General features: G+C 67.7%; 58 protein-coding genes, 4 tRNA genes and 2 pseudogenes (2 of these 64 cut by a window edge). 30 read left to right on the plus strand and 34 right to left on the minus strand.

Annotation, left to right across the window (positions count from 1 at the left end; genetic code table 11):
- The 4 genes in view from glfT1 to HGB39_RS04835 are tightly spaced (at most 48 nt apart) and all read right to left on the minus strand, a layout consistent with a single transcriptional unit that may run on beyond the window.
- Nucleotides 1–136: the 5' portion of a galactofuranosyltransferase GlfT1 gene (gene glfT1, locus HGB39_RS04820; protein ID WP_005571491.1), read on the minus strand. It extends 776 nt beyond the left edge of the window; the window shows 136 of its 912 coding nt (coding positions 1–136); the start codon lies at nt 134–136; the stop codon falls past the left edge of the window.
- Nucleotides 133–1,029, minus strand: coding sequence for a galactan export ABC transporter ATP-binding subunit Wzt/RfbE (gene wzt / locus HGB39_RS04825; protein ID WP_005571489.1), 897 nt, complete (start codon nt 1,027–1,029; stop codon nt 133–135). The genes glfT1 and wzt overlap by 4 nt, the downstream gene beginning before the upstream one ends.
- Nucleotides 1,030–1,041: 12 nt before the next feature.
- The gene (gene wzm, locus HGB39_RS04830; protein WP_005571488.1) at nt 1,042–1,914 is read right to left on the minus strand and encodes a galactan export ABC transporter permease subunit Wzm/RfbD; all 873 of its coding nucleotides are present in this window, start codon (nt 1,912–1,914) and stop codon (nt 1,042–1,044) included.
- Nucleotides 1,915–1,962: 48 nt separating this feature from the next.
- On the minus strand, nt 1,963–2,547 hold the full coding sequence (locus tag HGB39_RS04835; protein ID WP_005571487.1) for a bacterial proteasome activator family protein: 585 nt from the start codon (nt 2,545–2,547) through the stop codon (nt 1,963–1,965).
- A gap of 133 nt (nt 2,548–2,680) precedes the next feature.
- Between HGB39_RS04835 and HGB39_RS04840 the strand changes: the two genes are divergently transcribed.
- A complete protein-coding gene (locus HGB39_RS04840) occupies nt 2,681–3,883 on the plus strand; it encodes a cysteine desulfurase-like protein (protein WP_005253261.1) in 1,203 nt (400 codons plus the stop codon).
- A gap of 104 nt (nt 3,884–3,987) precedes the next feature.
- Here HGB39_RS04840 and HGB39_RS04845 read toward each other — a convergent pair whose 3' ends face one another.
- Nucleotides 3,988–4,983 (minus strand): NAD(P)H-quinone oxidoreductase, encoded by a 996-nt coding sequence (locus tag HGB39_RS04845; protein WP_007298365.1) that lies wholly within the window; start codon nt 4,981–4,983, stop codon nt 3,988–3,990.
- Between the two features lie 122 nt (nt 4,984–5,105).
- Here HGB39_RS04845 and HGB39_RS04850 point away from each other — a divergent pair, with 122 nt between their 5' ends.
- Together HGB39_RS04850 and HGB39_RS04855 are read left to right on the plus strand one after the other, a co-directional pair.
- Nucleotides 5,106–5,588: a MarR family winged helix-turn-helix transcriptional regulator gene (locus tag HGB39_RS04850; protein ID WP_005248780.1), complete on the plus strand. Its 483-nt coding sequence runs from the start codon at nt 5,106–5,108 to the stop codon at nt 5,586–5,588.
- Between the two features lie 42 nt (nt 5,589–5,630).
- A tRNA-Ser gene (locus tag HGB39_RS04855) sits at nt 5,631–5,718 on the plus strand.
- A 53-nt stretch (nt 5,719–5,771) separates the two neighbouring features.
- Here the strand turns inward: HGB39_RS04855 and HGB39_RS04860 are convergent.
- Genes HGB39_RS04860 through HGB39_RS04875 form a run of 4 tightly spaced genes read right to left on the minus strand, consistent with a single transcriptional unit; the run spans nt 5,772 to nt 8,203 of the window.
- Nucleotides 5,772–6,134 (minus strand): TfoX/Sxy family protein, encoded by a 363-nt coding sequence (locus HGB39_RS04860; RefSeq protein ID WP_005569418.1) that lies wholly within the window; start codon nt 6,132–6,134, stop codon nt 5,772–5,774.
- 3 nt (nt 6,135–6,137) lie between these two features.
- Nucleotides 6,138–6,929: a VOC family protein gene (locus tag HGB39_RS04865; RefSeq protein WP_005253264.1), complete on the minus strand. Its 792-nt coding sequence runs from the start codon at nt 6,927–6,929 to the stop codon at nt 6,138–6,140.
- 24 nt (nt 6,930–6,953) lie between these two features.
- Entirely contained in the window at nt 6,954–7,937 is a 984-nt protein-coding gene (locus tag HGB39_RS04870; protein WP_005569417.1) for a TIGR03086 family metal-binding protein, read from the minus strand.
- The gene (locus HGB39_RS04875) at nt 7,937–8,203 is read right to left on the minus strand and encodes an ArsR/SmtB family transcription factor (protein WP_231137790.1); all 267 of its coding nucleotides are present in this window, start codon (nt 8,201–8,203) and stop codon (nt 7,937–7,939) included. Before HGB39_RS04875 ends, HGB39_RS04870 begins: the two co-directional genes overlap by 1 nt.
- A 142-nt stretch (nt 8,204–8,345) precedes the next feature.
- Between HGB39_RS04875 and HGB39_RS04880 the strand changes: the two genes are divergently transcribed.
- Together HGB39_RS04880 and HGB39_RS04885 are read left to right on the plus strand one after the other, a co-directional pair.
- The gene (locus HGB39_RS04880) at nt 8,346–8,978 is read left to right on the plus strand and encodes a maleylpyruvate isomerase family mycothiol-dependent enzyme (protein ID WP_005569415.1); all 633 of its coding nucleotides are present in this window, start codon (nt 8,346–8,348) and stop codon (nt 8,976–8,978) included.
- A 310-nt stretch (nt 8,979–9,288) separates the two neighbouring features.
- Nucleotides 9,289–10,290 (plus strand): alpha/beta hydrolase, encoded by a 1,002-nt coding sequence (locus HGB39_RS04885; protein WP_005253267.1) that lies wholly within the window; start codon nt 9,289–9,291, stop codon nt 10,288–10,290.
- An 8-nt stretch (nt 10,291–10,298) separates the two neighbouring features.
- Here HGB39_RS04885 and HGB39_RS04890 read toward each other — a convergent pair whose 3' ends face one another.
- Nucleotides 10,299–11,999, minus strand: a complete 1,701-nt coding sequence (locus HGB39_RS04890; RefSeq protein ID WP_005569414.1) for a bifunctional metallophosphatase/5'-nucleotidase — start codon at nt 11,997–11,999, stop codon at nt 10,299–10,301.
- An 89-nt stretch (nt 12,000–12,088) separates the two neighbouring features.
- Nucleotides 12,089–13,165 carry a histidinol-phosphate transaminase gene (gene hisC, locus HGB39_RS04895; protein ID WP_043791153.1) on the minus strand — a complete coding sequence of 359 codons (1,077 nt, stop codon included), beginning with the start codon at nt 13,163–13,165 and terminating at the stop codon, nt 12,089–12,091.
- Nucleotides 13,166–13,226: 61 nt separating this feature from the next.
- Between hisC and HGB39_RS04900 the strand changes: the two genes are divergently transcribed.
- The 3 genes from HGB39_RS04900 to HGB39_RS04910 all read left to right on the plus strand — a co-directional run bounded on the left by HGB39_RS04900 (nt 13,227) and on the right by HGB39_RS04910 (nt 14,261).
- Complete coding sequence (locus HGB39_RS04900; protein WP_005253270.1) at nt 13,227–13,952, plus strand: dienelactone hydrolase family protein; 726 nt, start codon at nt 13,227–13,229, stop codon at nt 13,950–13,952.
- Between the two features lie 99 nt (nt 13,953–14,051).
- Nucleotides 14,052–14,143 (plus strand) — tRNA-Ser (locus HGB39_RS04905).
- A gap of 45 nt (nt 14,144–14,188) precedes the next feature.
- A tRNA-Arg gene (locus tag HGB39_RS04910) sits at nt 14,189–14,261 on the plus strand.
- A 59-nt stretch (nt 14,262–14,320) separates the two neighbouring features.
- Here HGB39_RS04910 and HGB39_RS04915 read toward each other — a convergent pair.
- Complete coding sequence (locus tag HGB39_RS04915; protein WP_005561237.1) at nt 14,321–14,794, minus strand: ArsI/CadI family heavy metal resistance metalloenzyme; 474 nt, start codon at nt 14,792–14,794, stop codon at nt 14,321–14,323.
- 93 nt (nt 14,795–14,887) lie between these two features.
- Between HGB39_RS04915 and HGB39_RS04920 the strand changes: the two genes are divergently transcribed.
- Nucleotides 14,888–15,247: an Rv2640c family ArsR-like transcriptional regulator gene (locus HGB39_RS04920; RefSeq protein WP_005561235.1), complete on the plus strand. Its 360-nt coding sequence runs from the start codon at nt 14,888–14,890 to the stop codon at nt 15,245–15,247.
- Between the two features lie 16 nt (nt 15,248–15,263).
- Here HGB39_RS04920 and HGB39_RS04925 read toward each other — a convergent pair whose 3' ends face one another.
- Together HGB39_RS04925 and HGB39_RS04930 are read right to left on the minus strand one after the other, a co-directional pair.
- Entirely contained in the window at nt 15,264–15,737 is a 474-nt protein-coding gene (locus HGB39_RS04925) for a hypothetical protein (protein WP_050998641.1), read from the minus strand.
- A gap of 86 nt (nt 15,738–15,823) precedes the next feature.
- Nucleotides 15,824–16,189: a YybH family protein gene (locus HGB39_RS04930; RefSeq protein WP_005253274.1), complete on the minus strand. Its 366-nt coding sequence runs from the start codon at nt 16,187–16,189 to the stop codon at nt 15,824–15,826.
- 101 nt (nt 16,190–16,290) lie between these two features.
- Here HGB39_RS04930 and HGB39_RS04935 point away from each other — a divergent pair, with 101 nt between their 5' ends.
- Nucleotides 16,291–17,202, plus strand: coding sequence for a LysR family transcriptional regulator (locus HGB39_RS04935; protein ID WP_005561233.1), 912 nt, complete (start codon nt 16,291–16,293; stop codon nt 17,200–17,202).
- A 62-nt stretch (nt 17,203–17,264) separates the two neighbouring features.
- Here HGB39_RS04935 and HGB39_RS04940 read toward each other — a convergent pair.
- The 3 genes and pseudogenes from HGB39_RS04940 to HGB39_RS04950 form a co-directional block, all read right to left on the minus strand.
- Nucleotides 17,265–17,405 (minus strand): annotated as a pseudogene (locus HGB39_RS04940) (SDR family NAD(P)-dependent oxidoreductase); the annotation flags it as partial.
- Nucleotides 17,402–18,142, minus strand: a complete 741-nt coding sequence (locus tag HGB39_RS04945; RefSeq protein WP_005561231.1) for a fumarylacetoacetate hydrolase family protein — start codon at nt 18,140–18,142, stop codon at nt 17,402–17,404. The pseudogene HGB39_RS04940 and the gene HGB39_RS04945, both read right to left, overlap by 4 nt.
- Complete coding sequence (locus HGB39_RS04950) at nt 18,139–19,584, minus strand: MFS transporter (protein WP_376744838.1); 1,446 nt, start codon at nt 19,582–19,584, stop codon at nt 18,139–18,141. Before HGB39_RS04950 ends, HGB39_RS04945 begins: the two co-directional genes overlap by 4 nt.
- A gap of 209 nt (nt 19,585–19,793) precedes the next feature.
- Here HGB39_RS04950 and HGB39_RS04955 point away from each other — a divergent pair, with 209 nt between their 5' ends.
- The 5 genes from HGB39_RS04955 to HGB39_RS04975 all read left to right on the plus strand — a co-directional run bounded on the left by HGB39_RS04955 (nt 19,794) and on the right by HGB39_RS04975 (nt 26,101).
- On the plus strand, nt 19,794–20,867 hold the full coding sequence (locus HGB39_RS04955; RefSeq protein ID WP_005561228.1) for a D-2-hydroxyacid dehydrogenase: 1,074 nt from the start codon (nt 19,794–19,796) through the stop codon (nt 20,865–20,867).
- Between the two features lie 134 nt (nt 20,868–21,001).
- Nucleotides 21,002–22,240: a cation:proton antiporter gene (locus tag HGB39_RS04960; protein ID WP_005561226.1), complete on the plus strand. Its 1,239-nt coding sequence runs from the start codon at nt 21,002–21,004 to the stop codon at nt 22,238–22,240.
- Nucleotides 22,237–23,805, plus strand: a complete 1,569-nt coding sequence (locus tag HGB39_RS04965; protein ID WP_005561224.1) for an MFS transporter — start codon at nt 22,237–22,239, stop codon at nt 23,803–23,805. The genes HGB39_RS04960 and HGB39_RS04965 overlap by 4 nt, the downstream gene beginning before the upstream one ends.
- Before the next feature lie 102 nt (nt 23,806–23,907).
- Complete coding sequence (locus HGB39_RS04970; RefSeq protein WP_037202823.1) at nt 23,908–25,221, plus strand: serine hydrolase domain-containing protein; 1,314 nt, start codon at nt 23,908–23,910, stop codon at nt 25,219–25,221.
- A gap of 76 nt (nt 25,222–25,297) precedes the next feature.
- Entirely contained in the window at nt 25,298–26,101 is an 804-nt protein-coding gene (locus tag HGB39_RS04975; RefSeq protein WP_005561223.1) for an NAD(P)H-binding protein, read from the plus strand.
- Between the two features lie 16 nt (nt 26,102–26,117).
- Here the strand turns inward: HGB39_RS04975 and HGB39_RS04980 are convergent, their stop codons facing one another.
- From HGB39_RS04980 to HGB39_RS05000, 5 genes are all read right to left on the minus strand, one after another.
- Complete coding sequence (locus HGB39_RS04980; protein ID WP_005561222.1) at nt 26,118–26,549, minus strand: nitroreductase family deazaflavin-dependent oxidoreductase; 432 nt, start codon at nt 26,547–26,549, stop codon at nt 26,118–26,120.
- Nucleotides 26,531–27,274: a class I SAM-dependent methyltransferase gene (locus HGB39_RS04985; RefSeq protein WP_247607362.1), complete on the minus strand. Its 744-nt coding sequence runs from the start codon at nt 27,272–27,274 to the stop codon at nt 26,531–26,533. Before HGB39_RS04985 ends, HGB39_RS04980 begins: the two co-directional genes overlap by 19 nt.
- Before the next feature lie 61 nt (nt 27,275–27,335).
- Nucleotides 27,336–27,605: a hypothetical protein gene (locus HGB39_RS04990; protein WP_037202863.1), complete on the minus strand. Its 270-nt coding sequence runs from the start codon at nt 27,603–27,605 to the stop codon at nt 27,336–27,338.
- Nucleotides 27,606–27,730: 125 nt separating this feature from the next.
- Nucleotides 27,731–28,135: a very short patch repair endonuclease gene (locus tag HGB39_RS04995; protein ID WP_005561220.1), complete on the minus strand. Its 405-nt coding sequence runs from the start codon at nt 28,133–28,135 to the stop codon at nt 27,731–27,733.
- Nucleotides 28,136–28,149: 14 nt separating this feature from the next.
- Nucleotides 28,150–29,295, minus strand: coding sequence for a DNA cytosine methyltransferase (locus HGB39_RS05000; protein ID WP_005561219.1), 1,146 nt, complete (start codon nt 29,293–29,295; stop codon nt 28,150–28,152).
- 180 nt (nt 29,296–29,475) lie between these two features.
- On the opposite strand from HGB39_RS05000, the gene HGB39_RS05005 reads away from it, so the two are divergent.
- Together HGB39_RS05005 and HGB39_RS05010 are read left to right on the plus strand one after the other, a co-directional pair.
- Nucleotides 29,476–30,588 carry a hypothetical protein gene (locus HGB39_RS05005; protein ID WP_005561218.1) on the plus strand — a complete coding sequence of 371 codons (1,113 nt, stop codon included), beginning with the start codon at nt 29,476–29,478 and terminating at the stop codon, nt 30,586–30,588.
- The gene (locus HGB39_RS05010) at nt 30,585–31,172 is read left to right on the plus strand and encodes a putative glycolipid-binding domain-containing protein (protein ID WP_005248751.1); all 588 of its coding nucleotides are present in this window, start codon (nt 30,585–30,587) and stop codon (nt 31,170–31,172) included. Before HGB39_RS05005 ends, HGB39_RS05010 begins: the two co-directional genes overlap by 4 nt.
- Nucleotides 31,173–31,221: 49 nt before the next feature.
- Here HGB39_RS05010 and HGB39_RS05015 read toward each other — a convergent pair whose 3' ends face one another.
- Complete coding sequence (locus tag HGB39_RS05015; RefSeq protein ID WP_037202828.1) at nt 31,222–32,190, minus strand: prephenate dehydrogenase; 969 nt, start codon at nt 32,188–32,190, stop codon at nt 31,222–31,224.
- Nucleotides 32,191–32,239: 49 nt separating this feature from the next.
- On the opposite strand from HGB39_RS05015, the gene HGB39_RS05020 reads away from it, so the two are divergent.
- From HGB39_RS05020 to HGB39_RS05045, 6 genes are all read left to right on the plus strand, one after another.
- Nucleotides 32,240–32,779: a tRNA adenosine deaminase-associated protein gene (locus HGB39_RS05020; RefSeq protein ID WP_005561215.1), complete on the plus strand. Its 540-nt coding sequence runs from the start codon at nt 32,240–32,242 to the stop codon at nt 32,777–32,779.
- Between the two features lie 11 nt (nt 32,780–32,790).
- Nucleotides 32,791–33,249, plus strand: a complete 459-nt coding sequence (locus tag HGB39_RS05025) for a nucleoside deaminase (protein WP_005561213.1) — start codon at nt 32,791–32,793, stop codon at nt 33,247–33,249.
- A gap of 138 nt (nt 33,250–33,387) precedes the next feature.
- Nucleotides 33,388–33,579 (plus strand): CsbD family protein, encoded by a 192-nt coding sequence (locus HGB39_RS05030; protein WP_005561211.1) that lies wholly within the window; start codon nt 33,388–33,390, stop codon nt 33,577–33,579.
- Between the two features lie 55 nt (nt 33,580–33,634).
- Nucleotides 33,635–33,725: transfer RNA gene (locus HGB39_RS05035), tRNA-Ser, on the plus strand.
- Between the two features lie 93 nt (nt 33,726–33,818).
- The gene (locus tag HGB39_RS05040; RefSeq protein ID WP_064079901.1) at nt 33,819–34,613 is read left to right on the plus strand and encodes an SDR family NAD(P)-dependent oxidoreductase; all 795 of its coding nucleotides are present in this window, start codon (nt 33,819–33,821) and stop codon (nt 34,611–34,613) included.
- A gap of 69 nt (nt 34,614–34,682) precedes the next feature.
- Nucleotides 34,683–35,366 carry a YceI family protein gene (locus tag HGB39_RS05045; RefSeq protein WP_005561610.1) on the plus strand — a complete coding sequence of 228 codons (684 nt, stop codon included), beginning with the start codon at nt 34,683–34,685 and terminating at the stop codon, nt 35,364–35,366.
- Here HGB39_RS05045 and HGB39_RS05050 read toward each other — a convergent pair.
- On the minus strand, nt 35,298–36,266 hold the full coding sequence (locus HGB39_RS05050; protein ID WP_005253308.1) for a sterol desaturase family protein: 969 nt from the start codon (nt 36,264–36,266) through the stop codon (nt 35,298–35,300). The two genes, HGB39_RS05045 and HGB39_RS05050, sit on opposite strands and share 69 nt — an antisense overlap.
- Before the next feature lie 165 nt (nt 36,267–36,431).
- On the opposite strand from HGB39_RS05050, the gene HGB39_RS05055 reads away from it, so the two are divergent.
- Both HGB39_RS05055 and HGB39_RS05060 read left to right on the plus strand, forming a co-directional pair.
- Entirely contained in the window at nt 36,432–36,848 is a 417-nt protein-coding gene (locus tag HGB39_RS05055) for a VOC family protein (protein ID WP_005253310.1), read from the plus strand.
- A gap of 37 nt (nt 36,849–36,885) precedes the next feature.
- Nucleotides 36,886–37,383 carry an RrF2 family transcriptional regulator gene (locus HGB39_RS05060; RefSeq protein WP_005248742.1) on the plus strand — a complete coding sequence of 166 codons (498 nt, stop codon included), beginning with the start codon at nt 36,886–36,888 and terminating at the stop codon, nt 37,381–37,383.
- Here the strand turns inward: HGB39_RS05060 and HGB39_RS05065 are convergent.
- From HGB39_RS05065 to HGB39_RS05085, 5 genes are all read right to left on the minus strand, one after another.
- Complete coding sequence (locus HGB39_RS05065) at nt 37,349–38,101, minus strand: IclR family transcriptional regulator (protein ID WP_005561607.1); 753 nt, start codon at nt 38,099–38,101, stop codon at nt 37,349–37,351. The two genes, HGB39_RS05060 and HGB39_RS05065, sit on opposite strands and share 35 nt — an antisense overlap.
- Before the next feature lie 15 nt (nt 38,102–38,116).
- A complete protein-coding gene (locus HGB39_RS05070) occupies nt 38,117–39,076 on the minus strand; it encodes a PDR/VanB family oxidoreductase (RefSeq protein WP_043787308.1) in 960 nt (319 codons plus the stop codon).
- 15 nt (nt 39,077–39,091) lie between these two features.
- Entirely contained in the window at nt 39,092–39,307 is a 216-nt protein-coding gene (locus HGB39_RS05075) for a hypothetical protein (RefSeq protein ID WP_005561602.1), read from the minus strand.
- 18 nt (nt 39,308–39,325) lie between these two features.
- Nucleotides 39,326–40,399, minus strand: coding sequence for an aromatic ring-hydroxylating oxygenase subunit alpha (locus tag HGB39_RS05080; protein WP_043787312.1), 1,074 nt, complete (start codon nt 40,397–40,399; stop codon nt 39,326–39,328).
- Nucleotides 40,400–40,535: 136 nt separating this feature from the next.
- Nucleotides 40,536–41,351 (minus strand): class I SAM-dependent methyltransferase, encoded by an 816-nt coding sequence (locus HGB39_RS05085; RefSeq protein WP_005561598.1) that lies wholly within the window; start codon nt 41,349–41,351, stop codon nt 40,536–40,538.
- 121 nt (nt 41,352–41,472) lie between these two features.
- Here HGB39_RS05085 and HGB39_RS05090 point away from each other — a divergent pair, with 121 nt between their 5' ends.
- The 4 genes from HGB39_RS05090 (at nt 41,473) to HGB39_RS05105 (ending at nt 48,300) form a co-directional block, all read left to right on the plus strand.
- Nucleotides 41,473–42,075, plus strand: a complete 603-nt coding sequence (locus tag HGB39_RS05090; protein ID WP_005253325.1) for a TetR/AcrR family transcriptional regulator — start codon at nt 41,473–41,475, stop codon at nt 42,073–42,075.
- 50 nt (nt 42,076–42,125) lie between these two features.
- Nucleotides 42,126–44,474, plus strand: coding sequence for an MMPL family transporter (locus HGB39_RS05095; RefSeq protein ID WP_005561595.1), 2,349 nt, complete (start codon nt 42,126–42,128; stop codon nt 44,472–44,474).
- Nucleotides 44,475–44,590: 116 nt separating this feature from the next.
- Nucleotides 44,591–46,324: an ABC transporter ATP-binding protein gene (locus HGB39_RS05100; protein WP_005561593.1), complete on the plus strand. Its 1,734-nt coding sequence runs from the start codon at nt 44,591–44,593 to the stop codon at nt 46,322–46,324.
- Nucleotides 46,321–48,300: an ABC transporter ATP-binding protein gene (locus HGB39_RS05105; RefSeq protein ID WP_005561591.1), complete on the plus strand. Its 1,980-nt coding sequence runs from the start codon at nt 46,321–46,323 to the stop codon at nt 48,298–48,300. Before HGB39_RS05100 ends, HGB39_RS05105 begins: the two co-directional genes overlap by 4 nt.
- A 42-nt stretch (nt 48,301–48,342) precedes the next feature.
- On the opposite strand, the pseudogene HGB39_RS05110 reads toward HGB39_RS05105, so the two are convergent.
- Together HGB39_RS05110 and HGB39_RS05115 are read right to left on the minus strand one after the other, a co-directional pair.
- Nucleotides 48,343–49,585, minus strand: a pseudogene (locus tag HGB39_RS05110) (hypothetical protein).
- A gap of 5 nt (nt 49,586–49,590) precedes the next feature.
- Nucleotides 49,591–51,474, minus strand: a complete 1,884-nt coding sequence (locus tag HGB39_RS05115; protein ID WP_005561588.1) for a sulfatase-like hydrolase/transferase — start codon at nt 51,472–51,474, stop codon at nt 49,591–49,593.
- Between the two features lie 106 nt (nt 51,475–51,580).
- On the opposite strand from HGB39_RS05115, the gene tgt reads away from it, so the two are divergent.
- Nucleotides 51,581–52,825 carry a tRNA guanosine(34) transglycosylase Tgt gene (gene tgt / locus HGB39_RS05120; protein WP_005561587.1) on the plus strand — a complete coding sequence of 415 codons (1,245 nt, stop codon included), beginning with the start codon at nt 51,581–51,583 and terminating at the stop codon, nt 52,823–52,825.
- 43 nt (nt 52,826–52,868) lie between these two features.
- Here the strand turns inward: tgt and HGB39_RS05125 are convergent, their stop codons facing one another.
- From HGB39_RS05125 to HGB39_RS05135, 3 genes are all read right to left on the minus strand, one after another.
- Nucleotides 52,869–53,597 (minus strand): queuosine precursor transporter, encoded by a 729-nt coding sequence (locus tag HGB39_RS05125; protein ID WP_005248717.1) that lies wholly within the window; start codon nt 53,595–53,597, stop codon nt 52,869–52,871.
- A gap of 118 nt (nt 53,598–53,715) precedes the next feature.
- Complete coding sequence (locus HGB39_RS05130) at nt 53,716–54,348, minus strand: RDD family protein (RefSeq protein ID WP_005561585.1); 633 nt, start codon at nt 54,346–54,348, stop codon at nt 53,716–53,718.
- A 159-nt stretch (nt 54,349–54,507) separates the two neighbouring features.
- Nucleotides 54,508–54,847: the 3' portion of a DUF2189 domain-containing protein gene (locus tag HGB39_RS05135; RefSeq protein WP_005253341.1), read on the minus strand. 329 nt of this gene lie beyond the right edge of the window; 340 of the gene's 669 nt are visible here — the last part of the coding sequence; its start codon lies off the right edge, out of view; it ends in the stop codon at nt 54,508–54,510.

Raw genomic sequence — 54,847 nt, forward strand, 5'->3', positions numbered from 1 at the left:
CGGCGGCGTTGTCCACGACCACCAGGTGGTCCAGCGGACGCGTCTGCGAGCCGAGGACCTTCAGCGATTCCGCCAGCAGTGCGCGGCGCTTGTGGGTGACGACGACACCGACGATCCGCTCGGCAGCAGCGCTCACGCGGACTCCGCCTCGGCTTCCGCGGCCGTACGAACGGGACGCTCGTTCGATCTGTCGCTACGGGCGTCCCGTTCGGCCGAAGCGGTGAGCCCGGACTTCTCCCGGTCCATCTCGTAGATGACGTGGCGGACGTGGTCGGCGGCGTCGTCACCCTCGTACGCGCGGACGACGTCCTCGATGCCGCCCTGCTGACGGATCTGACCGTGGTCGATCCACATGGCCCTGTCGCAGAGCTGGGCGAGGAACTCGTTGGAGTGGCTGGCGAACACCAGGATGCCGGACCGCTCCACCAGTGCCTGCAGACGCACGCGCGCCTTCTTCATGAACTCCGCGTCGACGGCACCGATGCCCTCGTCGAGCAGCAGGATCTCCGGGTCGATGCTGGTGACCACACCCATCGCGACGCGCACGCGCATACCGGTGGAGTACGTGCGCAGCGGCATCGACAGGTACTCGCCAAGCTCGGTGAACTCGGCGATCTCATCCATCTTCGCGAGCATCTGCTTGCGGGTCTGCCCGAGGAACAGCCCGCGGATGATGATGTTCTCGTAGCCGGAGATCTCGGGGTCCATGCCCACACCGAGGTCGAAGACCGGGGCCACGCGGCCGCGGATGCTCGCGCTGCCGCGGGTGGGTTCGTAGATGCCGGACAGCAACCGCAACAGCGTCGACTTGCCGGCGCCGTTGTGGCCGACCAGGCCGATCCGGTCGCCTTCCTTCAGCGACAGGTTGATGTCGCGCAAGGCCTCGACCACCACGACGTCCGAGTTGTTGCGCCCGATCGAGCCGCCGGCCTTGCCGAGGAACGCCTTCTTCAGCGACCGGGACTTGGCGTCGAAGATCGGGAAGTCGACGCAGGCGTCCCGCGTCTCGATACTCACATGCTCTGTCATTACTTCTGACCCCTAAACCCAGTAGGGCACACGGGCCCGGTACTTGCGAAGCGCGAGGATGGCGGCGGCCCACCCGACGACGGTGATGGTCAGCACGATGTACCAGTGGTACGCCTGCTGATCCTGACCGATCATGGGCGCGCGCACGATGTCGAGGTAGTGGAACAGCGGGTTCAACTCGGCGAGCTTGACGCGCTCGGCGGCCTGCCCGCCCTGCGCCTCGAGACTCTGCGTCGTCCACATGATCGGAGTCAGCACGAACAGCAGCAGCGTCATGCTGCCGAGGATCGGCGCGATGTCCCGGTACCGGGTGGAGAAGATGCCGAACATGATCGACACCCACGCCGCATTGACGACGATCAGCGCGATCGCCGGGATCGCGGCGAGCGACATCCAGGTCAGGTGGCGCCACACCCCGAACGCGAACAGCATGACCACGTAGATCACGAGGTTGTGGGCGAACAGCAGCAGTTGCCGCCACACCAGCCGGTAGACGTGGACGCTCAGCGCCGACGGCAACTGTTTGATCAGCCCCTCGTTGGCGATGAACACCTCGGATCCCTCGAGGATGCTCGCGCTGATCAGGTTCCAGACGATCAGACCCACGGTGACATACGGCAGGAACTCGTCCAGCGGGATGTCGAGCAGGGCGGAGTACAGGATGCCCATCGCCGCGGCCTGCACGCCGGTCGCGATCGTGATCCAGAACGGGCCGATCACCGACCGGCGGTAGCGCTGCTTGATGTCCTGCCAGCCGAGGCTCAGCCACAGCTCGCGCTGAGCGAAGCCGTCCCTGAGGTCCTTGAACGCGCGACGGAAGGTCTGCGAGTCGGACGTCGGGAGCGGGCCGCCTGTGGCCTCGGTTTCGATAGCGGATGCTGACACGGGCACCGAGCCTACCGGGAGTCGAGTTCCATGCTGTTTCGCCCGTTGCTACAGGTACTGGCCGGTACCGCTCGACTGCGACCCCGGATCGTGATTGTGCGCCCCGTGCGGGTTGCCCATGCTGAAACCCGGAGGCAGTGCTCCCTGGCGCATCTGTTCGAGCTGGGAGCGGGCCGCCATCTGCTGGGCGAACAGGGCCGTCTGGATGCCGTGGAACAGTCCTTCGAGCCACCCCACCAGCTGCGCCTGGGCGATGCGGAGTTCGGCGTCGGTGGGGACGGTGTCGTCGGTGAAGGGCAGGGTGAGGCGTTCGAGCTCGTCGCGCAGCTCGGGGGCGAGGCCCTGCTCGAGCTCGTGGATCGACGACTTGTGGATCTCCTTCAACCGGTTGCGGCTGGCGTCGTCGAGCGGTGCGGCGCGCACTTCCTCGAGGAGCTGTTTGATCATCGTGCCGATGCGCATGACCTTGGCCGGCTGCTCCACCATGTCGGCCACCGACTCCGTGCCGTTCCCGTTCGCATCCGCGGCGGCGTCGGAGCCCTCGGGCTTGCTCGCGGCCTCGGCCACGGGGATGGCCATGGGCTGACCGTCGGGGCCGATCACGACGACGTGTTCATTCTCCGAGTTCGTCATGCCTCTATCTTGGCTGTTCCCGCTCGGCAGTGCGAAGGTGCGTCCAATTTGGGCCCATTCCACCTTTGTTGCACTCCACAACAATCGATGGCTGGCTTCGACCGTATTGACTTGGGGTCTTAGAGTGTCGGGCATGGCTTACGACGTTGCCCGCGTTCGGGGACTCATCCCCTCACTCGGCGACGGTTGGATCCATCTCGATCCGCAGGCCGGCATGCAGATTCCGGACGCGGTGTCGCGCACTGTCTCCACGGCCTTCCGGGCGTCTGCCTCTTCGTCGACCGGGCGACATGTGTCCAGCCGGCGCAGTGCGGCGGTACTCGATGCGGCCCGAGCAGCCGTCGCCGACCTGGTCGGAGGCGATCCCGCCGGGGTCGTGCTCGGACCCGACCGATCCGTTCTCCTCGCCTGGCTGGCGGAGTCGCTGAGCACGCGACTCGGCCTCGGAACCGGGCTGGTGCTCTCCCGCCTCGACGAGGAAGCGAACGTCGCCCCCTGGCTCAGAGTCGCCAGCCGCTACGGCGCCCAGGTGCGGTGGGCGGAGGTCGAGATCGAGACGTGCGAACTCCCCAGCTGGCAGTTCCAGGACCTCATCACCACCACGACGCGTCTCGTCGCACTCACCGCCGCATCCCCGATCGTCGGCTCGGCGCCCGACGTCCGTGTCGCCTCGGACCGCGTCCACGAAGTCGGGGGACTGATGGTCGTCGACGCGATCGGGGCCGCCCCTTACGCGCACGTCGACATCAACGAACTCGGAGCGGACGTCGTCGCCGTCGGCGCCACCTCCTGGGGCGGACCGCAGGTCGGGGCGCTCGTCTTCCGCGACCCCACCCTCCTCGACCGCATCCCCGCCGTGTCGCTCAACCCGTATGCGCGGGGTGTCGAACGTCTCGAGGTCGGGGTGCACCAGTTCGCGCTCCTCGCCGGCCTCACCACGTCCATCGACTTCCTCGCGAACCTCGACGAATCGGCCACCGGTTCCCGGCGCGAGAAGCTCGAGGCGTCCATCAGCTCGCTGCAGAACTACCAGGACACCCTGTTCGACCACCTCATGTCGTCGCTGAAGCGGCTACCGCAGGTGATGGTCATCGGGCGCTCGCCCAGCCGGGTTCCGACGCTCAGCTTCACCGTCGCCGGAGTCTCGGCCGACAAGGTGGCGTCGCATCTCGCCGACAAGCGCATCGCCACCGTCAGCGGTGTCCACGGCGGTTCCCGGCTGCTCGACGCGCTCGGCGTCAACGACGAGGGCGGCGCCGTCACCATCGGTCTCGCGCCGTACACCACGCGCTACGAGATCGACCAGCTCGTGAACGAGCTCGCCACCCTGGGCTGATCCGCCGCCCGCTGTTGCCCGCTGACCCCGCCGCCTGCTGCGCCCGATGTGACATTCGTTCCGATCGAGTGGACGAATGTCACATCGGGCGACGCACTTCGCCGTCAGTTCCGCGGGATCGTCAGGATCACCTTGCCGACGGTGTCCGCCGAGTCCAGCAGTTCGTGACCGCGCGGCGCCTCGGTGATGGGCAGTTCGGCCGAGACGATGGGATGCACCGCGCCCTCCGCGATCAGCGGCCACAGCCGCTTGCGGACGTCGGCGACGATGTCGGCCTTGCCCTCGTGTCCCGTCTCGGCCCGCCCCCGCAGTCCGGCCGCCGTCACATGGCCGCGCTTGGACAGCAACTTGCCGAGGTCCAGTTCTCCCTTGCGGCCACCCTGCATGCCGATGACGACGAGCCGGCCGTCGGCGGCGAGCACGTCGACGTTGCGGTCGAGGTACGAGCCGCCCATGTTGTCGAGGATCACATCGGCGCCGTGTCCGTCGGTCGCCTTGCGGATCTCGTCGACGAAATCGGCCTCACGGTAGTTGACGAGGATGTCGGCGCCGAGTTCGCGGCAGCGCGCCAGCTTCTCCTCGGAGCCGGCGGTGACGGCCACGCGGGCACCCAGCGCGACGCCCACCTGGATGGCGTGCGTGCCGATGCCGCCGCCACCGCCGTGCACCAGCAGCACGTCGCCGCGGGACAGCCCGGCGCCCATCACGACGTTCGACCACACCGTGCACGCGACCTCCGGCAGTGACGCGGCGACGAGCAGGTCCACCCCTTCGGGCAGCGGGAGAAGCTGCGACGCGGGGACGGCCACCTTCTCCGCGTATCCGCCGCCGGCCAGCAGTGCGCACACCTGGTCGCCGACGGACCACCCCGACACTCCCTCGCCGAGTTCGGCGATCGTGCCGGAACATTCGAGCCCGAGGACGTCGCTGGCTCCGGGCGGCGGGGGATAGAACCCCTGACGCTGCAACAGGTCGGCGCGGTTGACGGCCGTCGCGGCTACGTCGAGGAGGACGTGACCGGGTGGAAGTTCCGGGTCGGGCTGCTCCGTCCACTTCATGACTTCGGGGCCGCCCGGTTGGTCGATCGTGATCGCATACATGGGGACGACGCTAGCGAAATGCGTCGGCGCCCGGTGGATGTGAGCGATCACAGCGTTCCCTCGGCGTTCCGGGGACCGCAACGCTACTGGAAAGTAATGTCGCACTACTAGACTGTGAACCTGTGACAGCAGAAACCTCCGACGCCGAAGCCGCGACCAATTGGTTGACCCCGGCCGAGATGCGCGCCTGGCGCGGTTACATGGACGGCAACCAGCGGCTGATGGACGTCCTCAACCGGGATCTGCAGGAGAAACACGATCTGTCCCTCGCGGATTACCGCATTCTGGTGCTGCTGTCCGAGTCGCCGGACGGGTCGCTGCGCATGAGCGACCTCGCGGACGGCGTCCTCTCCTCCCGCAGCCGCCTCACCCACCAGATCCGGCGGATGGAAGCGCAGGGCATGGTCACCCGCGACACCTGCCTCGAGGACGGCCGCGGGGTGCTCGCCGTCATCACCGACGAAGGTCGCGCCCGGCTGGCCGAAGCGGCCCCCACCCATGTGGCGGGGGTGCGGAGCAATCTCGTCGATCTGCTCACCAAGTCTCAGCTGAAGGTTCTCGCCGAGGTGTTCGAACGCGTCGACAAGGCCATCGGCGACCGCTGACCGGTTGCCCGCCGGCGCCTCCGTACCGATAAGATCGCCCACGGAAGCGTGGCAGAGCGGCCGAATGCACTCGCCTTGAAAGCGAGCGTCGTGAAAGCGACCGGGGGTTCAAATCCCTCCGCTTCCGCCAACGACCGGCAGCCCTGATCTGTTTCCCTCCAGGTCAGGGCTGCTGTCGTACCGCTACCTCTTCCGGGGTTTCGGCTGCTTCGGCGGCAGTGCGCCGATCTCGGCGAGCGCCCGTTCCACCCACGGTGTGGCGCGGTCCGGGGTGCCGCGCCACCGGTCGGGCAGGGCCAGGTACTCGCGCATCGGCTTTTCGCCCGGACCGAACGGGCCCGCGCCGTCGGACGACGCCAGCTCGTCCCTTGCCTGCTCGGTGAGTAGCCGGACCCCGACTTTCGGTCCGAGGAGTCCGGCGAACATGTTGCCGTTGACGAACGCACCCAGGTTGCCGAACATCGGCTTCACCTCGACGCCGGGGGTGTCGGGGATCAGCGACCGGAAGAACTGTTTGTCCTCCTCGGAGGGTGTGGGCATCTTCACGGTCTACTGATCCTGACGTTCCTCGGGCGTCATGATGCTGAAGATCGCGCCCTGCGGGTCGGTGACGGCGGCCATGCGGCCGACGGTGGGGATGTCCATCGCTTCTTCGACGATCGTGCCGCCGAGTTCGACGGCCTTCGCGGCGCTGGCGTCGACGTCCTCGACGGCGAAGTACACCCGCCAGTGGTTCGGTGTGCCGGGTTTCATCGGCTCACCGCAGCCGCCGACCTGGTCGTCACCCACCTCCAACAGCGTGTAGGTGTACTCCGGTCCCATCGACATCTTCGACGAGGTGATCCCGAAGACGCTGTTGTAGAACGCGAGCGCCTTGTCGACGTCGCCGGTGTTCAGTTCGTTCCACAGGCAGGCGCCCGGGTCGCCGACGAGGGTGGCGCCGATGTGCTTGTTCGCCTGCCACAATCCGACGGCCGCCCCGGTGGGGTCGGTGACGAAGGACATGCGGCCCGCTTCCCCCACGTCGAACGCCGGCATCAGAACCTGGCCGCCTGCGCCGGGGACTTTCGCGAGCGTCGCGTCGACGTCGTCGACTGCGATGTAGGTGTTCCAGTTCGCCGGCGCCCCGGCCGCGGCCGCGTCGGGTTGTAGTGGCGCAATGGCGGCGACGTTCTCGCCGCGCACGGTGGCCATCGAGTAGACGGGGCCTTCGGGCATCGGACGGTCGTCGTATTCCCAGCCGAGCAGTTCCGCATAGAACTCCTTGGCGGCGTCCTGATCGCTGGTTTGGAGGTCTACCCAGTCCGGTGTTCCCTGGGCGTATTCCGACTTGATGGGCATGACTGGACCTTTCCGTGTGAGGTGTCAGACGGCCGGGACGGGGTGGCGACCGGTGTAGGCGATGAGCCGGGTGATTGCGTCGCTGGTGTGTGGGGCGGGTACGGGGTCGTCGAACCCGACGGCCTTCCTGCCTTCGGGTGTGATGATCTTGTGTGTCAGCGACAGCACGTATTCGGCGAGAGGCTCGGATACGGCAACCTCACCTCCGGTCGCTGCCGCGAAATCCCAGGCGTGAACGAGGAATTCGATCGAGAGGATCCCCGCGGCGACGGTGGCGGGAGGGTTGTTCGTCCCGATCGTCACCGTGCCGTCCAGGCCGCGACTGCGCCACGCCTCCAGTGCGGGTTGGGCGAGGTCGGCGATTCTGGCCTCGACGGGTTTGCCCGGGTCGTCGTCGAACGTCGCGCCCGCGGCGCCACCGAGGGCCGTGATCGAACCGACGAGATGATCGGCGAGCTGCGAGACGGTGAACTCGGTGCACGCCGTCTGCTTGGACATGTCCTCGTCTGTGACGTCGCGAAGGACACGCTGCACGACCGCCAATGTCGCCTCGGCACTGGACAGTTCGTCGAGTGGATCCGGTACGGCCGCCCAGTCGTCGGGTCCGGCGTCACTTTTCTGGGCGGCGGCGACGAGACGGTCGAGGTAGTGGTTCCAGCCCTCCGCGTGGCGGACGGCCTGTTCGTCGGTGAGCCCGTCGTGCACGAGTCGCACCTCGGTCCCGCCGGCGGTGGGGGTCAGAGTCACGGTCACGGTGGACGAGCCCGGGGGGAGTTCGTCGTCAGCCTCCCATCCCCACGTGTACACCACCCGCTTGCCGGGGACGATCTCGCTGAACGTGCCCGCGGCGGAATGTCCGGGGACGACGGTCCACCGGTACTCGCCGCCGGCTTGCAGGTCGACGCGTGCCGCGACGGTCTGCCATCGCCGCAATCGTTCCGGTCGGGTGACGAGGTCGAACGTGGCGTCCGGGTCCAGCGGGACGACGACGGTCTTGTCGAATGGCATCAGCTGTCTCCTTTGGAAGCTGCTTCCTCGGTGGCGTCCGCGACGAGGCGGTCGAGTTCGTCGATCCAGAAGGAGTCGAACAACGTCCGGAGTTGAACGAGTCCCTGCGGGTCGAGCCGGTAGTACCTGAAGCGTCCATCCTTACGCGCAGTGACCAGCCCGGCCTCGGCGAGCACCCGGAGATGTTGCGAGATCGCCGACCGGCTCGCGGGGAAGTGTGCGGCGAGGTTGTTGACGGTCTGTTCACCTGATGTCAGCAGTTGCATGAGGCGTCTCCGGGTGGGCTCAGCTGCGACTTCCAACTGATCGAGCACGATCAATACGTTAGTCGTGACTAACGCGTTGTGCAATGGGTCTCGCCGCAGCGATCGTGAGGTGGGAGAATTCAGAGCGACGAGGGAGTGAGAAATGACAACGTCAAGCCCCTGGCCCACGATTCACGACGAACGCCGCGCACTGGTGGACGACCTCGAACCGCTGACCGATACCCAGTGGTCGACGCCGTCGCTCTGCGAACGGTGGACCGTGCGGGACGTGTTCGCGCACATGACGGCGACGGAGAAGATGACGCCGCCGAAGTTCGTCGGAAAACTCGTCGGGTCGGGATTCCGGATCAACACCATGTTCGAGAAGGACATCGCACACGAAGAGGAAGGAACACCAGCGGAGTCGCTCGACGAGTTCCGGGCGCACATGGGTGACTCCACGCATCCGCCCGGCCCGATCGACGCCATGCTGGGCGAGATGATCGTCCACGCCGAGGACATCCGCCGACCGCTCGGCATCGCACACGAGTACCCGATGGACGCGGTTATCCGAGTCGCCGACTTCTACAAGAACTCGAACCTGCTGATCGGGTCGAAGTCCCGGGTCGCGGGGCTCACGCTGCGGGCCACCGACACCGAGTGGTCCACCGGATCGGGGCCGGAGGTCTCCGGTCCGATGCTGGCGCTCGTGCTGGCGATGACGGGTCGTCGCGCCGCCCTCGACGAACTCAGCGGCGACGGTCTCGACCAGCTGAAGTCCGCCCTGCCGAAGTAACGGCCCGGCATCCGCAGCCGCACTCCTTCTGCGTAGCCGCACCCGTATTCGGGCCCCAGACGGGGTGCGGCTGCGTGAAACGGGTGCGGCTGTCGAGGCAGATGAGCCGGAACTACCAGTGGAAGTCCCTGCTCACAGGGTTGGAGGTGCCCAGCGGTCGAGCGCCTCCCCCCGACCCTCAACCCTGGTGACTACAACGTGATCACGCTGGAGCACACAGCTGTCACAAAACCTCTAAGCTCTTGTTGACCGGACGCATTTTGTACTGTGCAATCGGGGTCCACACAGTCCGGGGAAGAGGTATTTCTTTATGCGTCGCGAAGCATTGGCTGCCATCGGTCTGGCAGTGTCACTGACCCTCATGGGGCCGGCGTTCACTGCTGTGGCCGATCCGGTGCCTGCTCCGGTCGCGCCTCCGGGAAGTGGCGTCGCGAGCGTCGACAAGATCGTGCCGCTCACCGACACCCGTAGTGCCGTCTTCATCAATTCCCCCGCCATGGGCCGCGTCGTGCAGGTGCAGGTGCTGCATCCCGCTGGTGGCGGGTCGAGGCCGTCGCTGTACCTGCTCGACGGGGTCAGCGCAGGCGCCGAGTCGGACTTCCGGGAAAGCACCTGGACGCAGAAGACGGACGTGGTCCAGTTCTTCGCCGACAAGAAGGTCAACGTGGTGCTCCCGGTGGGCGGCACCGCCAGCTACTACACCGACTGGCAGCAGCCCGACCCCACGCTGGGTGTCAACAAGTGGGAGACGTTCCTGGCCGACGAACTCCCGCCGATCATCGACAAGAACTTCAGCGGCAACGGCGTCAACGCCGTCGCGGGTGTGTCGATGGGCGCGATGGGTGCCGCCAACCTCGTCACCCGGCACCCGCAGCTCTACCGCGGTCTCGCCGCCTACAGCGGATGCCTCGACAACACGCAACCCAGCTCGCGGGATTCGGTGCGGGGCACGGTGGCGTTCAAGGGCGGGAACCCGGCCAACATGTGGGGTCCCGACACCGATCCGGCCTGGACTGCGCACGACCCTTCGGTGAACGCCGAAGCCCTGCGCGGCAAGCAGATCTACATCTCGACGGGCAACGGGCTCCCCGGCCCGTATGAGATCAGCGGAGACATCGCGTCCACGATCGCGGTGGGCGGTCCCCTCGAGGCCGCGGCGAACCTCTGCACGCAGACGTTCCAGCAGCGCCTGACCCACCTCGCGATTCCGGCGACGTTCATCTACCGCCACTTCGGCACGCATTCGTGGCCGTACTGGCAGGACGAACTGCGCACGTCGTGGCCCGTCCTGAAGAGCGCGCTCGGCGTCTGACCGCGTCCCTATCCGACCACGGTGATCCGGTCGGTGTTCGGCGGCGTCACCGGTGAAGTGGTCCCCAGATACGCCGTGAACGCGTCGAGGTCGCAGCCCGCGCGCACGGCTTCGGCGCGGGTGCGGAACGCGTCGAAGCCGTCGCCGCCGTCGGCGAGGAACTTGTTGACGGCCACCCGGTAGGTGCCGTCGGGGACGACCGCGTCGCCGTTCACCCGGATGTCCGAGATGCGTTCGCCGACAGTCGCCGAACGATTCATGGTGTAGGTCAGCGAACTCGACGGGGCGAGGATCCGCTCCGTGATCGTGCCGTCTCCGCGCGGCTGGAACTGCTGCTCGAGGGCAAGCTTCAGGGTCGTGCCGGTGACCGTCAGGACCTCGAGGGTGTTGCCGAAGGGTTGAGCGGCGTAGGTCTGCCCGTAGGTGACGGCGCCGTCCGGGCCGCGCAGCAGATCCTCGCGGAGTCCACCGGGGTTGGTGAGTGCCACCTGGGCGCCGTGCGCGGATCCGGCCGCCAGCTGGGCGTCGGCGACGACGTTGCCGAGGGTGGACTCGCCGCTGCCGGTCTCGTCGCGGGTGAGGTCGCCCGTCACCGACGCCACGCGCGCCGCACCGATCTCGGAGGCCTGGGCGGCGGCACCGTCGGCGAGCGCCTGGATGTCGGGGTCGGACGGGATGTCGTGGGTGACCACCTGATTGAACGCCGACGCGCGGTCGCGCAGGACGTCGCGGGTGGTGCGGTCGATCGACACGTCGACCACCGAGACGATCCGGCCGTGTGACGCGCCCTGCATCATGACGCGCGGGTTTCCCATCGGGTCGGGAAACGAGCAGTTGTACTGCTGGTGGCTGTCGGCCGTGAAGATGACGTCGACCTTCGGGGACGCCCGCAGCGCGAGGTCGCGCGCGGGTCCGGATGTCACCTCGCACGAGTTGGGGCCGTTGTCGGCGTCCGGTTCGGCTCCCTTGTGCATCAGCAGCGCGATGGCCCGCACGCCGAAGAAGTCGAGGAGATCCGCGGTGCGGTCGACGGCGGCGAGTTCGTCCGTGAAGCGCAACCCGCCCACCCCCTCCGGGGTCACCATCGTCGCGGTGTCGGCGGGCATGGTCGCGATGACGCCGACCGGGATTCCCTCGATGTAGTTGACGGTGAACGGCAGGGTCGCGGGCGCGCCGTCGTCGAACTCCATGTTCGCCGCGAGGAGCGGGAAGTTCGCGCCCTCGAACGTGTTTCCGAACCGGCAGCCGTCGACGGGATGACAGCCACCGGTCTGCATCCGCCGGAACTCCGTGTATCCCTCGTCGAGTTCGTGATTGCCGATCGCGGACGCGTCGACGCCCATCCTGTTGAGCAGCTGCACGGTCGGTTCGTCGTGGAACATCGCGGATTCGAGCGCGGATGACCCCCAGTTGTCACCCACCGAGTACAGCAGCGAATGGGTCGCCTGGCCGCGCAGCTGGTCGACGTACGCGGCCAGGTAGGCGGCGCCGCCGGCCGGGACCAGCGAGCCGTCGGCGTGCTTCACCTGACTACGGATGCCGGGCGGCGGTTCGAGGCTGCCGTGGAGGTCGTTGAAGGCGAGGAGCCGGACGGAGACCGCCGCGTCCTGCGACTGCGCCGCCGACAGCCCCGACGTCACCGAGACCGCCAGCGTCGTCGCCAGTCCGGCCGCCAGCACGGCAGTGCGGAGCGCGGCGCGGCGACGCATGTATGGGCTCCCTTCGGCAAAACCTCACTGAGTCTGCCAACAGGGAGTCACGGGCGTTATACCCGTGGGTAACGTTTACGTCTCGAGCGTTACGCGCGGACCGCGACGTTCGCGATCGAGCGTGCCTCGGTGCTCGTCGCGAACGCGAGGAACGCGTCGTTCTCCGCGGGATCGCCGATCGTGATCCGCACGCCGTCGTCGCCGTACGGGCGCAACAGCACGCCGGCCTCGGCGCTGGCGGCCGCGAACGCCCCGGAGTGCGTGCCCAGCGGGAGGTAGACGAAGTTGGCGGCCGATTCGGGCACGTCGTACCCGGCGGCGAGCAGGGCGTCGCGCACCCGGTTCCGCTCGGCGACGACGCCGTCCGTGCGTGCCAGCAGTTCTCCGGACGCGGCCAGCGACGCGATGGCGGCGGCCTGCGCGACGGCATTGACCGCGAACGCGATGTGCACCTTGGTCAGCGCGGTGACCACCGCGGGATCGGCGACCGCGTACCCCACGCGGATGCCGGCGAGGCCGTAGGCCTTGGAGAACGTGCGCAGCACCACCACGTTGGGGCGTCCGCGGAACAGTTCGATGCCGTCGGCGTCGGACCGGTTGTACTCGAAGTAGGCCTCGTCGAGGGCCACCAGAACGCCGGCGGGGACGGCGTCGAGGAACCGCTCGAGTTCGGCCTTCGTGAGCGTGTTGCCGGTGGGGTTGTTCGGGTTGCAGACGAAGATCAGCCGGGTGCGGTCGGTGATCGCGGCCAGCATCGCGTCGAGGTCGTGACCGTAGTCGGCGGTGAGCGGAACCTTGACGGGCGTCGCCCCGGCCACCTGCGTGACCACGGGATAGGCCTCGAACGACCGCCACGCGAAAATGACCTCGTCACCGTGGTTGCACGTGGCCTGCACCAACTCCTGGCACAGGCTCACCGAACCGCAACCCGCGGCGATGTTCTCCGTGGCCACCCCGAGGTGGTCGGCGAGCGCCGCGATCAGGGCGACATGGCCGTTGTCCGGGTATCGGTTGGCGTTGCCGGCGGCCTCCGCGATGGCGTCGCGCACGCTCGGCAACGGCCCCAACGTGGTCTCGTTGCTCGCCAGCTTGATCGCGCCCGGAAAGTTCTTGCCGGGGATGTAGGCCGGAATCGTCTCGAGGTCTGCCCTGGTTCGCGGAGTCACCAGGCGATTATGCGCCTCCCGATCCACTGCGCCGACGCCCCCTTCGTGCCAAGGTAGGGGCATGTCGGGATTCTTCAGGGACAGTGCAGCCCTGCGGACGTCCGGAGACGCGCCGGAAAGCCCTCAGATGCGTGTTCCGCTCACCGCGGTCGAACCGGACGGTCCGGCGCGGGGCGGGATCGTGGTCCTGCACGAGTCGCGCACCTTCAGCGAACCTCTCCTCGATCTGATGCGCTCGCTCGCGATGGAGGGGTGGGTGACGGTAGCGCCGCACCTCTTCCACCGGGAACCGGCGCCGAGCGATGTCGAGGTGTTCGGCGACGCCCTGTTCGCCGACTTCGACGCCACCTTCGACTGGCTGATCGCGCGGGGCATCTACGCCGACTGCGTGGGCGTGCTGGGTTTCGACGACGCCGGAACCGCCGCCCTGCTGGTCGCCACCACGCGTCCCGTCGGCGCCGCCGTGAGTGTTGCCGCCCGCGGCATCGTCGAGCCGCTGTCGGAGGACGCGCCTGCGCTGGTGGACGCCGCACCCGACCTGAAGGCGCCGTGGCTCGGTCTGTACGGGGAGGACGATCCGTCTACGCCGCCCGATCAGGTCGAGCTGTTGCGCGACGCCACCGCCAAGTCGGACGTCGCGGGGCTCGTCGTGAGTTATGCGGGGCTCGCCCACCGGGCCGACGAACCGCCCCAGGTGCCCGACGGCAGGGACGACGACCCGGGCGCGCAGGCGATCGTCGACGCGCAGCGGCGGATCTTCGACTGGTTCGACAGTCACCTGCGATAAACCGGCCAGCCTTACGCTCTGACCAGCCGTTTTGCCTTTGTGGTGGAAAGGTGTGTAATCTTTCGCACCGGCGGTCCGAAGGGATCGGAACCACCCCAGGGAGGCGTGCCAGAGCGGCCGAATGGGACTCACTGCTAATGAGTTGTCCCTTTTACGAGGGACCGGAGGTTCAAATCCTCTCGCCTCCGCCACACCGGGCCTAGTCGGCCGGTGCAAGCTAGACAACTGAAGAACATGCGCCCGTAGCTCAACGGATAGAGCACTTGACTACGGATCAAGAGGTTAGGGGTTCGAATCCCTTCGGGCGCACAAAGAAACCCCGTCAACTGCAGTGATGCAGATGGCGGGGTTTCTCTTTGCCGGGCGCACTAGCAGCAGGACGTGCCCGCGGCGGCCTTCTCCCCGTCCGCAGCGGTGCCGCAGCAGGCGCCCCCCTCGGTGTCGGCGTCGAGGTGCCGGGGGCTCGACCCGAACGTGTCGGAGTCGGCGAGCACGGTGTAGACCTCCCACTTCTCGCCGGCGGGGCCGGTGACCCACACCTTGTCCTGGGTCGCGAAGCAACAGGTGGTGTCGATCTCCTCGTCGGTGAAGAGGCCTTCCCCGGTCAGCCGTGCGATCTCCTCGTGCACCCGGGCGCTCGATTCGACCTCGACGCCGAGGTGGTTGATGGTGCCGCCCTCGCCGGGATTCTCCAGCAGCACCAGCTTGAGGGGTGGCTGCGCGATGGCGAAGTTCGCGTAGCCCGGCTTCAGTTTCGCCGGTTGGGTATCGAACAGTTTCGAGTAGAACGTGACTGCTTCTTCCAGATTGTCGACATTGAGGGCGAGCTGGACGCGGGACATGACAACCTCCACCTGTGGGACATATATCGAATTGCTTGCAATCACAGACTCCCACCTTTTTGACATATGTCAAGAAGGTGGGAGGATGGAGTCATGCCCAAGACGTTGCCGGTCGTAGATGTCTCAGCGCCGATCTGCTGCGCGCCCGTCTCGGCCGCCCCGATGACCGACGAGGCCGCTCTGCACCTCGCGCTACGCCTCAAGGCGCTGGCCGACCCGGTCCGCATCAAGCTGATGTCGATCCTGCTGACCGCGCGCGGCGGCGAGGTGTGCACGTGCGATCTCGCGACCGGCGTGGGCCTGTCCGAATCGACCGTCAGTCACCATCTCGGCCAGCTCAAGAAGGCGGGAATGGTCCAGCCCGTCCGCCGTGGCATGAACGTCTTCTACAGTGCGCGGCCGGACGCCCTCGACGCACTGCGGGTGGTCCTCGACCCCAACTGCTGCACCTGACGGCGACCGGGACCGGTCACGACGTTCGCGTGCTCGATTCGAGACCGATCGTGGTGGTGGTCGAACCGAGACCGATCCGTGGCCAGCCTGCGGTGACCGCGATGAATCCCGACGTGGGTATCGCGTCCAGCCAGTAATGCGGTTCGGTGCGGTACTCGGGTGGCCCGCTCCGGCACGGCTTCGACGCCGCCGCCGGATGGTAGGGGTCGGCCTCGCCTTCGATGTCGTCGACCCGCGCCCGCACCGACAGATAGGACCACCGAGTCGAGGGATCGTCCGGGTCGGACAGCGGGCGGGTCTCGAACTGCGCCAGCTCCGCAGGCCTGCCCGTCGCGGTCAGGGCCATCCGGAGGTGGAGGCCGTCCGGGAACGCCACGACCTCGAACAGTTCGAGCGTGAGGTGGTCTTCGGCCGTGAGGAGCAGGGGACCGTGCACCCGGTGTCCTCCGGTGGTGGGTGGTGCTACTGCCGGCCAACGCGGTCTGCGCATGACCCCTATGGTCCCACCGATCCGAGTGCAGATGCAATGGTGGACAACGAAGTTCATGCCGTGTAGGGGCCGGTGCAGCCACAACCTCAGCGGGTGGGCGGGACGAACTCCGGCTGGTCGAGCAGTCGGAGCCAGGTTCCGTCCGGTTGCCTGCGGACGACCTGGGCCCGCGCGCCGGATCCGTCCGTGGGCGGGGTGGACGTGAGCGCGATGTCGTCACTGACCAGCGTGGGGAGCGGCGTCTCCGGTTCGAAGTGCGGCGCATTCGCGAGCACCGACTCCCACAGCTTCTGGATGGCTGCCCGGCCGACCGTCCGGCTGCCGGGCGGATACGCCATGACGGCGTTCTCCTCGTACAGGGCGGCGACTCCGGCCGCGTCGCCGGCATTGCTGCGCTCGACGAACAGTCGGGTGAGATCTTCGGGGTTCAGGGCCTTCTCGTAGTCGGACACGGGACTCCTTTCGTGGGTGAACTTGCTGTCACATCTCAGAATGGTTGCCCCGCAACCGGAAGTCCAACAGATAGTTTTGCTGGATACTAGAATCTTTGCTTATGGAACTGAGGCAGCTGGAGTACTTCGTCGCGGTCGCCGAAGAAGCGAACTTCACCCGTGCCGCCGAACGCGTCCACATCAGCCAATCGGGGATCAGTGCGCAGATCCGGCAGCTCGAGCACGACCTCGGCGCCACGCTGATCGACCGGTCGAGCCGGACCGCGACGCTTACGTCCGCGGGGGAGGCAGCGCTCGTGCACGCCCGCGAGGCGCTCGCGTCGGCCGAGTCGATGCGACAGGCTGTGGACGACGTCAACCAGCTGATCCGGGGCCGGCTCGTCGTCGGGATGGTCACCGCCTGCACGGTGAAGCCGCTGTTCGACGCGCTGTCCGCGTTCCACGTCGCGCACCCGGGGATCGAGATCACGCTGACCGAGGACAGTTCCGACCGCCTCGTCGAACGGGTCCGTGCCGGTGCCATCGATCTCGCTCTCGTCGGCACCGCGACCGCCCCGCCGGAAGGCCTGGACGCCTTCCCGATCATCAGCGAGGGGCTGGTCGCGGCCGTGCCACCCGGACACCCCCTGGCCGGGCGTTCGCGCGTCACCCTGGCCGAACTCGGCGACCATGCGATCGTATGTATGCCGACCGGAACGGGGATCCGGACGGTCTTCGACCAGGCGTGTGCGGCCGCAGGCCTCCGCCCCGACATCGCCCTGCAGGCGAGTGCGCCCGACGCCGTCGCCGACCTCGCGATCCGCGGGCTGGGGGTCGCGATCCTCAGCGAGTCGATGGCGACGGACTACCGAGGGCGGTTGACGGCGGTCGCACTGGACGACGTGGACATCCCGGCCGTGCTCGCGCTGGTCTGGAAGAGCCTCGCGGGTCCCGCGCTCCGCGAACTCGTCCTGCACACCCGCCGCTCCTTCGGCGAGCTGCAGACCGAACCGGCCGCCCCGGTCGGTGGCTGAACCCTCACACCACCGCGGTCATCCCCCCGTCGATGAAGATCTGACCGTTGACATACCGGGAGCCGTCCGACGCGCTCGGCCGACACCCCGTTGAGGACGATCGTGGCGCCCGCCTCGGCCAGGCCCCGCGCGAGGGCGTAGCCGATTCCCCGGCTCGAACCGGTGACCAGGGCGATGCGCCCGGACAGATCGAAGAGGTTCACAGCGCACGCACCGGGTTGGCCAGCGTGCCGATTCCGCCGAGCGTGATCTCGGCACGGTCACCCGGTTTGACTGGGCCGAGCGTGAACGGGCAACCGGTGAGCACGACGTCTCCCGGACCGAGGGTCAGATACCGGGTGAGATGGACCAGTTGCTCGGACACGTTCCAGGCCAGCTGCCGGGTGGACGCCTCGGCCACCGTCACGCCGTTGACGCGCACCGCGATCGGCACGTCCCCGGAGCCGAGATTCGTCTCGATCCACGGTCCCAGCGGGGTGAAACCGTCGCCATGTTTCGCCTGGGTGAGCTTGTCGTCCAACGCTGTCTGCTCCACCGCGGTGACGTCGTTGCCGATCGTGTATCCGAGGATCGCGGACGGGACGTCCCCGGGGCGCAGGCGGCGGCAGGTGCGGCGGATGACGACGGCCAGCTCGCCCTCGACGTTGACCTGCCCCAGCCCTTCGTCGACCACGATCGGATCCTCAGGGCCGATCACCGTGCGCGTCGACTTCATGAACGCCTGCAACGGGAGGTCGCGATCTCCGGGTGCGCCGTTGTGGGCCATCCCGAGCAGGACCCGCGGTTCGGCGGGCGCGAGCAGGCGTGCGCCGTCGAGGTCGTGTGCGGGTCCGGTGAAGGTCAGGGTATCCGCGTACGGATCCGCCACCTCGTGCCAGCGACCGTCGCGCAGGCACACCGGCCGCGGTCCCGAGTCGGTGGCGATGCGGGCCAGTCTCATGCGTCGACCCGATCCTTCGACCCGGTGGTGACGGCATCCGGTCCGTGGGCCGGGTCGGCCGTCGCGTCCCAGGCGAGCCCGAGGTCGCGGCCACGGGTTTCGGGTGTCACGAACGTGGTGGCGAACGTGATGACGCTGAGGACCAGAACGTAGATCGCGAGCGGCACCCACGAGTTGTTCAGCAGCGACAGCAGCAGTGCGCCGACGAAGGGCGCGATGCCGCCGGCGAGGATGGCGCTCGTCTCCCTGGCGACCGCGACGCCGATGTAGCGGTGGCGATTGCCGAACAACTCGGGCAGGGCCGCGCACTGCGCACCGAGCATCACGTTGACGCCGATCCCGTAGCTGACCGCGAGCGTTGCCACCACGAGAACCGGGTTGCCGAGTGAGAGCAGCCACCACGACGGGACCGCGAGGACGAGCTGCAGGGCCGCACCGAACCGGTAGACCCGCATCCGGCCGAAGCGGTCCGACAGCGCGCCCGAGATCGGGATGACGAGCATGCCGATGGCGGCGCCGCAGGCGATGGCGAGCGGTCCGATCGACTTGCTGACACCCACCACCGTCGTCACGTAGCTGATGCCGAGGGTCTGGAAGATGTACGAGCCGCCGTTCTCGGCCATCCGGAGGCCGATGCCGCGGAGCACGCTGGGCATCGAGCTGCCGATCAGCTCCCGGAACGGGCTCTCGCTGATCTGATCCTGCTTCTCCAGCTTGATGAACGTGGGGCTCTCCTGCATGCGGAGCCGGATGAACACGGCGACCGCGATGAGGAAGACGGACGCCAGGAACGGCACCCGCCACACCCAGTCGAGGAGGAGGTCACGGTCGATCTGGCCGAGGATCGCGAAGACCCCGGACGCCATCAGGGTGCCCACCATGATCCCGACGAAGGGGAGTGCGGAGAAGAATCCGCGTCGCGGGGTGGGCGAATACTCCGCCATCAGTGTCGTGGCACCGGCCTGCTCGGCGCCGGCGCCGAAGCCCTGCAGCAGTCGCAGCGCGACCAGCATGATCGGGGCCCAGATGCCGACCTGTGCGCCGGTGGGCAGGACGCCGATCAGCGTGCTCGCGCCGCCCATGATCGCGATCGTGATCATCAGGACGGCCTTGCGTCCGAGGCGGTCCCCGAGGGCGCCGAAGAACAGGCCGCCGACGGGACGGGCGAGGAAGCCGACGGCGTACGTGCCGAAACTGGCCATCAGCGCGGCGGATGCACCCATGGCGGGGAAGAACAGCTCGCCGAATATCAGCGCCGACGCCAGGCCGTACAGGGCGAAGTCGTAGTACTCGAGCGCGCTGCCGATGGAACTGGCGAGCGTCGCGCGTTTGAGGTTCGCGGCGTACTCCGGGTCGTCGGAGGCGCGCACCGGTCGGGTGGATTCACGGCCTTCCGGCATCTTCGAGTCTGCGCCTACTTGAGTCTTCGATTCTGGGGACATCTTCTGCTCCGTTGCGGGACGGGACCACGTCGAGCGCGGTCACAAACAGTTCGGTGTAGTGACCCAGGTCACTGGCGTTTCGAGGACGATACCGCGAAGACGACCATTTGTCATACATAACTGAAAGTGTTGACTGAATCACATGATTAGTGCACAGTTTTTGTTCTGAACATATGGTCAGAATCGGCCCGTATACGAAGGAATCTGCAGTGAGCGCACACGACTCGAAGCCACTCGACGGGCGACTCCGCGTCGTCGCCGCGACCCCCGTGAGCGAAGAGCTCATCAGTCTCGTCACCCGGGCGGAACCGCGCATCGACTTCATCCGCGAGCAGGATCTGCTGCCGCCCTCCCGATTCCCGGGTGATCACTCCGGCGATCCGTCGTTCACCCGGACCGCGGAGCAGCAGGAGGCCTTCGACGACCTGGTCGATTCGGCGCAAGCCCTGTACGGCGTGCCCGACGAGACTCCCGCGGCGCTGACGAGGACGGCGGGCGTCAACCCCGGGCTCCGCTGGGTGCATACGATGCCCGCGGGCGGCGGGGCCCAGGTGAAGGCGGCCGGCCTCACCGACGAGCAACTCGACCGGATCGCATTCAGTACCTCCGCCGGTGTGCACGCGGAACCGTTGGCCGAGTTCGCCGTCTTCGGCCTGCTGGCCGGCGCCAAGACCCTCCCGCGCCTCCTCGCCCAGCAGCGCGACAAGGTGTGGAGCGGTCGCTGGGCCATGGGGACCGTGTCCGGGCAGCGCATCGTCATCGTCGGGCTGGGCAGCATCGGCCGCGCGACGGCACTGAAACTGAAGGCCCTCGGCGCCACCGTCGTGGGAACGAGCAGGCGCGACACCGCGATCGAGGGAGTCGACGAGATCGTGCACCCCGACCGGCTGGCCGATGTGGTCGGGGACGCGGACGGCATCGTCGTGACGCTTCCCGGAACCAGCGCCACCGAAGGTCTTGTCAGCGCAAAGGTATTCGGCGCGGTCAAACCCGGCGTGACGGTGGTGAGCGTGGGCCGGGGAACCGTCGTCGACGAGATCGCCATGACCGCGGCGATCGAGGACGGGCGGGTCGGATTCGCCGCGCTGGACGTCTTCGCGTCCGAGCCCCTGGCGTCGGACAGCCCGCTGTGGACTCACCCGAACGTGCTGGTCAGCCCGCACACCGCAGCGTTGAATCCTGCGGAGGATCGCCTCATCGCGGAACTGTTCGCGCGCAATGCCACCCGGTTCCTCGACGGCGAGGAACTGATCAACCGCGTCGACACCGTCGAGTTCTACTGACGATTCGGCGCTGCCGGCTGGGTGTCGGCGGCGCGCCGGCGGCGTTCATCCCTCACGGATGATGTCTCGTCGTCCGGGCTCTGTGAGGCTCGAACACAGTGCTGTGTCCGAGTGTTCGAGAGACGGGGTGATGCATGCCTTCCGTGGGAGCCTCACTGTTCTGGATCGTCGCATGCGCCGTGATCGCCCCACTGCTCGCCGGGTTGTTTCCCCGGAAGCTGGTGCCCGAGGTGGTACTTCTCCTCGTCGCCGGGATCGTCATCGGCCCGCACGTCTTCGACCTGGCCGTCGAGGGCAGCGAGATCGAACTGCTGCGCGACCTGGGGCTGGGGCTGCTGTTCCTGCTGGCCGGGTACGAGATCGACACGGCCGAGATCACCGGCCGCGGCGGCAGGCGGGCCCTGCTGACGTGGCTGGTGTCACTTGCCCTGGCGTTCGCGGTGGTGACGCTGCTGAGCCTCGTCCACGTGGTCGACGCCGGAACCGCGGTGGCCATTGCCATGACGTCGACGGCGCTCGGCACGCTGCTCCCGATCCTCCGGGACGCGGGCGCACTCGACACCCGGCTGGGCAGGACGATCCTCAATCACGGCGCGTTCGGCGAACTCGGGCCCGTCGTCGCCATGGCAGTTCTGCTCGGCTCCCGCGGATCGGTGGCGTCCATCGTGGTCCTCGGACTGTTCACGGCCGCGGCGGTGCTGGTCGCGTTCATACCCGCCCGCGTGCGGCGGGAGGGTTCCCGGATCACCGCGATCATCCGGTCGGGATCGGAGACGACGTCGCAGACCACGGTCCGGCTCACCATGCTGCTTCTCGTCGCACTCACCGTGCTCGCGGCGTCGTTCGGTCTCGACACGATCCTCGGTGCCTTCGCGGCCGGGTTCATCCTGCGGCGGGCCACGCCCGAAGGTGACGAGACGCTCGAAACGAAGCTCGACGGCCTGGCGTTCGGGTTCCTGATCCCGATCTTCTTCGTGACGTCCGGGATGGCTATCGACGTCGCCGGGGTGGCGTCGGAACCCGGCGTCCTGATCGCGTTCGTCCTGCTGATCCTGCTGGTGCGGGCAGGCCCGGTCTACTTCGCCGGGAGATTCGACCGGGGCGCCGACGGCACGGATCCGCCTTTCACCGGCCGCGAACGCACCCAGCTGGCGCTGTACGCGGGAACGGGTCTGCCGCTGATCGTGGCCGTCACCGGAGTGGCCGTCGACTCCGGTGACATGACGTCCGCCAACGCCTCCGTGCTCGTCGCGGCAGGCGCGATCACCGTCCTCCTCTTCCCGCTCGCCGCGTCGCTGCTGGCGTCGGGCCCCGAACCGTCGGCCGACACGGCGAGCCCACGCGGTGACCAGAACCCCGGGAGCAGACAGTGACTCGAACCGAAACGACGCAGGCGCCGGCCCGAGCCACGCTGATCCTCGCGACCCTCATCCTCGTCGCCGCCGTCGCCAACCTGAACCTGTCCGTCGCGAACGTCGCACTCCCCGACATCGGCCGCGCCTTCGACGCGAGTCAGACGCAGCTGAACCTCGTCGCCGTCGCGTACTCCCTCGGGCTCGCCGCGTCGGTCCTGTATCTGGGGGCCCTCGGCGATCGCTACGGCCGCAAGCAGATGCTGGTGCTCGGCATGGCGCTGTCGCTGCCGGCGTCGGCGATCGCGGGATTCGCGGGTAACTTCGAAATACTTTTCCTCGCACGTGTTCTCGGCGGTGTCTCCGCCGGGCTCGCGTTCCCCACCACCCTCGCGATCATCACGGCGCTGTGGTCGGGACCGCCCCGGACCAAGGCGATCGCACTGTGGTCGGCCCTCGGTGGCGCGATCTCGTCGCTCGGGCCGATCGTGTCGGGCGCGCTGCTCGAGCACTTCCATTGGGGCTCGGTGTTCCTCGTGACCCTTCCGCTCGCCGGTCTCGCCCTCGTGGCCGCCATCCTGTGGGTGCCCGCCCACGTCAACGAGACGACCGATCCCGTCGACAATCTCGGCGGCATCATCTCCGTCGTCTTCATCGCCGCCCTCATCCTCGCGATCAATTTCGCGCCTGTGGACGGCGCCGGGGCGCTCGCCCTCGGTCTCGGGTTGATCGCCCTCGCCGCGGGAGCCGCGTTCTTCCTGCAGCAACGGCGGGCGGCGCACCCGCTGTTCGATCTGCACGTCGCCGCCCGCCCGACGTTCTGGGTGGCCGCCGTCGGCGGGGTGATCGTGTTCGGCGCGTTGATGGGTGCGATGTTCATCGGGCAGCAGTTCCTCCAGAACGTGCTCGGGTACTCCACGCTCGCCGCCGGTTCCGCGATCATCCCGGCTGCGGTCGCGATGGTCCTCGTCGCACCCCGCTCCGCGAAACTCGTCGAATCGCACGGCGCCCGGTTCACGCTGCTGCTCGGCTACCTGTTCGTCGTCCTCGGACTGCTTGTCGCGCTGGTGTGGTGGGACGAGGACGCGACCTTCTGGTGGGTGGCCCTCGCGTACGCGTTCGTCGGCATCGGGGTCGGGTTCGCGGGCACCCCGGCGTCGCGGTCGCTCACCGGTTCGGTGCCGGTGTCGCGGGCGGGCATGGCGTCCGGCACATCCGACCTGCAACGCGACCTCGGCGGCGCGATCATGCAGTCGATCCTCGGCGCGGTGCTCACCGCCGGTTACGCGAAGTCGCTGTCGGCGACGATCGCCTCGTCGCCGGACTCTAGCCAGATCACCCCGGAAACCCAAGCGGCGCTCACGAAGTCGTACTCCAGCGCCGAAGTGCTCGCGGAACGCTATCCGCAGTACGCCGAGCAGATCATCGCCGCCGCCCGCAACGCCTTCCTGGACGGCGACGATCGCGCGTACCTCGCCGCGATCCTGGTGGTGTGCGCGGGGGCCGTGGTGGTGTTCTTCTTCTTCCCGCACCGGGAGAAGGAGAAGCGGCTGCTGGCCGAATACGCGACCGAGAGAGCGCAGTAGGGCGAATGTACCGCCGGTCGCCTCAGAAGCGCCGAAAGGTACATTCGCCCGGCGGTCGCGGAGTAAATTCCCGAGAGGGGCACCTCGACGACGGGACGCACGATGACAGCTCAGGTCGTGACCAGGACGAATCGGCGACGAGGCCTCGTGGCGGCCGCCGCGGCATTGCTGCTGGTAGTGCCTGCGGCGTGCTCCGAGGACTCGTCCTCCACGGGCACCTCCGCTACCTCCACGACGACGCAGACGGGATCACCGAACGCCGGGGCGGATGCGCAGATCGACCCCGGGGTCGCGGACCGACTCGACGAGGCGATCGAGAAGACGATGTCGATGGCGGCGATTCCCGGCGCGATAGTGGGAGTGTGGGGGCCCGACGGCAACTACGTGAAGGCGTTCGGTGTCGCCGACAAGACGACGGGCGCGCCGATGGAGACCGATTTCTACCACCGAATCGGCAGTGTGACAAAGACGTTCACGGTCACCGGGGTGCTGCAACTGGTCGACGAAGACAAGGTCGCGCTCGACGACCCGATCTCGAAGTACGTGGAGGGCGTGCCGCTGGGTGATCAGATCACGCTGCGCCAGCTCGCCCGGATGCAGAGCGGGCTGGCCAACTACTCGGCCAACGAGGACTTCCAGAAGGCGTTGCTCAGCGACCCGCAGGCCGCGTTCACCCCGCAACAACTGCTGGGTTACGCGTTCGCGCAGCCCGCGACGTTCCCGCCCGGCCAGGGGTTCGAGTACTCCAACACGAACACGACCCTGCTGGGACTTGTCATCGAGAAGGTCAGCGGACTGCCGCTCCCGGAGTACGTGACGCAGAAGATCGTCCAGCCCCTGAAGATGGCGGGCACGAGCTTCCCGACCACCAACGCGTTCCCCGAACCGCACGCGCAGGGCTACACCGAGCAGACCTTGGACGACAAGGAAGCCGTGGCCACCAACTGGAATCCGTCCTGGGGATGGGCGGCGGGCGCGATGATTTCGACCCTCGACGACCTGCACATCTGGGCGCCGGCTCTCGCCACCGGCACCCTGCTGCAGCCGGCCACACAGGCGCAGCGGCTCGAGACGGTGAACGCACCGGGTCTGGCATCCGACGTGGGCTACGGCCTGGGCATCTTCGACGTCGCCGGCTGGATCGGGCACAACGGCAGCCTCCCCGGGTACCAGACTGTGTGCGTCTACCTGCCCGAGCAGGAAACCACCCTCGCGATCATGATCAACACCGACGTCCCCTATCAGGGCAGCGAACCCAGCACGGCGCTGGCGGGGGCCGTCACGGAGATCATCTCGCCGGAACACGTCTACAAGCTCAGCGCCGGAGTGCAGAATCCGGACGCGTCGTCCCCGGCCACGCCGACGCCCTCGGAGACCCCGGCAACGTCCTCGACGTCCGCCCCGCCGACCAGCTGACCCCATGTGAGTGGCAAAGCGTACGCGAGCACACTTCGCCACTCACATGCCCTCCCGCGGCGGTAGCGTGCAGGGCATGACGATTCTCGTGACGGGGGCAACCGGGAACATCGGCAGAATGCTCGTCGACCACCTGCTCGCGCGGGGTGCGACGGACGTCCGGGCCCTCACGAATCATCCTGACAAGGCGCAACTTCCGGGCTCGGTCACCGTCGTCGAGGGATACCTCCGCAGACTCGCAAGCCTGCCCGCGGCGTTCGAGGGCGTCGATTCCCTGTACCTCGCACCGACTCCCGACACCGCCCCGGACGCGCTCGCCCTGGCGAAGCAGGCCGGAGTCCGGCACGTCGTCGACCTGTCAGGCCCCCACGACGGACACTGGGGTGACGTCGCACGGGCCGTCGAGGCGTCCGGCATCGAGTGGACGCACCTGTGGCCCGGCGAGTTCATGGAGAATGCGGGAATCCTGGCACCGCAGATCGCCGCGGGAGACACCGTGCGTGAGCCGTACCCGACGGCGGCGAACGCGCCGATCGCCATGAACGACATCGCCGAGGTCGCGGCCGTCGCTCTCCTCGAGGACGGGCACGTCGGCGCGTCGTACGAACTCACCGGTCCCGAGACGATCACCCGCGCCGACCTCGTCCGAGAACTCGGCGCCGCCCTCGGCCGGAACATCGAGTACCGGCAGGTGTCGCTGGACGAGGCCGTGGACGTCCTGACACCGGCGATGGGGGAGTACGCCCGCTGGTATCTGGAAGGGATGGCGAGTCTGGTCGACGCTCCCCAGGAGGCGAACCGGCTCGTCGAGCAACTCACCGGGCGCCCCGCGACCACCTTCGCGCAGTGGGCGTCGGCGCACGTCGACGAGTTCCGCTGAGGCCGCACCGGCCGAGTCAGCGGGTCGGGGTGAGCGCGATGACGGGGATCGGCCGATCCGTCTTCTTCTGATAGTCGCTGTACCGGCCGTGGTTGATCTCGTTCATCGTCGCCCACATCCGGTCGTAATCCGGGTCGCCCGGCAGAACCTTCCGCGCCGCCACGGTGATGTGGTCGCGGCCCACCTGGATCTCGCAGGTCGGCGCGGCCAGCACGTTGTGCATCCACGCGGGCGACGTGGGCGCACCACCCTTCGACGCGACGACCAGAAAGCGTGCGCCGTCGCGGCCGTACGTCAACGCGGACGTGCGCGGCTGCCCGGACTTCCGGCCGACACTGTGTAGCAGCAGGGTCGGCATCCCGAACAGCAACCGGTGCCCCACCCATCCTCCGCTGCGTTCGTAGACGAACTGGTGCAGCTGAAGGGCTTTCACGAACAGGTCGGCCACGGCGTCCTCGTCTCGGCACTCTGGTCTCGGCACTCTGGTCTCGGCACTCGGAACAGATCGTGCCCACACAGTAGACCGTCGTCAGGCCCGGCGAACCGCGTGCAGAACGGTGACGGGCCGGCCCTCGGGGTCGCGCGCTCACGCGAGGGCGCCGCCGACACCAGGATCTCCCACTCCGCGGCGTCCAGTACGGCAGCGACCTGTTCCGGTGTGAACAGCATGTCGGGAACATTGGGCCGCCCGACGGACGTCTCCAGATCGGACGGGTGATGCCCGACGACGAGAAGCCGCCCACCTGGACGGACCGCTCCGGCCAGGCGACGGTGCAGGGCCTCGCGGGCAGATCCCGGCAGATGCATGAAATGTGCCGACACCAGATCGAATCGGCGGGCCGGCGGCTCCCACGACAGGATGTCGGCCTGCTCCCACGTCGTCCGGTCCGCGATGTCGGCGCCGGCTGCGGCGGCCCGTTCGGCGGCGCGTTCCAACGCCACCGTCGACACGTCCACTCCGGTGACGTTCCACCCGCGGGCCGCCAGCCAGATCGCGTCGGCGGCCTCACCGCTGCCCACGTCCAGGGCGCTGCCCGGGGTCACGTCCGCGACCTGCTCGACGAGATGCGGGTTGGGGTTGCCGCTCCACACCGCGGTAGTCGAGCGATAACGCTCGTCCCAGAACTCCTGGCTGAAGAAATCGGTCATGTCCGGTGCCTGCTCGTGGGTCATGCTCCCACTGTGGCCGCCGGGCCCGTCGAACCGGGAATCCGGTTGCCGGAACGGCAACCGATTACGGGCTGGGGAACGTGTAGATGCGGCAACCGCTCATGTTCGCGGCCGACACGACGCCGTCTGCACGCGCAAAATCGCCCTTCGCGGAGAGGTTGTTGGCGAGGGCGGCCTGGTCGTCGCAGAAACTCTGATCCGACGGGTTGGCTGGGGGGTTGCTGATGTAGGTGTCACCCGGTGCAGCGACGGCAAAGGTCGCCGGACCGACGAGTGGGACGGCCGCTGCTGCAAACGCAATGGAGGCCGCCGCGACGATTCGGCGGATCATCATGCTCCTCCGAAGGTGGTCCGAATGGTTACCGATGAGACCATCCTGCACTGATCCGCCGTCGGCGACCATACCCCTAGGGGTGGAAAATTCAACACCTCGACCTGCCGCCGTCAGCGAAGCAGGGGTCACTCGTCGGCCAGAGCTTCCTGGACCCTGTTCGCGGCGACCACCGGATTCTCGTGCTCCCAGATCCGCACCACCGTCCACCCGGCGTCGGTCAGCCTCGTGTCGGTGTCACGATCGCGGGTGACGTTCCCGGCGAGCTTCTCGGCCCACCACTGCGCGTTGTTCTTCGGGAACGTGGCGTGCTGCGGGCAGCTGTGCCAGAAGCACCCGTCCACGTACACGGCCACCTTCCGTCGCGGAAACACCAGGTCGGCGCGCCGCCGGACGCCCTTCATCGGCGCCCGGTCCACGTAGTACCGGACCCCGCGCCGGTGCAGTTCCCGGCGCAGTGCGAGTTCGGGTGCGGTGTCGCGACGCCGCTGCGCCCGCATCCGGGCACTGGTCGCGGGATCGGTGGCGGGCATCGCGGGTCCGTCCGCTACGCGGCGGCCTCGGGGAAGCCGCCCATGCGGTCGAGGTGGCTCTCGACGTCGTCGATGAACCCGGGAACGAAACGCAGATTGCCCATCCGCGCCCGCTTCAGGAAGCCGGCGGTCGCGCGCGCAGACAGCAGCCGGGTGTCCTCCAGGAATCCGCTGAGATCCTCGTACGGCTCCTGCACCGGCCACGTCGAGGTGTGCACCCGGAAGGCCTGACGATTGCTGCCCCACGCCGCCACCGGCCACGCGTCGCCGGGCTTCATCGGCGTCTCGATGCCCCGCTCGTAGTCCGCCGGCTCGAGCAGACGCCGACCGACCCACGACGCCATCCGCACACTCACCGCGTTGCCGACGAGCTTCCACCGATGACTGTTCCGCAGCCCGGGGACCAGCGCGGCGGGCGCCGTCCAGTCGGGGTCGAAGCCCTGCAGGCGTTCGGCGTCGACGAGTCCGGGCGTCACGATCTCGCCCGACGGCAGTCGCACGGCGGGCGGGCTCGCGATACCGACGGACGAACCGCCCTTCAGCGTGGGGACCGCGTTGACCGCCCACCCGAGACCGCGGGTGCCCTCGGTCCAATAGAAACCGCACGGGAAGTCGGCATGGTCGTCGACGGGGCGTTCTCCGGCGTCCTCACCGAACAGCACCGCGCGGGGGTCCTCGGTGCGCGAGGCGAGCATCAGGACCCGCTGACGGCGCTGGGGGAGCCCGAACGCGCGCGCATCGACCACCCGGTACGCCCACGTGTAGCCGAGGTCCTCGAGGGCGTCCGTGATATGCCTCATAGCAGCCCCGCGACCCAGTTGCAGCATGAACGGCACGTTCTCGATCAGGAGCCAGCGCGGACCCTTCTTCCGCTTCACCAAGCGGAAGACCTCGTCGACGAGGCCGGAACGGGAACCCGTGATACCGGCGGTCCGGCCGGCCTGGGAGAGGTCCTGGCAGGGGAATCCCGCGGCGACGAGTTCGATGTCCTGGGGGAGGGAACGCAGCTTGGTGACGTCGGAATGCACAGGGACGTCGGTGAATCGGGTACGCAGAACCGCCTGGGCGCCCGGGTCGATCTCACAGAGCAGTTCGGTGTTCCAGCCGTGCTCTCTCAGACCCAACTCGAGCCCGCCGATACCGGCGAACAGGCCCACCATGCTCCCGGTTGACGTCACGGCACCCTTCCTCACGAACCAGTCACCCGAGAACGTTACTCGAGATCTGTGCCCGCTTTGACCAACGACCCGTGAGTACTTATTAACGGCGGGCGGTTAATAAGTACTCACGGGTGGCGAAGCCACATAGACTTCCAGTAGGTGGGAGCACAGGGAGGCGCCATGATCTCGGGTTTCCGGATCTCGGGTTTCCGGAACCGGCCGCACCTCCTGCGCGACGCCCAGGGCAGCGGCCTCGTCGAAGCGTTCGTCATCATCGGGATCGTCACGATCCTGCTCACCCGCGCCTACCTTCATCTCACCGGTTATCCGCAGGTCGGGGGTTCCTCGCTGCACATCGCGCACGTCCTGTGGGGCGGACTCGGCATGGTCGTGGCGCTGGTGACCGTGTTCTCGTTCCTGGGGATGAAACCGCGCGTCCTGGGCGTCGTGATCGGCGGCATCGGGTTCGGGTTGTTCCTCGACGAGATCGGCAAGTTCGTCACCAAGTCCAACGACTACTTCTATCGGCCGTCCGTCGCGATCATGTACGTGGTGATCGTCGTGTTGCTGCTGGTCAACCGGTCGCTGCACGACGTCCGGCCGCCGACCCCGACGGAGGACGTCGCCAACGCCGCCGCCATCGCGCTGGGCGGCCTGGATCGCGGGCTGGACCGCGCACGCCGGGAGCAGGCGCTGGCGCAGCTGCGCCGGGCGGCCGCCGCCGGCGCGGACGAGGCGACGCTGACGTCGGTCCGGGATCTGCTCGCCCACTGCCCGGACCGGAACGGCCGGGCCGTGCCCACGGCCCGGGAGCTGGCCCGCCGCGCGACCCCCGCCTTCGCGAAGGGTCCCGGGATGCTCTGGACGGCGGCCGTGCTCCTCACCCTGTTCTCCACCCTGGGACTGCTCAGTGCGGTGATCACGCTCGACGACGACCTCCGCGGCGACGAGGGAACGGACATCACGACGGTCGGCCAGCTCACCGGGTCCGCGATCGCGTTCGTCCTGTGCTGGTCGGCCATCGTGCGACTGCGGAACGGGAAGCTGTGGCCGTTGCAGTTCCTGCGGGCCGCGGCGCTGGTCACGGTGCTGCTCACCGAGGTGTTCGACTTCGTCGCCCAGGAGTTCGGGGCGCTGTTGAACGTGGCGGTCGGACTCGGCGCCCTCGTCGTCTTCTCGTCGCGCATCGCGGTCACGGAACGAGCCCGGGCACTGAGTCTCGGCAACTCTGCTGCAACGAAACTCGGCCCGTTGCCACCCCGGGAGCCGTCGTCGCTTACCGTAGACAGGTGAGCATCCAAGCCTCCGGTGCCTCGACCTGGCCCGCAGTACTGACGTGGCGGGCGGACAACGCACCCCGAATGGAATCGGTGCGCGTCCAGCTCAACGGTGACCGCATCAAGGCAGCAGGCCGGATCATCGGCGGCGAGTGCCCTGAGCATCCGGCGTTCAGCGCGTCCTACGACCTCGTCACGGACGAAAGCGGCGTCACCCGCCGGCTGTCGCTGCGGACGTCCGTTGCGGCCGGTGAACGGCAGATGTCGATCAGCCGGGACGAAGAGGGCACGTGGATGGTGGAGCACGGCGCCAACCACCAGCGGTCCACGTTCGACGGCGCCCTCGACGTCGACATGGTGCTCAGCCCGTTCTTCAACGCCCTGCCCATCCGGCGGTACGGACTGCACCTCGGGTCCGAGGACGTCGAGGTACCCGTTGTCTACGTGAACCTCCTGGACCTGCGGGTCGAGGGCGCGATCCTCACCTACAGCAGTGGTCCGGACGGCATCCACGTGCTGTCGCCGGTGTCGAGTTCCTCGGTGACCGTCGACCGCGACGGGTTCATCATCGACTACCCGGGCCTGGCCGAACGGATTTAGGCGCTCCGCACCCGTGCGCCTTTTTGGTAGCTCCGGCAACCAGAAAGGCTCACAGGCGGCGGAGCCGCCCTCCCCGCCGACCCGCATCACGCATGTCGTCGATCCAGCCTGCGCGGCCGGGAACGATGCCGGTGATTTCCCACGTCTCCTGGTTGTCGTATGTCAGGCGAGCGGTGTGACCGGCCTCGACGAGTGTCGCGGCCGACGACTGGTCCGCCAGTTCGGTCCGCGCGTCCTGCAGCAGTGCCAGCGCCTCGTCCAGGGCAATCAGCAGGGCGTCCCGGTTGCCCTCGCACATGGCCCGGACGAGTCCGGGCGCGCTGCCGGCCACGCGGGTGCCGTCGCGGAACGAGCCGGCCGCCAGGCCCAGGGCGAGCGGTCCGCCGCGGGCACCGGTGATTGCGAGGGTCTCGGCCAGTAGGTGCGGCAGGTGCGAGATGCGCGCGACCGCCCGGTCGTGTTCGGCGGACTCGGCGGGCACGACGACGGAACCGCAGTCCAACGCGAGTTGCGCGACCTGCGTCCAGATGGCGGGGTCGACGCCGTCGTCGGTGCCGACCACCCACACGGCTTCCCGGAACAGGTCGGCGCTGCCGACGCTCCACCCGGACGCCGACGTTCCCGCCATGGGGTGCCCGCCCACGTAGCGGTCGGCGAGGCCCTGACGGGCTGCCGCCGCCGCGACCTCCGCCTTGACGCTGACGACGTCGGTGATCGAGCAGTTCGGTGCGTACAGGGCGATCGCGGTGAGGGTGGCGGCGACGGCGGGCACGGGGACCGCGATCACGATCAGCGCCGACGCGGCCGACGCACGCTGGAGCACCGCGACCAGATCGGTGTCGGCGTCGAAACCGTCCGCCCGGGCGGCGTCGACGGACGGCGCGGATCGGTTGTGACCCCACGCCTCGCGGCCCGCCCGGACCGCCGCACGCAGCAGTGAACCGCCGATCAAGCCCAGGCCGAGCACGCACACCGGAGGTGCGGAAGGGGTATCAGACACCCGAACAGGTTGGCACATTCGAGTGCGGACTTCATTTACCGGCACCCCGCGGGCTACCGTTGCGCTCATGGGTGCACAGCGCGCGGAAAACAACAGCGCCTCCTCGGATCGGGCAGAGGATCTGGAGGGCTTCGGTGTCGCGGTAGTACACGAGGACGGCCGGTGGAAGGTCAAGGCCCTCACTTCGGCTGCTCTGACCAGTCTCAGCGTCGCGGAGGAGGAGCTTCGGGCCCTTCGTAGCGCGGGCGCGTTCTTCGGTCTGCTGGACGTGGACGACGAATTTTTCGTCGTGCTCCGGCCTGCGCCGTCGGGAACGCGTCTGCTGCTGTCCGACGCCACCGCGGCCCTCGACTACGACATCGCCGCCGACGTCCTCGAGGCGCTCAACGTCGAGGTCCCGGACATCGACCCGGACGAACTCGACGACATCGAGCCGTGGGAGGAAGGCGACCTGTCGTTGCTCGCGGACCTCGGTCTGCCCGAACCCGTTCTGGCTGTCATCACGTCCGAGACGGACCTGTATCCCGACGAGCAGCTCGGGATGATCGCGCAGCGGCTCGGGTTCACCACGGAGCTGGCCGGGGTTCTCGACACGCTTCCCCGGTAGTTCCACGCGCCGTGACTCTTCAGGACGACGAGCGGATGATCCGCGCGGCGATCGAGGCGGCCCGGGCTGCCACCGACGCCGACGTGCCCGTGGGTGCGGTGGTGTTCGACGCCGACGGTGTCGAGGTGTCGCGGGCCGTGAACTCGCGGGAGGCGATGTCGGATCCGACGGCCCACGCGGAGATCATCGCGTTGCGGGCCGCTGCGCGGGTGTACGGCGACGGCTGGCGTCTCGAGGGGGCGACGCTCGCGGTGACGCTGGAGCCGTGCACGATGTGCGCGGGCGCGCTCGTGCTGGCCCGGATCTCCCGGGTGGTGTTCGGGGCGTGGGAGCCGAAGACCGGTGCCGTCGGCTCGTTGTGGGATGTGGTCCGCGACCGCCGCCTCACGCACCGCCCGCAGGTCAGGGGCGGTGTTCTCGAGGACGAATGCGCCGGCATCCTCGAAGACTTCTTCCGTGAACGGCGCTGACCGGTTTCAAACTCTTTCGTGGGGTACTCGACACACTGTGGCCGGGTCCGCATGACCCGTGCTTCTCTGGAGACAGGCGCTGACGAGGCGCCGCCGGACCCGTCCCCGGGTTCGAAATCGGATTCACGGAGGTATCTCGTGGGAATCGCAGACAAAGCTTCGAACAAGGCGGAAGACCTCAAGGGCCAGGCGAAGGAAGCCACCGGCAAAGCCACGGGCGATCCGGACCTGCGCGACGAGGGCAAGGCAGACCAGGCGTCCTCGGCGGTGAAGGATGCCGGCGAGAAGGTCAAGGACGCCGCCAAGAACGTCAAGGACAAGCTGACTTAAACGGTTTCACCTGGCGATTTCGGGCTCGGGCGCCACATCCGGTAAAGTCACCGGCGGTGGCGTGTCCGAGCGGCCTAAGGAGCACGCCTCGAAAGCGTGTGACGGGTAACCCCCGTCCGAGGGTTCAAATCCCTCCGCCACCGCCAAAGCTCCCCACCTGCACTCGCAGGTGGGGAGCTTTTTGTGTATCCGTGCCGGGGATGTTCGTTAGCGTGTCCTGGAGGGAAGGGGCAGGCGACATGCGCATCGACTCGTCGGGCAGGACGGCACTGGTCACCGGATCGACGCAGGGCATCGGCGCCGCGATCGCAGCGGGTCTCGCCCGCTCCGGCGCACGGGTGGCGATCAACGGCCGCACCGAGAAGTCCGTGGGTGCGGCGATCGAGCGACTGCGGGCCGACGTCCCGGACGGCGAATTCGTTCCGGCGGCCGCCGACGTCACGACGGACGAGGGCGCGCGCGGGGTCCTGGAGATCGTTCCGGTCGTCGACATCCTCGTCAACAATCTGGGGATCTTCGGCTCACAGCCGGCCCTGGAGATCGATGACGACGAGTGGCGCCGCTACTTCGAGGTGAATGTGCTGTCCGCGATCCGGCTGACACGTCTGGTCCTGCCCGGCATGGTCGAACGGTCGTGGGGCCGGGTCCTCGACATCGCCAGTGACTCCGCGATCGTCATTCCCGCCGAGATGATCCATTACGGGATGTCGAAGACGGCACTGCTGGCGGTCTCGCGCGGCTTCGCGAAAGAGGCGGCGGGGACGGGGGTCACGGTCAACTCGGTTCTCGCCGGCCCCACCCACACGGGCGGTGTGGAGGATTTCGTCTACAGCCTTGTCGACACGGACCTGCCGTGGGAAGAGGCGCAGCGCGAGTTCATGAAGAAGTACCGGCCGCAGTCGTTGCTGCAGCGACTCATCGAGCCGGAGGAGATCGCGAACATGGTCGTCTACCTCAGTTCGGCGCAGGCGTCGGCGACCACCGGCGCGGCGGTGCGGGTGGACGGCGGCTACATCGATTCCATCGTCCCGTGACCGCCGTTCACAGCACTCTCGCAGGTCGTAGCGAGTGACATCCATTGAAGCTGCAATTAGCGTGATCTCATGAAGAAGCTGTGGTGGTTGGTCGGCGCAGTTGTCATCGTCGTGATCGCGGTGCTGGTGGGACCGTGGTTCTACGGCCAATTCATCGCGGAGGACGACGCACCGGCGGCCTCGGTGTCGACCGAGGGCGCGGAGGCGGCCACCGGATCGGTCGACGGACAGTGGACCGTCACGCCGGGTCAGGGCTCCAACCAGACGGCGGCGGGGTACACCGTCCACGAGATCCTCAACGGCGCCAGCGTCACGGTGGTCGGGTCGACCGGCGACGTGACCGGCAACGCGACCGTCGAGGGCGAGAAACTCACCGCCGGCGAGGTGACTGTGCAGGTGGCGACGATCGCGACCGATCAGTCCCGCCGCGACAACCAGTTCCGCGGCAACGTGATGGACACAGGCACGTTCCCGACCGCCACGTTCACGGTCGATTCCCCGGTCGATCTGTCCGGGCTGCCTGCGGACGGTTCCGTGGGAACGGTCACGGCCCAGGGCACGCTGACCCTCAAGGGGCAGTCGCGTCCGGTGTCCGTCGACATCGACGTGCTGCGTTCCGGCGACGACCTCATCGCCTCGGGCAGTATCCCGGTGACCTGGACGGACTTCGGGGTGACGCCGCCGTCACTGGGCTTCGTGACCGTGGACGGCAACGGCACGGTCGACTTCCTGGTCAGCTTCGCGCGTTCCTGACGGCGCCCAGCCGGGCGGCCCGAACACGTAGCCGAGCTTGTCGCGCCACGACGACGCCCGGCGCCAGTCCCGGACGATGGCGGCGTATTCGCGGGTCTGCAGTTTCCAGATGTTGTAGGTGCCCACCGGTTTCGTGAGTCCATAGGTGGGGCGGTGGGTTTCGGGTTGGAACGTGCCGAACATCCGGTCCCACACGATAAGGATGCCGGCGTAGTTGCGGTCGAGGTATTCGGGGTCGCAGCCGTGGTGGACGCGGTGATGAGAGGGGGTGTTGAACACGAACTCGATGGGCCGGGGCAGCGTGCCGATGCGCTCGGTGTGGACGAAGAATTGGTAGACGAGGTTCACGGAGAATCCGATGAACACCATCCACGGCGGAACGCCGATCAGCGGCAACGGAATCCACATCACGATCTCGGCGCTGTTGTTCCACTTCTGGCGGAGCGCGGTCGAGAAGTTGAAGTACTCGCTCGAATGGTGCGCCTGGTGGGTGGCCCAGATCAGGCGGATGCGGTGCGCCATCCGGTGATACGCGTAGAACAGCGCATCGACGCCGAGGATGAGGATCACCCACGTGTACCACGCGTCCGCGGGTAGGTGCCACGGCGCGAGGTACACCCAGATGGCGGAGTACCCGATCAGGGCCAGCAGCTTCCAGAACGTGGTCGTCAGGATGGACACGGCGCCCATCGACACGCTCGCCCGCGCGTCGCGGCGCTCGTAGCCTCCGCGCACCGGGCGGGACCGTCCGTCGGGGTCGAACGTCGCGTCCTCGAGGTGCCGGGCCGCGAACCATTCGATGGCGAGGAACAGCACGAACGCCGGGATGGCCAGCGTCACCGGCTCGTGCAGGGGCGTCAGCAGCGCCGAATTCCACGCCGACGTCACGGTCTCCCACATGCTGCTTCCTCCACAAGACGATCGTCCAGTTCAATGTACCTCGGAGTGACACGCATCACTATCCGCCTCGATTCGAAGAGCAAAACAAAGTGCTCATCGGGTGCGCACTTTGCGGCGAAGAATGGATCCCGTCAGCAGGAACCGGATCAGTCGAAAGGACTCGTCATGTTGCGAGGACTCACCACCGTCAGCCTCTTCGCCGACGACATCCCGGCGGCCCGCGAGTGGTACAGCGCCGTGCTCGGCATCGCCCCGTACTTCCAACGCCCCGGCTCCGAGAACCCTGCGTACATCGAATACCGGATCGGCGACTACCAGCACGAGCTCGGCATCATTGACCGTCGATACGCCCCGCACGGCGCCGCGGACGGCCCGTCCGGCGTGGTGGTGTTCTGGCACGTCGACGACGTGACCGTCGCCGTCGAGAAGCTGCTGTCGATGGGCGCGACAGAGCACGAGCCGCGCACCGAACGTGAGTCGGGATTCGTCACCGCGTCCGTCGTGGACCCGTTCGGCAACATCCTCGGCGTCATGTACAACCCGCATTACCTGGACATTCTGGGTGCGCGCGGCGAAGCGTGAGTTGCCCGTTTTCATACTCGGATGGTAGGAATTCGGTGTGCACATCACCGCAAAGGTGGACTACGCCGTGCGGACGCTGATCGAACTGGCCGCTGCCGGGCCGTCCCCGTCCAAGGCCGAGTTCCTGGCACAGTCGCAGACCATTCCGCACAAGTTCCTCGAGGCCGTCCTCGCCGACCTCCGGCGCGGGGGACTGGTCAACAGCAGGCGCGGACCCGACGGCGGCTACTGGCTGGCCCGTCCCGCCGAGGACATCACGATCGCCGACGTCATCCGGACCGTCGAGGGTCCGCTCGCGTCGGTGCGGGGTGAGCGTCCCGAGGACGTCGACTACTGCGGGCCGGCCGCCAAACTGCAGGACGTGTGGATCGCGGTACGGGTGAACCTGCGGGCCGTGCTCGAGAACGTGAGCCTGGCGGACGTGGCGAACGAGCAGCTGCCGGGTTTCCTCACCACGCTGACATCCGATCCGGGGGCCTGGGAGCGTCGCACCCGTCCGGCTACGACGGCTGACGAGGGCGCAGCGCGCGGCTGATCGTCCGGCCGGCCGCACGCACCAGCGGGACCAGCGCGTTCAGTGACGCGTTCTCCGCCGAGACCACCAGCGACACGGCCGCGACCGCCGCTCCGGGACGCTCGAAGATCGGTGCCGCGACGGAGACCGCGTCCATGGTCACCTGGCGATCACTGATCGCGACCTCGGATCGGCGGATCTCGGCGAGCGTCCGCCGCAGCACGACGGGGTCGGTGACGGTCCGTTCGGTGAACTTCTCGATCGGCCCGCTCAGCACCTGCTCCTGCACGTCGGCGGGCATGTAGGCGAGCAGGGCCAGGCCGATGCCGGACGCCGTCAGCGGGAACCTGCCGCCGACGCGGGTCTGGACGGGCACGGCCTTCTGTCCGGCGATGCGTTCGACGAACACGACCTCGGTGCCCTCGGCGATGCCGAGCTGTACGTTCTCCCGCGTGATCTGCGACAGGTCCTCCATCACCGGCATCGCCAGTTCGCGCAGCATCGTGCCGCGCGGTGCGAGCGACGCGATCTCCCACAGCTTGAGCCCGACCGTGAAGCGGCCGCTGCTGTCACGTTCGAGGGCGCCCCATTCGATGAGGTCGCTGGTCAGCCGGTGCACGGTGCTCAGCGGGTACCCTGACTTCCGCGACAGATCGCTGAGGGTCAGCCGCGGGGACGCGGGGGTGAAGAGCTCGAGGAGCCGCAACGAGCGAATGGTCACCGACCCGGTGATCGCCATTGCTCGTTCTCCGTCTCACAGTTCCAGCGTCAGACGTGGACAGCTCGCACGCGAGACGCAGATCATCATGGTGTCGTTGGCGGCCTGCTCGTCCGCGGTGAGCAGGGAATCCCGGTGATCGACAGTACCGCCGAGCACGGCCGTCTCGCAGGTTCCGCAGGTCCCTTCCTCGCAGGACGACAGCACCTGGACGCCGGCGGCGGTGACGGCCTGCAGGATCGACTGCTCGGGTGCCACCGTGACGGTTTTGCCGCTCAGAGTCAGCTCCACCTCGAACCCCTCGGCGCGGACCGGTTCCTCGAGATCCTTGGCCGCGAAGCGCTCGATGTGCAGCGCGCCGGACGGCCAGCTGTCGCAGTGACCGGTGACCGCGTCGAGCAGCGGCGCGGGCCCGCAGCAGTACACGAGGGTGTTGTCCCGGACGTCGCCGAGCAGTCCCGGTAGGTCGATGAGGCCGTGCTCGTCCTCGGGGTGCACTACCACCCGGTCGCCGAACCGCTCGGCGAGTGCGTCGGCGAACGCCATCGAACTGCGGCTGCGCCCGCCGTAGACCAGGGTCCAGTCGGCGCCGGCGTTCTCCGCTGCGTGCGCCATGGTGAGGATCGGCGTGATCCCGATGCCGCCCGCGACGAACACGTACCGCGGTGACGGTGCGAGCTCGAAATGGTTCCGCGGTCCCCGGACCGTGACGCGGTCGCCCTCGCTCAGCTTGTCGTGCACGAACTGCGAACCGCCGCGCCCCATCGCCTCCCGCAGCACGGCGACGCGCCAGGTCCCGGTGTCGGCCGGGTCGCCGCACAGCGAGTACTGGCGGGTGAGCTCCGGCGTCAGCACCAGATCGATGTGCGCACCCGGCGTCCACGCGGGCAGGTCGGCGCCGGACGGGTCGCGGAACTCCAGGACGACGACGCCGTCGGCGCCGGTGGTCCTGGTGGTCAGCTCCAGCTCGAGCACGGGTTCGGGTGGGGTAGGCATGGCGGTTTCTCCGGGTCAGACGGGAACGGGAGCGGATTCCGGCGCCGCGGGCAGCGGCGTGGCGGGCACCGGCGGATCGGCGGGGTGGTGTCCCTCGGGGTGGGCGAGCAACCACTCCCAGAGGGTGGCGGGTTCTTCCGCGACGTGGCGCGCGCCGCAGTGGCACTCGCCCTCGAGCAGGTCCGAGCCCGGAAGCCAGACGATGCGCATCACGTTGGCGCCGCGGAGCATCCTGGTCGGTTCCACGGCTCAGCCCACCGCCGCTGCCGTGACGGCCTGCGGCGCGTCGACCAGCTTCTTCAGGATCCGGCGTGCGCCGAGGCCACCGGCATCGATGTTGATCGACAGCTCCTGGTAGCCGTCCTTTTCCGTGTCGAGCGCCTTCTGCAGGACGTTCAGCGCCACGACGTCCTGCATCACGACGGTTCGGTTGTTCTCCGCCAGGAACGTCGTGACGGCGTCGTCGCCGACCGCGAAGTCGCGGGCCACGGCCCAGAAGTCGAGGGTGGAATTCTCCGTCGACGGGGTGATCGCGTACACGATCTCGCTGTGGAACGCGTGCGGGTCGGAGCCGTCGTCGCCGGGCAGCGGTGCGCCGATCGGGGCGATGCGGCTGTGCAGCAGGTACAGGCACGGCGGCGTGTACTCGATGTCCTGCCAGCGGGTGATGCGTCCCTCGATGCCGGTGGACTTGGAGTAGAACGGCGGGCACTCGGCGTCGTCCATGTGCCGGGACACGTAGATGACGTTCCGGTCCTCGTCGATCTCCGTGGTGATCGGGGTTTCCGCCACCTCGGGGGTGCCGATGTAGCCGCCGTGCAGGTACGTCTCGTGCGACAGGTCCATCAGGTTGTCGACGAGCAGGCCGTAGTTGCAGTCGATCGGTTCCATGCCGCTGACCACGGTGTAGTCGGGGGAGTCCATCCACGGTGCGCGGGGGATGCGGGTGGGATCGCCCTGCTCGGGGTTTTGTGGGTCGGCGATCCAGACCCACACGAACGAGTCCTGCTCGACCACCTGATACGACTTCAGCCGGGCGGTGCGGGGAACGCGCGCCTGGCCGGGCACGAACACGCAGCCGCCGTCGCTGCCGTAGGTGAATCCGTGGTAGCCGCAGACCACCTTGTCGCCGTCGAGCCGGCTCGGCGCCTCGGACAGCGGGTACCGGCGGTGCACGCACCGGTCGCTCATCGCGACGGCCTCGCCGGCCTCGGTCCGCCAGAACAGGATCGGCTCCTCGCAGATGGTGCGCGAGAACAGCTCGCGTCCGACCTCACGGCCGTACGCTGCGACGTACCACTGGTTACGGGCGATCGTGGACATGAGTGCCTCCGGAATATGCTGGGCTGCTGCGTTATTCGTGACGCCGGACTCGGTGAGGCGTCGGCGTCGTCTCCACCACTGTGCGGCACCGGAGGTGATCCACCACACTCGGTTTCCGAATGTCGGAAGGGTTTCGTCAGGGCTTGTGGACGAGGTAGGCGAACATCGTCACCGACATGTGGAAGTCGCCGCTGCGGGCGGCGGCGTTCAGCTGGTCCAGCAGCTCGGCGCTCTGCGCCTCGGTGATCGCCCCCGCGGCGATCGCGGCGGCCGTCATCATCTGGACGAGTGGGCCGGTCACATCGCCCGGATCCTGGATCAGCGCCTCCGTGCCGATGTCCTCGACGACGAGTCCGGCGGAGGTGAGCTGTCCCGGGAGCAGCCGCCCGGAGTGCGGGTTCGCGGTGTGCGACAGCATCACGTCCATGATCCGTTGCAGGATCTCGGGATCTCCGGGGTGCATGATCGCCGTGCCCCAGTCGCTGTCGACGATGACGCCGCGCCCGCCGGGCCGCAGCACGCGGGCCACTTCCGCCGCCGCGCGGTCCGGCTCGCTCAGGTGCTGGAACACCCGTTCGGACCGCACGACGTCGAGGCGGTCGTCGGGGAACGGCAGCGAGTAGGCGTCGCCGATCACGAACTGCGCGGTCGAGCCCTCCTCCTCGGTCCGCTCCCGGGCGAGGAGGGCCATGCCGGGATTGGGATCGAGTCCGATCGCGCGACCCGACGGGGTGACCGCGGCGGCGAGGGCTCGCGTCTCCGATCCCGTGCCCGATCCGAGGTCGAGGGCGCTCTCGCCCGGCTGCACGTGCAGGGCAGCGAGCGACCACTCGCGCAGTCGCCGGATTCCCGGGCGCGCGGCCTGCAGGTCGAGGACTGCGGCGAGTTGGTCCAGGGCGGCGCGGTCGATCTCGTCCGCCCGGAACGACAGCGGCGCCGTCGGATCGGACATGGATCCACCGTAACGCCGCGGTGACTCCCGACACAGTGCTGCGCGGGCTGTGGGCAAGAACATAAAAGTTGCACTGTCGCGCAAATTTGCAGAGCTCTGCAAGTTCTGTACCGTCGGAGTAGTGATTTCGGAAATCGGACTGCGGGACCGCAAGAAGGCCGCCACGCGTGCAGCCCTCAGCGGCGCCGCCGCACGCCTGGCCCGCGCGCTGGGCATCGAATGCGTCACCGCCGACGCCATCGCGTCCGAGGCGGGGGTCTCGACTCGGACGTTCCACAACTACTTCTCCAGCAAGGAGGAGGCGGTACTCGCGCACTTCGAGCAGTCCGTCCACGACTGGGTGGACCTGCTCCGCGCCCGCCCGGAGGACGAGCCGATCTGGGATTCCCTCGAGCACGTGGTGGTCCAGATCGTCACCGATCCGGCGAAACCGCTCGAAGAGACCGCGGTGATGATGGAACTCGTCGAGACCAGCCCCGCGCTGCTCGCGAAGAAACTCGAAGTGCACCTGCGCGTCACCCGTCTGGTCGGTGAGGTGATCGCCGAACGCACGGGCACGAACATCGACACCGACCTCTACCCCAACCTGCTGCACCTGGCGGTCGGATCGGCGTGCAAGGCGTCGCTCGACCTGTGGATGAGCGGCAAATCCGGCGCGAGCGGACCCGAAGAACTGGTCCGCGACGCCATGCGCCAACTCCGTCAGGGAATCCCGCAGCCGTAGCCGGCTGCCCCGAATCACTCTTCGTTCCACCGACTCAGAAGGAGCCTCTCGTGGCCACCTATCTCTATCGGATCGGCAGATTCGCCTACCGGCGAAAAGGTGCGGTCCTCAGCGTCTGGTTGGTGATCCTGGTCCTCATGGGCGTCGGGGCGGCAACACTGTCCGGGCCCACGAAGGACTCGTTCTCCATCCCGGGCACCCCCGCGCAGCAGGCGCAGGACCTGATGGCCGAACGGTTCCCCGAAGCCGCGGGCAGCGACCCGATGAACGCCGTCAGCGCGCGTTACGTGTTCGCCGCTCCCGAGGGGCAGACCCTCGAGAGCGAGCAGAGTCGGCAGGCGATGGACGCGGTGCTCGCCAAGGTGCGCGGCATCGACCAGGTCCAGGACGCCGCCAAGGTCGATCCCGCCACCGCCTCGGGCGCCGACGCCGCGAAGGCCCTGGTCAACCCCGTCACGGCGAACGAGCAGCTCGTCGAGATGGCGAAGTCGTCCGCGCCCGACAAGGGAATCGGTGAAGAGGCCGCCGTCGCGAACGCGCAGGCGCTGTCCCCGCTCAACGCCGACAAGACCGTCGGCTACGTCGAGGTGCCGTTCAAGGGCAGCATGGGTGACGTCGACCAGGCTCTGCGCGACCAGATCTCGGCCGCTGCCGACGCCGGCCGCAACGCCGGACTGACCGTCGAGATCAGTGGTTCCGCCGCCAACGAAGCCGAACCGCCCGGTGGCGCCACCGAGCTCGTCGGTATCGGCGTGGCCGCTGTCGTGCTCGCACTGACGTTCGGTTCGCTGGTCGCCGCCGGTCTGCCGTTGATCACCGCGATCATCGGCATCATGATCGGCAGCCTCGGAATCACCGTCGCCACCGGCTTCACCGACCTCAGCTCGATGACACCCACGCTGGCCATCATGATCGGCCTGGCCGTCGCCATCGACTACTCGCTGTTCATCGTGTCCCGGTTCCGGCACGAACTCACCCTCACGGACGACCGCTCGGAAGCGGCCGGACGTGCCGTCGGCACCGCCGGTTCCGCCGTGGTGTTCGCCGGTCTCACGGTGATCATCGCCCTGATCGCGCTGCGCGTCGTCGGGATCCCGTTCCTCTCCGACATGGGTGCGGCCGCCGCGTTCACGGTGTTCATCGCCGTCTCGATCGCGTTGACGCTCCTGCCCGCGATCCTCGGGCTGTTCGGGAAGAAGGCGTTCGCAGGCAAGATCCCGTTCCTCAGCAGTCGCGACCTCGAGGACGACGAGGGCAAGCCGAGCCTCGCCCTGCGGTACATCAGCGCCGTGGTCCGCCGTCCCGCGATTCCGCTGATCGCCGGAGTCGTGGTGCTCGGGGCGCTCGCCATCCCCGCGACCGGCCTGAGCCTGGCCCTGCCCAGCGAGGGCACCGGCGACCCCGCCACCAGCTCCCGGCAGGCCTACGACCTCGTGAGCGAAGGCTTCGGCCCCGGCAAGAACGGTCCGCTGCTCGTCGTCGTCGACGCCAAGGACGTCACCACCGGCACGCCGTCGGAGGCATTCGGTGAGGTCGTGAAGACCATCACTGCGCAGGACGACGTGTCCAACGCGCAGGTCGTCGGCGTGAACAAGGCCGGTGACACCGCGCAGATCCTGGTGACGCCGAGCAGCGCCCCCAGCGATCCGGCGACGATGGACCTGGTGAACAACATCCGCGGTGCGGAGGCAGGTCTGCACGATTCGATCGGCGTCAACTACGGCGTCACCGGGCAGACCGCGCTCGAAGGCGACGTGTCCGAGACGCTGCAGGACGCGCTGATCCCGTACCTCGCGGTGGTCGTGGGCCTGGCCTTCCTCCTGCTGCTGCTCGTGTTCCGGTCGGTGCTCGTGCCGCTGACGGCCACGCTCGGCTTCCTCCTCAGCGTCGCGGCCACGTTCGGTGCCACGGTCGCGGTGTTCCAGGAGGGCTGGGGCGGCATCATCTCCAACCCGCAGCCGATCGTCAGCTTCATGCCGATCTTCCTGATCGGCGTCGTGTTCGGTCTCGCGATGGACTACCAGGTGTTCCTGGTGACCCGGATGCGGGAGGAATACGTCCACGGCGCGACCGCGAAGCAGGCCGTCACCGTCGGCTTCAACCACGGTGCCCGGGTGGTCAGCGCCGCCGCGGTCATCATGATCTCGGTGTTCGCGGCGTTCATCGCCGAGCCGAACTCGTTCATCAAGTCGATCGGCTTCGCCCTGGCGGCGGCCGTGTTCTTCGACGCCTTCGTCGTGCGCATGGTGATCATCCCGTCCGTGATGGCACTGCTCGGCGACAAGGCGTGGTGGCTGCCGAAGTGGCTGGACAAGATCCTGCCCAACGTGGACATCGAGGGCGAGAAGCTGAAGAAGGTCCTGCACGACGCGGACGAGCCGCTGCAGCCCGTCCGGTAGGCGCTTCGCGCCCGTGCGCCTTTCTGGTAGTGCCTGCTACCAGAAAGGCGCACAAGGCCGTAGGCCTTCTGTTGGTAACCTTCGGACACAATGATGACCCGCCAGGATCGCTGCCCATGTTGAATGCCCTGCTCACCACGTACCTCCGCCCGTACAAGCGGGACCTCACGGCGGTCGTCCTGTTCCAGCTCGTCGCGACCGCGGCCGCCCTGTACCTGCCCAGTCTGAACGCCGATCTCATCGACAACGGCGTCACCAAGGGCGACACCGGGTACATCCTGTCCACGGGCGTCATGATGCTGCTCGTCACCGTCGTGCAGATCATCTGCTCGATCGGTTCGGTGTTCTTCGGCGCCCGTGCCGCAATGGGTTTCGGGCGCGACGTGCGCCGCGCCGTGATGCATCAGGTCGGGAGCTTCTCGTCCCGCGAGTTCGGCCGCTTCGGCGCGCCGTCCCTGATCACCCGCAACACCAACGACGTGCAGCAGGTGCAGATGCTCGTCGTGATGAGCTGCACGATCCTGGTGATGGCGCCGATCATGTGCGTCGGCGGTGTCGTGATGTCGATCCGGGAGGACGCCGGGCTCGCCTGGATCCTGGCGGTCACCGTGCCGGTTCTCGCGCTGTCCATGGGGTTCGTGATCTCGCGGATGGTGCCCGCGTTCCGGGAGATGCAGACCCGCATCGACGGGGTCAACCGGGTGCTGCGTGAGCAGATCACCGGTATCCGCGTGGTGCGGGCGTTCGTCCGTGAGCGCTCCGAGGTGGCGCGGTTCGGCGACGCGAACGAGCAGCTCACCCAGACCGCCCTGCGGGTCGGCAGACTGACGGCGGTGATGTTCCCCCTCGTGATGGTCATCGCGAACATCACCAGCGTCGCCGTCATCTGGTTCGGCGGCCACGAGATCAACAGCGGCACCATGCAGGTCGGCTCGCTGACCGCGATGCTCAGCTACATCATGCAGATCCTGATGTCGGTGATGATGGCGTCGTTCATCGCGATGATGGCCCCCCGCGCCACCGTCTGCGCCGAACGCATCGGCGAGGTGCTCGCCACCGATTCCACCGTCGTGCCGCCGGTCGATGCGGTCACCGTGCTGGAGAACCCCGGTGTGGTGGAACTGCGCGACGCCCAGTTCAAGTTCCCCGGCGCCGACGAACCGGTGTTGCGCGACATCAGCTTCCGCGCCGAACCGGGCAAGACCACGGCGATCATCGGCGGCACCGGCTCCGGCAAGACGACGCTGCTGTCGCTGATCCCGCGTCTCATCGACGCCACGTCGGGTTCGGTCACCGTGTCCGACACGGAGGTGCGTCGCATCGACCTCGACGTCCTGCGGTCCGGCATCGGACTCGTTCCGCAGCGGCCGTACCTGTTCTCGGGCACCGTCGCCACCAACCTCCGGTACGGCAAGCCCGATGCCACCGACGACGAACTGTGGCGGGCTCTGGAGATCGCGCAGGCCGCCGATTTCGTCCGCGCGATGCCCGAGGGTCTCGACACCCCGATCTCGCAGGGCGGCACGACCGTGTCCGGCGGTCAGCGACAGCGACTCGCCATTGCGCGGGCACTGGTCCGTCGCCCGTCGATCTACCTGTTCGACGACTCCTTCTCCGCCCTCGACCTCACCACCGACGCCCGGCTGCGTGCGGCGCTCAAACCCGAAACTTCGGACGCGTGCGTCATCGTCGTCGCCCAACGCGTCTCGACGATCGTGGAGGCCGAGCAGATCGTGGTCCTCGAGGACGGCGCGGTGGTCGGGATCGGCACGCACGACCAACTGCTCGAGACGTGTCCGTGTTACGTCGAGATCGTCGAATCCCAACGATCGGTCCAGGAAGCACTATGAGCGATCGCGCAACCACCACCACTGCCGAAAGGCCCGCCGGCCCCCGTATTCCGGGACCGGTCGCTCCGGGCGCCCCGGGGTCCAAGCCGAACGACCTGTGGCCGTCCACCAAGCGGCTGCTGAGGCGGCTGCGTCCCCACCGGATCGCCGTCGGCATCGTTCTCCTGGTCGCCGCCGTGTCGGTGGTGCTCACCTCGATCGCGCCGCGCATGCTCGGTCAGGGCACGAACCTGATCTTCGACGGCATCATCGGCGCGCAGTTGCCCGCCGGGATGTCGAAGGATCAGGCCGTCGCCGCACTGCGGGCCGACGGGCAGAACACGTTCGCCGACATGGTGTCCGGCATGGCCGTCGTGCCCGGTGTCGGTATCGACTTCAGTGCGCTCGGCCGGGTGCTGGCGATCGTGCTGGCCCTGTACCTGGGGTCGTCGGTGTTCATGTGGCTGTCGGGTTTCCTGCTGAACATCATCGTGCAGGGCGTCGTGAAGAACCTGCGCGCCGAGGTCGAACGGAAGATCCACCGACTTCCGCTGCGCTACTTCGACTCCCACTCCCGCGGCGACCTGCTGAGCCGGGTCACCAACGACATCGACAACGTCTCGCAGTCGTTGCAGCAGACGATGAGCCAGCTGATCGTGTCGGCGATGACGGTGATCGGCATCCTCGTGATGATGATCGTCATCTCGCCGCTGCTCGCGTTGATCGCGGTACTGACGGTGCCGCTGTCGATCCTCGTGACAGCGCAGATCGCGAAACGGTCCAAGACCCACTTCGTGTCGCAGTGGAAGTCGACGGGAGCGCTCAACTCTCACGTGGAGGAGGCGTACACGGGCCACGAACTGGTCACCGTGTTCGGCCGCAGCCGTGAGGTGGAGGCGCGGTTCGAGGAGCAGAACGAGGCGCTCTACCAGGCCAGCTACCGGGCCCAGTTCATCTCGGGTCTGATCATGCCCGCGATCATGTTCCTCGGAAACCTCAACTTCGTGGCCATCGCCGTGCTCGGCGGCATGCGGGTGGCGTCCGGCACGATGAGCCTCGGCGATGTGCAGGCGTTCATCCAGTACTCGCGCCAGTTCACCCAGCCCCTCACCCAGATCGGGGCGATGGTCAACCTCATGCAGTCGGGTGTGGCGTCCGCCGAGCGGGTGTTCGCCATCCTCGACGAGGATGAGGAGGAGCCCGACCTCACCGAAGCTCCCACACCGGCGGAGCCGCGTGATGCGGGTCGCGTCCATACGTTCGGCCGGGTGGAGTTCTCGGACGTGTCGTTCAGCTACTCGCCGGAGAAGCCGCTGATCGAGAACCTGTCGCTGGTGGCGGAACCCGGCCAGATGGTCGCCATCGTCGGACCCACCGGCGCCGGCAAGACCACACTCGTCAACCTGATCCTGCGGTTCTACGAACTCGACGGCGGCAGGATCCTCCTCGACGGCGTCGACATCGCCGAGATGTCGCGCGACGACCTGCGGTCCCGCATCGGCATGGTGCTGCAGGACGCGTGGCTGTTCGGCGGCACCATCCGCGACAACATCGCGTACGGACGTCCCGACGCCACCGAGGAGGAGATCCAGGCGGCCGCGCGGATCAGCTACGTCGACCGGTTCGTCCACTCGCTGCCCGACGGCTACGACACCGTCATCGACGAAGAGGGCAGCAACATCAGTGCCGGTGAGAAGCAGTTGATCACCATTGCCCGCGCGTTCATCTCGCAGCCGTCGATCCTGATACTCGACGAGGCGACCAGTTCCGTCGACACCCGCACCGAGTTGCTGGTGCAGCACGCGACTGCGGTCCTGCGCAGTGATCGCACGAGTTTCGTGATCGCACACCGCTTGTCGACCATCCGCGACGCCGACCTCATCGTCGTCATGGAGGACGGTCGCATCGTCGAGCAGGGCAGCCACGACGACCTGCTCCTCACCCGCGGCGCGTACTACCGCCTCTACAACAGCCAGTTCGTCGGCGCCGATGTCTGACGACCTGTGAGTACTTGTTAACCGCCCGCGGTTAACAAGTACTCACAGGCAGGCGGCGGCACCCCCGGCTTCGAAGGTGGCGGTGTCGCAGTAGGCGGCGCGGGGATAGTACGGACCCATCGTGGTGGCGGGGTCGGTGTGATTTGTTCTGCGACGCCTGCACCGACTGCGGGTAGAAGGCGTCGGACGGCAGCATGTACCGCAGGAACAGCACCTTCTTCGCGACGTCGGTGGAGCCCCAGGGGAGGACGGTGACGGTCGGGTCGGACGCGGCGCGGGCGGGGACGTCCTGCGGTGCGGCGACGACGTACGTGTAGTTGCCTGCGCCGTCGGTGCGTGTCTGGAAGTCGGCGGCACACGCGACGACCGGGTACGGCGTCACCTGATCGTTCTGGCACATCGACCAGTACCGCACCTGCCGGCCGGGTGCCGTGACGGGTTGGCCGGCACGGGTGTCGGGGAACGTCGGCGCCCGGCCCTGCACGACGACGATGCGTCCGGGCTGGTACGTCAGCCCCGCCCCGACATATTTGTTGTCGCCGTTGGGAAACAGGCCCGACGTGCTCGCGGGGTTCACGAACGTCGCCTCGGGCACGTTGCCGGGGAACGCGCCGGACGCCGCGCCGGCGATGATCTGGTCGAATGCGGCCTCCGCGGCCTGTCCGAGTGGGCCGTTGTCGTAGGCGGAGGGATCGAATGCGGATCCGCAGGTCGGCACCGGCGACGTCCGGCCCCCGAACGTCAGTGTCACGTCGGGTAGTGGAACGCCGCCGGTCGGAGATGCCGGGTCGTCGGGCACGTACACCCGGATGATGAGGAAACCGACGGGTACCGACTGCGCGTCGGCCCCAGCGGGCAGGGCCTGAATCTGGTTGCGGGAGTGGTCTGCCGGGCCGGTCACGACCGTCGCGTGCCAGCGCTTCTGCGTGGCGGGCAGGGCACCGGCGGCGGCGTCGGCGAACGGGTTTCCGCTGCCGGGGTCGGGTCCGATCTGGTTGTCGCGCAACGTGTCGACGGTGTCGAAGTTCGTCCCGTACGTGTTGAGCGAGAAGTAGCGGGCAGCCGGGTAGGTGCCGCTGAGTTCGATGGTGTCACCAGGCCCCAACGCGTAGGGCAGCACCCAGTACGTCGCGTTGGCGTCGGGGAAGGCGACGTCGAGCACGGTCGAGTCGGACATGAACTGCCACGCGCACTGCGCGGTCGGTGGGGGCGCCGCGGACGCGAGGGAGGTGCCACCGGACCACAGCAGCAGAACCAGCACGGCGGCAACGACTTTCCCGGTCATAGCTGTCAGAACACCTCCCCGAACGCGGTCAGCTTGTCGATGCCCTCCCGGTCGATCTCTCCGGGCGTGTACCGGTTGATCAGCTGGATGTAGGCGAGGTACCGGGCCATCGCGTCGGCACCCTGCTGTGCGAACGCCGGGGGTAGCGGCGCGGCGAGCTGAGTCGGCAGATACTGGGTCATCAGCTGGGCGGCCATGGCCGGACCGCGCGGGTCGTGATCGAAGGTGTTGTCGAGTTCCGCCCGGCCGCGTTCGGTGGCGTAGTCGTAGAACTCGTACTGGAACGAGGCCGGGTCGACGTAGGCGGTGGGTCCCAACCACTTCGAATACACCGCGACCTTCGCCTCGGGGGTGCGCAGCACGTAGATGTGGGTGGGGGAGTTGTTCCAGTTGACCCCCTGCGGTGCGTGCTCGTTGGTGGCGAGGACGACGTGGTCGCGACCGGCCGCGGCGTTGCTCCGCAGCAACGGCAGGAGGTCGACGCGTTCGGCATAGGTGGCGAACAGGTCCCCGGACATCCAGTTCCGGTCGCCGTGACCGAGCGTCGCGAGCAGCGGCACCACGTCGACGCTCGACGTGAGCTGACCGCGCGGGGTGTCGGTGTCGCCGGTGAATCGCCCGGTCGGGTCGGCGACGATCAGCGGGATGTGGAACGCCTCGTCGTAGGCGGTGGACAGTTTGCCTGCGACGAAGCCGTGCGCCCCGGCGTATTCGCCGTGATCGGACGTCATGACGAAGACGGTGTTCGCCGCGACGTCTTCCGGCAGCGAGTTGATCACCGTGCCGATGTGGTGATCGACCATCGACAGCACGTTGGTGTAACTGTCCAGGGCCCGCTCCCAGTACGTGTACGGGGCGAACGCGATGTGTCGGTCGGGATCGGTGCCCTGACCGTAGGGCTGGAGGTAGTAGTTCGACAGATTCTGGATGTCGTCGGTGACGCCGCCCCACACCAGGGCCTGGAACTCCCGCGCGAACACCTGGGTGCTCGGTTTGGACTGCAGTGCCTTCTCGGGTTCCCAGTTGGGCGGCACGGACGGAAAACCCAGCCGCGGAGGGTCGCTCTCGGCGGTGGTCACCGACCAGGCCCGGGCGGGGCTCAGCGGGGGAACGTTGTTCGCGTACAGCGACTGATACCGTTCCGCTTCCGTTCCCGCCCAGAAGAACTGCTGGTCGTGGGGATTGACGAAGCTCGCGGTGAGGCAGAACGGGCCGTCCCCGGGCTTCCGCGTCGACAACCACGCCGCGGCCTGGTCGGCGATGTGCCCGTCGAATTCGAATCCCTCACCGTTCATTCCGATGATGTCGGGCATCGTCAGTCCGTCGAACCCGTACTCCTCGAGGTAGCCGGGGGCGAGCCCGGAGTCCTCGTCGGGGGACGGCGACAGATGCCACTTCCCGACGTACGGCGTGACGTAGCCCGCCTGCCGCAGCAGTTTGCCGTACGTCGGAAAGTCCCTCCCCATCGCGGGCGACGGGACGGGGGAGGCCCGATTGCCGGTCCGCGTCTGCAGCATCCAGTTCTGCAGCGGATAGAGGCCGGTGACGAAACACGCACGGCCGGGGCTGCATGCCACCCCGGCCGTGTAGTGCTGCGTGAACTTCACCCCGGGCGCCCACAGCGTGTAGAGGTTGGGCATGAACCGCTGCAGGAACTGGTCGGCAGTGGTGATTTCCGCCGGAAAGACCTGGGGAAACCGCATCTCGTCGACGACGATGAACACGATGTTGGGCTGCACGTAATTGCTGGGCTGACGATGCAGCGGCTTCTCCGACGCGTCCGCCCGGCGGTCGAAGAGGCCCGACATCACGGTTACCCCGCCGGCGACCGCCGCACCCGAGAGAAACGTTCTCCTGTCGATCCGATGGCCGGCCTTCTCGTCGCTCATGGCGGTTCCTCCGGTCGAAGGGCTGGGATCGTCTCCCTGTCTGTACCCACTTTCGAACGAAGTAGTGATGTGTCGCCGGAAATGTCGCCCGTGATTGGATACACCCGTGAATGCCGTAGTCCCGACCCCGCCCGATCCGTTCTTCACCGTCGGCACCCGACTCGACGGGCAGCTGGGCCGCACCGGAACCATTCACACCCCGCACGGCGACATCGCGACGCCGTCGTTCGTGGCCGTCGGCACCAAGGCCACCGTCAAGGCGGTGCTGCCGGAGAGCATGAAGGAGCTGGGCGCGCAGTCGCTGCTCGCCAACGCGTACCACCTGTACCTGCAGCCCGGGCCGGACATCGTCGACGAGGCCGGCGGTCTGGGCAAGTTCATGAACTGGGACGGCCCGACGTTCACCGACAGCGGCGGATTCCAGGTCATGTCGCTGGGCGTCGGGTTCAAGAAGGTCCTCGCGATGGAAGCCGTCGGGGTGCGCTCCGACGACGTCATCGCGAAGGGCAAGGAACGCCTCGCGACCGTCGACGACGACGGCGTCACGTTCAAATCGCACCTGGACGGGTCGCGGCACCGGTTCACCCCCGAGGTGTCGATGCAGATCCAGCACCAGCTCGGCGCCGACATCATGTTCGCGTTCGACGAGCTCACCACACTGCTGAACACCCGTGGATACCAGGAGCGGTCGGTGGAGCGGACGCAGGCGTGGGCGGTGCGCTGCATCGCCGAGCACGAGAAGCTCACCGCCGAGCGTTCCCATCGCCCGTACCAGGCGCTGTTCGGGGTCGTGCAGGGCGCGCAGTACGAGGACCTGCGGAGGCAGGCGTGCCGGGGGCTCGAGTCGATCACGGGGGAGAGCGGCCGCGGTTTCGACGGGTACGGCATCGGCGGGGCGCTCGAGAAGCAGAACCTGGGCACCATCGTCCGCTGGTGCAACGAGGAGCTTCCCGAGCACAAGCCGCGGCACATGCTCGGCATCAGCGAGCCGGACGACTTCTTCGTGGCCATCGAGAACGGCGCCGACACGTTCGACTGCGTGAATCCGTCGCGGGTCGCGCGCAACGCCGCGATATACCACCCGGACGGCCGGTTCAACATCAACACCAGCCGCTTCCGTCGTGACTTCACGCCCATCGACGAGAACTGCGATTGCTACACCTGCGCGAATTACACCAGCGCCTACATTCACCATTTGTTCAAGGCGAAGGAAATGCTGGCGTCCACGCTGTGCACCATCCACAACGAACGCTTCACCGTCCGGTTGGTCGATCAGATCCGCGCCAGCATCGAAGGCGGCTACTTCGACGAGTTCAAGGCCGACACCCTGGGTCGCTTCTACCGCACGTGAGTGGGAAAGCGTCCTCGGGCACACTTTCCCACTCACGTGGGGGTCAAAGCTGGTAGGTGGGTTCGCGCTTCTTCACGTAGGCGATGACGCGGTACGTGATCGGCATGACCAGTACCTCGACGAGGGTCTTCCACAGGAAACCGACGATCACGTAGTTGACGAAATCGCTCCACGTGCTGATGCCGATCGCGCCTGCGGCGATGGAGCAGAAGATCAGGGTGTCGGCGAACTCACCGACGATGGTGGAACCGATGAGCCGCGCCCACAGGTGCTTCTCCTTGGTGCGCTCCTTGATCAGGACCAGCGTCACCGAGTTCAGCATCTGCCCGACGAGGTAACCGGCCAGCCCGGCGAGCAGCAGACGCGGGTAGACGCCGACGACGGACCGCAGCGCTTCCTGGTTCTCGTAGAAGTCGGCGGACGGCAGCTCGATGAGGAGCCAGAAGCAGAACGCGGCCAGGATCAGGGCGCCGAAGCCCAGGTAGATCGCGCGACGGGTCGACTTGAACCCGTACACCTCGCTGAGGACGTCGCCGAGAATGTAGGCCAGCGGGAACAGGAAGAAGCCGCCGTCGGTGATGACGGGCAGGATCTGCAGCGGTCCGATGGTCAGCGACGAATCGGCGAAGAATGCGACGCCCTTCGTCGCGCAGATATTCGAGATCAGCAGCGTCGCGGTGAAGAGGGCGACGAACGTGGGGTAGTACCCCCGGCTGACGTGCGCGAACGTCGCGTGGTCGTCTGGTTTGGTCTGCTGATCTGAGGCTGTCACGCCGCAATCCAAGCACCTGCACGGGGAAAGGCGCGAATCAGGAACGGGTGAACGTACCTTTTGTCCGATCTGACGCGACGAAAGGTACGTTCACCCGCACGGTAGGGAGTGGTTCGGACTAGCCCTGGACGACGCGCGTGCCGCCGGCCAGTTCGTCGTGCTTGCCCTGCTTGGTGGGGCTGCCGTTGATGGTCACCCCGATGACGATCGCGGCGACGACGCCGAGCAGTCCGAACAGGAACCCGAGGAGCGGGAACCCGCCGAGCGCGGACAGGACGTAGAAACCGTTCCTGGTCAGCGACTGCTGCTGGGTGGGGAGTCCGCCGTTCGGGCCCTCGACGCGCAGGCCCAGAATCTGCTTGCCCAGGGTCTGCCCCCTCGTCGTTTCGAGGAAGACGAAATAGCCGACGGCGGCGGCCGCGGTGAGGATCGCGCCGAGGACGCTGCCCACGAAGTTGCCCAGCACCAGCGCGAGGACGGTGCTGACCACGGCCATCGGGATGCCGACGATCAGGCCGTCGATCACTCGTGCGCCCAGGCGGGGAAGAAGTTCACCGGGGCGGGACGGGTCGAACCCGAAGTCCGGCTGCGCGAACGGCTGGGTGCCGAACTGCTGCGCCGAATCGAACTGCGGCGGTGCACCGAACTGCTGTCCGTGCTGCTGCCCCGCCCCGTTGTAGTGCGGTTGCCCGTACTGCTGCCCGCCGAACGGCTGTTGTCCCTGGCCTGGATCGAATCCACCGGTAGTCATGTGTTCCCCCTCGAATCTCGAGTCCTGAATGTCTCGGATGACGCCTGAGCACCTTACGCAAGGGGTGGGAGTGACTCGAGTGACGGGAGTAGCAAAACGGGTGAGCATACTTCCGTCCTCGTTGGACAGGAAGCACGCTCACCCGTGGGGAGCGGTCGGTCAGGCCGCGACGTAACGGCCGGTGAGCACGCGGTACGCGTAGGTCGACGCGATGATCGTGATCGGGATCGAGACGAGAAGTCCGACGCCGCAGAGGATTGCACCGACGATGTTGATGCCGACGAGGGCCAGGGCCAGCAGCAGCACCGGGCCGACGTTCTGCGAGATGACGCGGAAGCTCGACTTGATGCCGGTGATGGCGTCCTCGTTCTGATCGATGACGAACTGCAGCGTCCACCAGGTCAGGAAGATCACGATGAGACCCGGGATGATGAGCAGGACGAAACCGATGGTGGCGGCCACACCGATGATCACGCTGGCGATGATGATCGCCCCGACA

It is taken from the genome of Rhodococcus opacus (genome assembly GCF_012396235.1).
Taxonomy (GTDB): Bacteria; Actinomycetota; Actinomycetes; order Mycobacteriales; family Mycobacteriaceae; genus Rhodococcus_F; species Rhodococcus_F opacus.

Excerpts from the sequence above, each read along its gene's own strand:
- wzt (WP_005571489.1), bottom strand. The coding sequence starts at position 1,029 with ATGACAGAGCATGTGAGTATCGAGACGCGGGACGCCTGCGTCGACTTC.
- HGB39_RS04835 (WP_005571487.1), bottom strand. The coding sequence starts at position 2,547 with ATGACGAACTCGGAGAATGAACACGTCGTCGTGATCGGCCCCGACGGT.
- HGB39_RS04840 (WP_005253261.1), top strand. The coding sequence starts at position 2,681 with ATGGCTTACGACGTTGCCCGCGTTCGGGGACTCATCCCCTCACTCGGC.
- HGB39_RS04845 (WP_007298365.1), bottom strand. The coding sequence starts at position 4,983 with ATGTATGCGATCACGATCGACCAACCGGGCGGCCCCGAAGTCATGAAG.
- HGB39_RS04865 (WP_005253264.1), bottom strand. The coding sequence starts at position 6,929 with ATGCCCATCAAGTCGGAATACGCCCAGGGAACACCGGACTGGGTAGAC.
- HGB39_RS04870 (WP_005569417.1), bottom strand. The coding sequence starts at position 7,937 with ATGCCATTCGACAAGACCGTCGTCGTCCCGCTGGACCCGGACGCCACG.
- HGB39_RS04875 (WP_231137790.1), bottom strand. The coding sequence starts at position 8,203 with ATGCAACTGCTGACATCAGGTGAACAGACCGTCAACAACCTCGCCGCA.
- HGB39_RS04880 (WP_005569415.1), top strand. The coding sequence starts at position 8,346 with ATGACAACGTCAAGCCCCTGGCCCACGATTCACGACGAACGCCGCGCA.
- HGB39_RS04885 (WP_005253267.1), top strand. The coding sequence starts at position 9,289 with ATGCGTCGCGAAGCATTGGCTGCCATCGGTCTGGCAGTGTCACTGACC.
- HGB39_RS04890 (WP_005569414.1), bottom strand. The coding sequence starts at position 11,999 with ATGCGTCGCCGCGCCGCGCTCCGCACTGCCGTGCTGGCGGCCGGACTG.
- HGB39_RS04900 (WP_005253270.1), top strand. The coding sequence starts at position 13,227 with ATGTCGGGATTCTTCAGGGACAGTGCAGCCCTGCGGACGTCCGGAGAC.
- HGB39_RS04915 (WP_005561237.1), bottom strand. The coding sequence starts at position 14,794 with ATGTCCCGCGTCCAGCTCGCCCTCAATGTCGACAATCTGGAAGAAGCA.
- HGB39_RS04920 (WP_005561235.1), top strand. The coding sequence starts at position 14,888 with ATGCCCAAGACGTTGCCGGTCGTAGATGTCTCAGCGCCGATCTGCTGC.
- HGB39_RS04925 (WP_050998641.1), bottom strand. The coding sequence starts at position 15,737 with ATGCGCAGACCGCGTTGGCCGGCAGTAGCACCACCCACCACCGGAGGA.
- HGB39_RS04935 (WP_005561233.1), top strand. The coding sequence starts at position 16,291 with ATGGAACTGAGGCAGCTGGAGTACTTCGTCGCGGTCGCCGAAGAAGCG.
- HGB39_RS04945 (WP_005561231.1), bottom strand. The coding sequence starts at position 18,142 with ATGAGACTGGCCCGCATCGCCACCGACTCGGGACCGCGGCCGGTGTGC.
- HGB39_RS04950 (WP_376744838.1), bottom strand. The coding sequence starts at position 19,584 with ATGTCCCCAGAATCGAAGACTCAAGTAGGCGCAGACTCGAAGATGCCG.
- HGB39_RS04960 (WP_005561226.1), top strand. The coding sequence starts at position 21,002 with ATGCCTTCCGTGGGAGCCTCACTGTTCTGGATCGTCGCATGCGCCGTG.
- HGB39_RS04970 (WP_037202823.1), top strand. The coding sequence starts at position 23,908 with ATGACAGCTCAGGTCGTGACCAGGACGAATCGGCGACGAGGCCTCGTG.
- HGB39_RS04975 (WP_005561223.1), top strand. The coding sequence starts at position 25,298 with ATGACGATTCTCGTGACGGGGGCAACCGGGAACATCGGCAGAATGCTC.
- HGB39_RS04985 (WP_247607362.1), bottom strand. The coding sequence starts at position 27,274 with ATGACCCACGAGCAGGCACCGGACATGACCGATTTCTTCAGCCAGGAG.
- HGB39_RS04990 (WP_037202863.1), bottom strand. The coding sequence starts at position 27,605 with ATGATGATCCGCCGAATCGTCGCGGCGGCCTCCATTGCGTTTGCAGCA.
- HGB39_RS04995 (WP_005561220.1), bottom strand. The coding sequence starts at position 28,135 with ATGCCCGCCACCGATCCCGCGACCAGTGCCCGGATGCGGGCGCAGCGG.
- HGB39_RS05000 (WP_005561219.1), bottom strand. The coding sequence starts at position 29,295 with ATGGTGGGCCTGTTCGCCGGTATCGGCGGGCTCGAGTTGGGTCTGAGA.
- HGB39_RS05005 (WP_005561218.1), top strand. The coding sequence starts at position 29,476 with ATGATCTCGGGTTTCCGGATCTCGGGTTTCCGGAACCGGCCGCACCTC.
- HGB39_RS05015 (WP_037202828.1), bottom strand. The coding sequence starts at position 32,190 with ATGTGCCAACCTGTTCGGGTGTCTGATACCCCTTCCGCACCTCCGGTG.
- HGB39_RS05020 (WP_005561215.1), top strand. The coding sequence starts at position 32,240 with ATGGGTGCACAGCGCGCGGAAAACAACAGCGCCTCCTCGGATCGGGCA.
- HGB39_RS05040 (WP_064079901.1), top strand. The coding sequence starts at position 33,819 with ATGCGCATCGACTCGTCGGGCAGGACGGCACTGGTCACCGGATCGACG.
- HGB39_RS05045 (WP_005561610.1), top strand. The coding sequence starts at position 34,683 with ATGAAGAAGCTGTGGTGGTTGGTCGGCGCAGTTGTCATCGTCGTGATC.
- HGB39_RS05050 (WP_005253308.1), bottom strand. The coding sequence starts at position 36,266 with ATGTGGGAGACCGTGACGTCGGCGTGGAATTCGGCGCTGCTGACGCCC.
- HGB39_RS05055 (WP_005253310.1), top strand. The coding sequence starts at position 36,432 with ATGTTGCGAGGACTCACCACCGTCAGCCTCTTCGCCGACGACATCCCG.
- HGB39_RS05065 (WP_005561607.1), bottom strand. The coding sequence starts at position 38,101 with ATGGCGATCACCGGGTCGGTGACCATTCGCTCGTTGCGGCTCCTCGAG.
- HGB39_RS05070 (WP_043787308.1), bottom strand. The coding sequence starts at position 39,076 with ATGCCTACCCCACCCGAACCCGTGCTCGAGCTGGAGCTGACCACCAGG.
- HGB39_RS05075 (WP_005561602.1), bottom strand. The coding sequence starts at position 39,307 with ATGCTCCGCGGCGCCAACGTGATGCGCATCGTCTGGCTTCCGGGCTCG.
- HGB39_RS05080 (WP_043787312.1), bottom strand. The coding sequence starts at position 40,399 with ATGTCCACGATCGCCCGTAACCAGTGGTACGTCGCAGCGTACGGCCGT.
- HGB39_RS05085 (WP_005561598.1), bottom strand. The coding sequence starts at position 41,351 with ATGTCCGATCCGACGGCGCCGCTGTCGTTCCGGGCGGACGAGATCGAC.
- HGB39_RS05100 (WP_005561593.1), top strand. The coding sequence starts at position 44,591 with ATGTTGAATGCCCTGCTCACCACGTACCTCCGCCCGTACAAGCGGGAC.
- HGB39_RS05105 (WP_005561591.1), top strand. The coding sequence starts at position 46,321 with ATGAGCGATCGCGCAACCACCACCACTGCCGAAAGGCCCGCCGGCCCC.
- HGB39_RS05115 (WP_005561588.1), bottom strand. The coding sequence starts at position 51,474 with ATGAGCGACGAGAAGGCCGGCCATCGGATCGACAGGAGAACGTTTCTC.
- HGB39_RS05130 (WP_005561585.1), bottom strand. The coding sequence starts at position 54,348 with ATGACTACCGGTGGATTCGATCCAGGCCAGGGACAACAGCCGTTCGGC.